45 protein-coding genes and 1 tRNA gene are annotated in these 57,282 nt (G+C 71.1%); 12 read left to right on the forward strand and 34 right to left on the reverse strand.

Annotated elements, in window-relative coordinates:
• The 3 genes from ACWC1K_RS38170 to ACWC1K_RS38180 form a co-directional block, all read right to left on the reverse strand.
• Positions 1-1,917: DEAD/DEAH box helicase (locus tag ACWC1K_RS38170; protein ID WP_450837507.1), on the reverse strand; the 1,917-nt coding region annotated here is incomplete at its 3' end.
• A gap of 217 nt (positions 1,918-2,134) precedes the next feature.
• Positions 2,135-2,653 (reverse strand): hypothetical protein, encoded by a 519-nt coding sequence (locus tag ACWC1K_RS38175; RefSeq protein ID WP_450837508.1) that lies wholly within the window; start codon positions 2,651-2,653, stop codon positions 2,135-2,137.
• Between the two features lie 76 nt (positions 2,654-2,729).
• Positions 2,730-3,080 (reverse strand): metallopeptidase family protein, encoded by a 351-nt coding sequence (locus tag ACWC1K_RS38180; protein ID WP_013002436.1) that lies wholly within the window; start codon positions 3,078-3,080, stop codon positions 2,730-2,732.
• Positions 3,081-3,165: 85 nt separating this feature from the next.
• On the opposite strand from ACWC1K_RS38180, the gene ACWC1K_RS38185 reads away from it, so the two are divergent.
• Complete coding sequence (locus tag ACWC1K_RS38185) at positions 3,166-4,728, forward strand: metallophosphoesterase family protein (protein WP_450837509.1); 1,563 nt, start codon at positions 3,166-3,168, stop codon at positions 4,726-4,728.
• 80 nt (positions 4,729-4,808) lie between these two features.
• Positions 4,809-4,881: transfer RNA gene (locus tag ACWC1K_RS38190), tRNA-Glu, on the forward strand.
• 71 nt (positions 4,882-4,952) lie between these two features.
• Here ACWC1K_RS38190 and ACWC1K_RS38195 read toward each other — a convergent pair.
• The 15 genes from ACWC1K_RS38195 to ACWC1K_RS38265 form a co-directional block, all read right to left on the reverse strand.
• Positions 4,953-6,752 (reverse strand): ABC transporter ATP-binding protein, encoded by a 1,800-nt coding sequence (locus ACWC1K_RS38195; RefSeq protein ID WP_450837568.1) that lies wholly within the window; start codon positions 6,750-6,752, stop codon positions 4,953-4,955.
• A 249-nt stretch (positions 6,753-7,001) separates the two neighbouring features.
• Positions 7,002-7,754, reverse strand: coding sequence for an aldo/keto reductase (locus tag ACWC1K_RS38200; RefSeq protein WP_450837511.1), 753 nt, complete (start codon positions 7,752-7,754; stop codon positions 7,002-7,004).
• 44 nt (positions 7,755-7,798) lie between these two features.
• Positions 7,799-8,488, reverse strand: a complete 690-nt coding sequence (locus ACWC1K_RS38205) for a hypothetical protein (RefSeq protein ID WP_450837512.1) — start codon at positions 8,486-8,488, stop codon at positions 7,799-7,801.
• Positions 8,485-9,858 (reverse strand): flavin-containing monooxygenase, encoded by a 1,374-nt coding sequence (locus ACWC1K_RS38210; protein WP_450837513.1) that lies wholly within the window; start codon positions 9,856-9,858, stop codon positions 8,485-8,487. Before ACWC1K_RS38210 ends, ACWC1K_RS38205 begins: the two co-directional genes overlap by 4 nt.
• The gene (locus ACWC1K_RS38215) at positions 9,855-10,580 is read right to left on the reverse strand and encodes a hypothetical protein (protein ID WP_450837514.1); all 726 of its coding nucleotides are present in this window, start codon (positions 10,578-10,580) and stop codon (positions 9,855-9,857) included. The genes ACWC1K_RS38210 and ACWC1K_RS38215 overlap by 4 nt, the downstream gene beginning before the upstream one ends.
• A gap of 58 nt (positions 10,581-10,638) precedes the next feature.
• On the reverse strand, positions 10,639-11,184 hold the full coding sequence (locus tag ACWC1K_RS38220; protein WP_450837516.1) for an NUDIX hydrolase: 546 nt from the start codon (positions 11,182-11,184) through the stop codon (positions 10,639-10,641).
• 2 nt (positions 11,185-11,186) lie between these two features.
• Positions 11,187-12,260, reverse strand: a complete 1,074-nt coding sequence (locus ACWC1K_RS38225) for a pyruvate kinase (protein WP_450837517.1) — start codon at positions 12,258-12,260, stop codon at positions 11,187-11,189.
• A gap of 13 nt (positions 12,261-12,273) precedes the next feature.
• Positions 12,274-13,332 (reverse strand): pyruvate kinase, encoded by a 1,059-nt coding sequence (locus ACWC1K_RS38230; RefSeq protein ID WP_450837518.1) that lies wholly within the window; start codon positions 13,330-13,332, stop codon positions 12,274-12,276.
• Positions 13,333-13,353: 21 nt separating this feature from the next.
• On the reverse strand, positions 13,354-14,997 hold the full coding sequence (locus ACWC1K_RS38235; protein ID WP_450837520.1) for a carbamoyltransferase N-terminal domain-containing protein: 1,644 nt from the start codon (positions 14,995-14,997) through the stop codon (positions 13,354-13,356).
• Positions 14,998-15,021: 24 nt separating this feature from the next.
• Complete coding sequence (locus ACWC1K_RS38240) at positions 15,022-15,300, reverse strand: hypothetical protein (protein WP_390695170.1); 279 nt, start codon at positions 15,298-15,300, stop codon at positions 15,022-15,024.
• 86 nt (positions 15,301-15,386) lie between these two features.
• Complete coding sequence (locus ACWC1K_RS38245; RefSeq protein WP_450837521.1) at positions 15,387-16,205, reverse strand: hypothetical protein; 819 nt, start codon at positions 16,203-16,205, stop codon at positions 15,387-15,389.
• Positions 16,192-17,238, reverse strand: a complete 1,047-nt coding sequence (locus ACWC1K_RS38250) for a phosphotransferase (protein ID WP_450837523.1) — start codon at positions 17,236-17,238, stop codon at positions 16,192-16,194. Before ACWC1K_RS38250 ends, ACWC1K_RS38245 begins: the two co-directional genes overlap by 14 nt.
• Before the next feature lie 41 nt (positions 17,239-17,279).
• On the reverse strand, positions 17,280-18,440 hold the full coding sequence (locus ACWC1K_RS38255; RefSeq protein WP_450837525.1) for an acyl-CoA dehydrogenase family protein: 1,161 nt from the start codon (positions 18,438-18,440) through the stop codon (positions 17,280-17,282).
• 77 nt (positions 18,441-18,517) lie between these two features.
• Complete coding sequence (locus ACWC1K_RS38260; protein WP_450837526.1) at positions 18,518-19,510, reverse strand: aspartate/ornithine carbamoyltransferase family protein; 993 nt, start codon at positions 19,508-19,510, stop codon at positions 18,518-18,520.
• The gene (locus ACWC1K_RS38265) at positions 19,494-20,882 is read right to left on the reverse strand and encodes an FAD-binding oxidoreductase (RefSeq protein WP_450837528.1); all 1,389 of its coding nucleotides are present in this window, start codon (positions 20,880-20,882) and stop codon (positions 19,494-19,496) included. Before ACWC1K_RS38265 ends, ACWC1K_RS38260 begins: the two co-directional genes overlap by 17 nt.
• A 436-nt stretch (positions 20,883-21,318) precedes the next feature.
• On the opposite strand from ACWC1K_RS38265, the gene ACWC1K_RS38270 reads away from it, so the two are divergent.
• Positions 21,319-23,085, forward strand: coding sequence for an FAD-dependent oxidoreductase (locus ACWC1K_RS38270; RefSeq protein WP_450837530.1), 1,767 nt, complete (start codon positions 21,319-21,321; stop codon positions 23,083-23,085).
• A gap of 48 nt (positions 23,086-23,133) precedes the next feature.
• Here ACWC1K_RS38270 and ACWC1K_RS38275 read toward each other — a convergent pair whose 3' ends face one another.
• The gene (locus ACWC1K_RS38275) at positions 23,134-23,766 is read right to left on the reverse strand and encodes an O-methyltransferase (RefSeq protein ID WP_450837532.1); all 633 of its coding nucleotides are present in this window, start codon (positions 23,764-23,766) and stop codon (positions 23,134-23,136) included.
• Between the two features lie 166 nt (positions 23,767-23,932).
• Here ACWC1K_RS38275 and ACWC1K_RS38280 point away from each other — a divergent pair, with 166 nt between their 5' ends.
• On the forward strand, positions 23,933-24,460 hold the full coding sequence (locus ACWC1K_RS38280) for a GNAT family N-acetyltransferase (protein ID WP_450837533.1): 528 nt from the start codon (positions 23,933-23,935) through the stop codon (positions 24,458-24,460).
• Here the strand turns inward: ACWC1K_RS38280 and ACWC1K_RS38285 are convergent.
• From ACWC1K_RS38285 to asnB, 3 genes are read right to left on the reverse strand one after another with little or no spacing between them, the layout of a single operon-like run.
• The gene (locus ACWC1K_RS38285) at positions 24,442-25,746 is read right to left on the reverse strand and encodes an MFS transporter (RefSeq protein WP_450837535.1); all 1,305 of its coding nucleotides are present in this window, start codon (positions 25,744-25,746) and stop codon (positions 24,442-24,444) included. The genes ACWC1K_RS38280 and ACWC1K_RS38285 overlap by 19 nt on opposite strands.
• Positions 25,743-26,843 carry a diiron oxygenase gene (locus ACWC1K_RS38290; protein ID WP_450837537.1) on the reverse strand — a complete coding sequence of 367 codons (1,101 nt, stop codon included), beginning with the start codon at positions 26,841-26,843 and terminating at the stop codon, positions 25,743-25,745. Before ACWC1K_RS38290 ends, ACWC1K_RS38285 begins: the two co-directional genes overlap by 4 nt.
• Positions 26,840-29,005, reverse strand: a complete 2,166-nt coding sequence (asnB, locus tag ACWC1K_RS38295) for an asparagine synthase (glutamine-hydrolyzing) (protein ID WP_450837539.1) — start codon at positions 29,003-29,005, stop codon at positions 26,840-26,842. The genes ACWC1K_RS38290 and asnB overlap by 4 nt, the downstream gene beginning before the upstream one ends.
• A gap of 299 nt (positions 29,006-29,304) precedes the next feature.
• On the opposite strand from asnB, the gene ACWC1K_RS38300 reads away from it, so the two are divergent.
• On the forward strand, positions 29,305-30,090 hold the full coding sequence (locus ACWC1K_RS38300) for a hypothetical protein (RefSeq protein ID WP_390695158.1): 786 nt from the start codon (positions 29,305-29,307) through the stop codon (positions 30,088-30,090).
• Positions 30,087-30,371, forward strand: coding sequence for a PqqD family protein (locus ACWC1K_RS38305; protein WP_450837540.1), 285 nt, complete (start codon positions 30,087-30,089; stop codon positions 30,369-30,371). Before ACWC1K_RS38300 ends, ACWC1K_RS38305 begins: the two co-directional genes overlap by 4 nt.
• A gap of 46 nt (positions 30,372-30,417) precedes the next feature.
• Here the strand turns inward: ACWC1K_RS38305 and ACWC1K_RS38310 are convergent, their stop codons facing one another.
• From ACWC1K_RS38310 to ACWC1K_RS38335, 6 genes are all read right to left on the reverse strand, one after another.
• Complete coding sequence (locus ACWC1K_RS38310; RefSeq protein ID WP_450837541.1) at positions 30,418-31,164, reverse strand: response regulator transcription factor; 747 nt, start codon at positions 31,162-31,164, stop codon at positions 30,418-30,420.
• Between the two features lie 6 nt (positions 31,165-31,170).
• On the reverse strand, positions 31,171-31,425 hold the full coding sequence (locus ACWC1K_RS38315) for an acyl carrier protein (protein WP_266957258.1): 255 nt from the start codon (positions 31,423-31,425) through the stop codon (positions 31,171-31,173).
• Positions 31,426-31,499: 74 nt separating this feature from the next.
• A complete protein-coding gene (locus ACWC1K_RS38320; protein ID WP_450837543.1) occupies positions 31,500-31,718 on the reverse strand; it encodes a hypothetical protein in 219 nt (72 codons plus the stop codon).
• 213 nt (positions 31,719-31,931) lie between these two features.
• The gene (locus ACWC1K_RS38325) at positions 31,932-33,257 is read right to left on the reverse strand and encodes a lysine N(6)-hydroxylase/L-ornithine N(5)-oxygenase family protein (RefSeq protein WP_450837545.1); all 1,326 of its coding nucleotides are present in this window, start codon (positions 33,255-33,257) and stop codon (positions 31,932-31,934) included.
• Positions 33,258-33,322: 65 nt separating this feature from the next.
• Complete coding sequence (ddaH, locus tag ACWC1K_RS38330; RefSeq protein ID WP_450837546.1) at positions 33,323-34,165, reverse strand: dimethylargininase; 843 nt, start codon at positions 34,163-34,165, stop codon at positions 33,323-33,325.
• 86 nt (positions 34,166-34,251) lie between these two features.
• Entirely contained in the window at positions 34,252-35,487 is a 1,236-nt protein-coding gene (locus tag ACWC1K_RS38335; RefSeq protein WP_450837548.1) for an arginine deiminase, read from the reverse strand.
• Positions 35,488-35,810: 323 nt separating this feature from the next.
• Between ACWC1K_RS38335 and ACWC1K_RS38340 the strand changes: the two genes are divergently transcribed.
• The 6 genes from ACWC1K_RS38340 (at position 35,811) to ACWC1K_RS38365 (ending at position 47,342) form a co-directional block, all read left to right on the forward strand.
• Positions 35,811-36,464, forward strand: a complete 654-nt coding sequence (locus tag ACWC1K_RS38340; protein ID WP_450837550.1) for an FMN-binding negative transcriptional regulator — start codon at positions 35,811-35,813, stop codon at positions 36,462-36,464.
• A gap of 185 nt (positions 36,465-36,649) precedes the next feature.
• Complete coding sequence (locus ACWC1K_RS38345) at positions 36,650-37,657, forward strand: ATP-binding cassette domain-containing protein (RefSeq protein ID WP_450837551.1); 1,008 nt, start codon at positions 36,650-36,652, stop codon at positions 37,655-37,657.
• Positions 37,654-38,445 carry an ABC transporter permease gene (locus ACWC1K_RS38350; RefSeq protein WP_450837552.1) on the forward strand — a complete coding sequence of 264 codons (792 nt, stop codon included), beginning with the start codon at positions 37,654-37,656 and terminating at the stop codon, positions 38,443-38,445. The genes ACWC1K_RS38345 and ACWC1K_RS38350 overlap by 4 nt, the downstream gene beginning before the upstream one ends.
• 205 nt (positions 38,446-38,650) lie before the next feature.
• Complete coding sequence (locus ACWC1K_RS38355; RefSeq protein WP_450837569.1) at positions 38,651-39,988, forward strand: serine hydroxymethyltransferase; 1,338 nt, start codon at positions 38,651-38,653, stop codon at positions 39,986-39,988.
• Positions 39,985-45,861 (forward strand): amino acid adenylation domain-containing protein, encoded by a 5,877-nt coding sequence (locus tag ACWC1K_RS38360; RefSeq protein WP_450837553.1) that lies wholly within the window; start codon positions 39,985-39,987, stop codon positions 45,859-45,861. Before ACWC1K_RS38355 ends, ACWC1K_RS38360 begins: the two co-directional genes overlap by 4 nt.
• Positions 45,862-46,001: 140 nt before the next feature.
• A complete protein-coding gene (locus tag ACWC1K_RS38365; RefSeq protein ID WP_450837555.1) occupies positions 46,002-47,342 on the forward strand; it encodes a serine hydrolase domain-containing protein in 1,341 nt (446 codons plus the stop codon).
• Positions 47,343-47,422: 80 nt separating this feature from the next.
• On the opposite strand, the gene ACWC1K_RS38370 is transcribed toward ACWC1K_RS38365, so the two are convergent.
• The 6 genes from ACWC1K_RS38370 to ACWC1K_RS38395 form a co-directional block, all read right to left on the reverse strand.
• A complete protein-coding gene (locus ACWC1K_RS38370; protein ID WP_450837556.1) occupies positions 47,423-48,622 on the reverse strand; it encodes a cytochrome P450 in 1,200 nt (399 codons plus the stop codon).
• Positions 48,623-48,884: 262 nt separating this feature from the next.
• Positions 48,885-49,763, reverse strand: coding sequence for a DUF4097 family beta strand repeat-containing protein (locus ACWC1K_RS38375; protein ID WP_450837557.1), 879 nt, complete (start codon positions 49,761-49,763; stop codon positions 48,885-48,887).
• A 108-nt stretch (positions 49,764-49,871) separates the two neighbouring features.
• The gene (locus tag ACWC1K_RS38380) at positions 49,872-51,395 is read right to left on the reverse strand and encodes an MFS transporter (protein ID WP_450837559.1); all 1,524 of its coding nucleotides are present in this window, start codon (positions 51,393-51,395) and stop codon (positions 49,872-49,874) included.
• 242 nt (positions 51,396-51,637) lie between these two features.
• Positions 51,638-52,828: a cytochrome P450 gene (locus tag ACWC1K_RS38385; RefSeq protein ID WP_450837561.1), complete on the reverse strand. Its 1,191-nt coding sequence runs from the start codon at positions 52,826-52,828 to the stop codon at positions 51,638-51,640.
• 37 nt (positions 52,829-52,865) lie between these two features.
• The gene (locus ACWC1K_RS38390) at positions 52,866-53,084 is read right to left on the reverse strand and encodes an MbtH family protein (protein WP_200701567.1); all 219 of its coding nucleotides are present in this window, start codon (positions 53,082-53,084) and stop codon (positions 52,866-52,868) included.
• A partial coding sequence (locus ACWC1K_RS38395; protein ID WP_450837563.1) for an amino acid adenylation domain-containing protein occupies positions 53,081-57,282 on the reverse strand: 4,202 nt, incomplete at its 5' end. The genes ACWC1K_RS38395 and ACWC1K_RS38390, both read right to left, overlap by 4 nt.

The following is a 57,282-nucleotide window of genomic DNA, read 5'->3' on the forward strand; positions in this document are numbered from 1 at the left end:
GCGGCGGAACCCGCCACGGTCGTTGTCCCGACGCTCGAACCCACGCCCACCACGGTCGTCACGACGCTCGAAGGTACGGCCACCACGGTCGTCCCGGCGCTCGTCGCGGCGGAACCCGCCACGGTCGTTGTCCCGACGCTCGAACCCACGCCCACCACGGTCGTCACGACGCTCGAAGGTACGGCCACCACGGTCGTCCCGACGGTCGTCGCGGCGGAACCCGCCACGGTCGTTGTCCCGGCGCTCGAACCCACGGTCACGGTCGCGGTTGAACCCGCCCCGGTCGCCCCGGTCGTTGTCCCGGCGCTCGAAGGTACGGCCACCGCGGTCGTCCCGGCGGTCGTCCCGGCGGAAGCCGCCACGGTCGTTGTCCCGGCGCTCACGACGCTCGTACGACGACGGCGCCTGCGCCCGGTCCACGTCCTGCGCGGCGGGCTGCTCGGGCACCGACACCTCGGCCGCCTCGACGGCAGCCTCGGCCACCGCCGCCTGCGCCTCGGCCACCGCGGCCTCGGGGTCCTCGCCGCGCTCGCGGGCGACCCTCGCCACCAGGCGGTCGGCCTCCTCGCGCAGCTCGGTCGCGCGGCGCTGCGCCCGCTCCAGCTGCTTGGTGAGGTGCGCGACCTCACGCTCGGCCTGCTGGGCGGCGTTGCCCGCGGCCTCGGCCTGGACCTCGGTCATCGAGCGGGCGCCGGTGATCTCGGCGACCTCGGGCTCGAAGGCCGTACCGGAGTTGATGATGTGACGCCCGGCGTCGACGCCCGCGTCCTCCATCAGCCGGAAGATCTGGCGGCGCTGGTGCGGCAGCGACAGGGAGACGACCGTGCCGGTGCGGCCCGCGCGAGCGGTGCGGCCGGCGCGGTGCAGGTAGTCCTTGTGGTCACCGGCGGGGTCGACGTTCAGGACGAGGTCGATGCCGTCGACGTGGATGCCGCGGGCGGCGACGTCGGTGGCGACGAGCGCGTTGACGTAACCGTCCTTGAAGTCGGCCAGCGTGCGGGTGCGCGCGCCCTGGGTCATGCCGCCGTGCAGGGCGTCGGCCTTCACCCCGGCCTCGCGCAGCTGCTCGGCGATGCGGTCCGCGCCCAGCTGGGTGCGGACGAAGATGATGGTGCGGCCCTTGCGGGAGGCGATGGCCGCGGTGACCGGCGCCTTGTCCTTGGGCTTCACGATCAGGATGTGGTGCGACATGGTCGTGACGTTGCCCTGGGCGCTGTCGACCTCGTGCGTGACCGGCTCGCTCAGGTAGCGCTTGACCAGGGTGGAGATCTCGTTCTCCATCGTGGCCGAGAACAGCATCCGCTGGCCGCCGGCCGGGACCTGGTCGAGCAGCTCGGTGACCTCGGGCAGGAAGCCCAGGTCGGACATCTGGTCGGCCTCGTCGAGGACGGCGACCTCGACGTTCTCCAGGGAGCAGGCGCCGCGGTTGATGATGTCGCGCAGTCGGCCCGGGGTGGCGACGAGGATGTCGACGCCGCGCTCCAGGGCGTAGATCTGGTTGCCCATCGACGTACCGCCGCAGACGACCTTCATCTTGAGGCCGAGGACGTCGCCGTAGGGCTGGAGGGCGTCCGCGACCTGCATCGCGAGCTCACGGGTCGGGGTGAGGATGACGGCGCGCGGCTTGTGCTTCTCGGTGCGGCCGCCGGCGAGACGCGCCAGGGTCGGCAGACCGAAGGAGAGGGTCTTGCCGGAGCCGGTGCGGCCACGGCCGAGGATGTCCTTGCCGGCCAGGGCGTCCGGGATGGTCGCGGCCTGGATCGGGAAGGGGGTGGTCACGCCGTTCTGGGCGAGCTTGCGCACCACGCCCTCGGGGAGGCCGAGGTCCGCGAAGGTGACTTCGGCAGCGGCCTCGGTGACGTCCTCGGTGCCCTCGTTCTCGGGCACGACGACGTGATCAGTACTGGAAATGGACATGCGTAAGCGAAACCTTCCGGAGTCTCGTCGGCACGCGCCCGTCAACTCCGTGATTTCGCAATACGACCGCCTCTATGCGGTCAGCCACGGCAAGGGAGAGAACGCGCCACGCGGCGCTCTCTGCAATGGCGCCGGGCAATGGGATCAAACGATCTACCACCATACGCACCCTGCCCACCCCAAGGCAAACCGAGTCCCCGAGACGCTCGTCACGTCCCTAGGCGGGCGACCCCGCCGTCGGCGCCGGCTCCCGTTCCTCCAGCTGCGGCGAGGTCTCCTCGTGCGCCGACGAGGACGGCTCGGCGACCGTCGGCTCCGGTGAGGCGGGGGTCGGCTGCTCGGTCGGCGTCGGCTGCGGCTCGGCCGTGTGCGTCGGAGTCGGCGAGGCGACCGTCGGCGCGGGGACCCCGGGCTTCTCGCTCTTGCCGGGTTTGCCCGCCGGAGGCGCGGACCGGCCGTCCCCCGCGGACGGCGAGGCCGAGGGGGAGGCCGACTCCCCGTCCTTGCCCTTCTCCCGCTTGCCGCCCTTGTGCTTGCCGTCGGCGACGCCCGCACCGACGCCCCTGCCGGACAGGCCCGACCCGCCGTCGGGCGCCTCACCGCCCCGCTGCCCCGCGGAGTGCGACGGCTTCGCGCTGCCGCCTCCCCCGTCCTCGCCCACACTCATGCAGCCGGCGGCAGCGGCGACGGCCATGACCGTGGCGGCCAGACGGACGGGTACGTACAAGCGGCGCACGGGAAGCCACCTCCGAGGCGGGGAAAGGAGTCAACCTGCCCAACTCCCGCCGCCCACAAGAGGACACGCGCCCCGCTCACCCGTATCCCAGGGCGTGCAGCCGGGCGTCGTCGATCCCGAAGTGGTGCGCGATCTCGTGCACCACGGTCACCTCGGTCTCCGCGACGACGTCCTCCCGCGACGCGCACATCCTGAGCGTCGGCCCCCGGTAGATCGTGATGCGGTCCGGCAGCACCCCGGCGTACCACTCACCCCGGTCCGTCAGCGGAGTGCCCTCGTAGAGCCCGAGCAGCTCGGGATCGTCCGCCGGCGGCTCGTCCTCCACGAACACCGCGACGTTGTCCATCAGCCGCGTCAGCTCCGGCGGGATCCGGTCGAGCGCCTCGGCGACCAGTTCCTCGAACTCCTCGCGCGTCATCTCCAGCACAGGCCCATTGTCGGCCACGGCCCGTCCGTACGAGAGTCATGAACCCACCCGCATATCCATGCCCGCACTTGGGCATACGGGACCAATGGCCCGCGTCCCCGCCATCGCCGCCACCGTCCTGAACCGGGTGCGCAAGTCCCCGCGCACCCTCGCCCGCCACTACCGCGCCCGCCGTCCCCAGCCGACGCTCGAGCTGGTCCGGCAGCCGCACCCCTGGCCCCGCGCCCTGGGCCTGGCAGCCGTGGTCCTGCTCGGCGCCTGGCTGGGGCTGCTGATCGTCGGAAACGTACGGGTCCCGGTCGGCCCCATGGACACGACGATGACCCTGCGCCCCTCCCTCAGCGGCGGCACGAAGATCAATGTCTCGCCGCTCGGCGCCCTGCACCTGAACAGCCACCACGCGCCGCTCCGCCTGGACGTGAACGTCGACCAGCTCGACCCGGTCCGCGCCCAGGCCCTGGTGGACCACCCCGAACGCCTCACCGGCCTCCAGGACGAGGTCGCCCACGACGTCGAGCACGGCACCCTCGACGTGGCCCTGCGCTCCTGCGTCGCCGTCGTCTCGGGAGCCACGGCCCTGGGCCTCGCGGTCTACCGCCGCCCCCGCCGCGCCCTCGCCGCCGGCGGCACGGCCCTGGCCCTCCTCATGGCCTGCGGAGCCTCGGTGTACGCGACCTGGAACCCCGAGTCCGTCCTCGAACCGAAGTACTCGGGACTCCTCTCCTCCGCACCCTCGCTGGTCGGAAACGCCCGCAACATCGTCACCGAATTCGACGTCTACCAGAAGGAGCTGGCCCGCCTGGTGACCAATGTGACGAAGCTCTACGACGTCACGTCCACGCTCCCCGCCTACCAGCCGGACCCGACCACCGTCCGTGTCCTGCACGTCTCGGACATCCACCTCAACCCCGCGAGCTGGAAGATCATCGCGTCGCTGGTGGACCAGTACAAGGTCAACGTGATCGTCGACACGGGCGACACGATGGACCACGGCTCGGCGGCGGAGAACGGGTTCCTCGACCCGATCGCCGACCTGGGAGCGCCGTACGTCTGGGTCCGCGGCAACCACGACTCGGGCATCACGCAGCGCTATCTGCAGCGCATGAAGAACGTCCACGTACTGGACGGCGGACGGGCTCAGACGGTCGGGGGCCTGCGTTTCGCGGGCATGGGCGATCCGCAGTTCACCCCCGACCGCTCGAAGGTCCTCGGAGCCGCCCCGTCGGAGGAACTGGCCGGCGACCGTCTGGCGACCGCCCTGAGCGACCAGAGGAGCGCGGGGACCCCCGTCGACGTGGCCATGGTCCACGAGCCGTCGGCGGCCCGCGAGGTCGACGGCGAGGTGCCGCTGGTCCTGTGCGGCCACCTCCACCACGAGGGCGACGAGATCCTCCCGCGCGGCACCCGGCTGCGCATGGAGGGCTCGACGGGCGGCAGCGGCCTGCGCGCCCTGGAACACAAGTACCCGGCCCCGATCGAGGCCTCGATCCTCTACTTCGACCGCGACACCCGCCGCCTCCAGGCCTGGGACGCCATCAAACTGGGCGGTCTGGGCGAGACGACGGCGGAGGTCACCCGCCACCTGTCCCAGGAGAACAAGCCGGGAGCCGGCCCGACCTCACCGACCCCTGCCACCTCGGCCCCGTAAACCGTTTTGGCGATACCTCCCGCCATCCCATATGCTTCTCACGTCCCCGACGCGCCGCGAGGCGCCCAGGCGGGCCGATAGCCCTCATCGTCTAGCGGCCTAGGACGCCGCCCTTTCAAGGCGGTAGCACGGGTTCGAATCCCGTTGGGGGCACCGATTTTTCTGCGTGGTAGCAGGTCAGGGCGGATTTTCATCCGCCCTTTTCCTTTTTCCCGCTGCTGTCCCTAGCGCAGTGCCGACGACGTCTCGGCGGGTGCCGTGGCCAGGAACTGGGTCGCGGCCAGTTCCGCGTACAGCGGGTCGTCGGAGACGAGTTCCGCGTGGGTGCCCACCGCTCGGACCCGGCCCGCGTCCATCACCACGATGCGGTCGGCCATGGTCACCGTGGACAGGCGGTGCGCCACCACCAGGACCGTCACGTCCCGGGACACCTCGGCGACCACGTCACGCAGCGCCAGTTCGTTGACCGCGTCCAGCTGCGAGGTCGCCTCGTCGAGCAGCAGCAGCCGGGGCCTGCGCAGCAGCGCCCGGGCGATCGCCACCCGCTGCCGCTCCCCGCCGGACAGCTTCGAGCCGCGGTGGCCGACGAGGGTTTCCAGTCCCTCGGGCAGCCCCGCCACGAGAGGTTCGAGCCGTGCGCGGACGACGACCTCACGGAGCTCCTCCTCGGTTGCGTCCGGCGCCGCGAAGAGGAGGTTCTCGCGCAGGGTGCCCGACAGCACGGGTGCGTCCTGCTCCACATATCCGATGGCGGCGCGCAGTTCGGCGAGCGGCCACTCGCGCACGTCCCGGCCGTCCACGAGGACACGGCCACCGCTGACCTCGTAGAACCGCTCGATCAGGCCGAACACCGTGGTCTTGCCCGCCCCCGAGGGCCCCACGAAGGCCGTCATGCCGGGTCCGGGCACCTCGAAGGTCACGCCGTGGTGGACGTGGGGCAGATCGTCGCCGTAGCGGAAGGCCACGTCCTCGAAGGCCACCGTCGCGGGGGTCGTGCCCGGGCGGCCGGCCGGCTCCCGCTCGCCGTCGGCGCCCTCGGTGTTCTCGGTGTTCTCGGTGTTCTCGGTGTTCTCGGTGTTCTCGGTGTTCTCGGTGTCCTCGGTCTCCAGCAGCTCGGCCCGGGTGATGCGGGCGATCGCCGCGGCGCCGACCTGGTACTGCTGGACCGCCTCGACGAGCCTGCCGATCGGGTCGAACAGGTAGAAGAGGAACAGCAGAAAGGCCACCAGCGTGGAGACCGGGATCGCGCCCGAGGCGACCCGCGCCCCGCCGATGCCGAGCACCGCCAGGAACGAGACCTGCACCGAGAGACCGATCGAACTCCACGTCAGCGCCTGCCACTTGGCCGACTTCACGCCGTTGCGCCAGGCCTCACGGGCCGCCTCGTCGAGCACAGCCGTCTCGCGCGCCTCCGCGCCCGAGGCCTTGACGGTGCGATAGGCGCCGAAGGCCCGCTCCAGCGCGGTGGACATGACGCCGACCGCCTCCTGCGAGCGTTCCGTGGCCTGTGAGATCTTCGGCATGACCAGGGCCATGGCGATACCGACGAGCACGATGACGCCGAGCGTGACGCCGAGCAGTACCGGATCCATCACGCCCATCAGCACGATGGTCGCGAGGAAGGTCAGACCGCCGGTGAACGCGGAGACCACCGCCTGGGTCGTCACCGCCTTCAGCAGGGTGGTGTCCGAGGTGATCCGGGACATCAGGTCACCCGGCTGGGTGCGCTCCACCTCCGACAGGCGCAGCCGCAGCAGCCGCCCGACCAGGGTGCGCCGGGCCGCGAGCACGACGGACTCGGCGGTGCGCTCCAGCACGTAGGCGCCCATGGACTGCATCGCGGAGCCGAGCAGCACCAGTGCGGTGAGCAGGATCAGCATCCCGGCGATGGAGTCGTCGCCGCCGAGCCGGTCCACTAGCGCCTTGGCCGCCAGTGGCTGGAGGAGGCCGGACACCGAGCCCAGCAGCGTGAGAAGGCCGGCCAGGGCGATGGCGCCGCGGTGCGGCCGGAAGTACCGGTACAGCGCTCGCCGGGTCTCCCCCGCGGGAAGCCGCTCGGCCTTCGCCGCCTGCGCCGCCCGCCTCGCCTCTTCGTACTTCGCGTACTTGGCGTTCTTGGCGTCCTCGGCGTCGCCGCGCGCCGTGTTCTTCTCCGGTTTCGCTGTGGTCGTCACGACATCGAATGAAGCACTGAAAACAGCGGGGAGGGGGCTGATGAACAGATAACCGACAGATCCCTTTCCGCTTCGGGGAGTTGGGGACCCGGCCGGCCGTCAGGCGTGGTGACCGGCCACCTGTACGGCCTCCACCAGCTGCCGGAGGTGGTCGACACGGGTCGTGCCGGGGATGACGGCGACATGGGGGCCGAGGTTCAGCAGCCGGCCGAGGACGGGGCCCGGTCCCCCGCCGACGAGCCGGCCCTTGCCCAGCGGGCGGTAGGCGACGTAGGGGATGCCCAGGCTGCGACAGTGGTCCAGGGCCGGATCGTGGCTCTGCGCGGTGTTCATCGGGTTCTGGACCGCGGCGATCGGGGTGAGAGCGCGTGCCCCGTCGATCTCGTCGACCGTGACGCGGGACAGACCGATGCCGGCGATCTTCCCCTCGTCCCGCAGGTCGGCGAGGGTGCCCAGCTGGTCGGGGAGGGGCACTGCTGCGTCCAGCCGGTGCAGGTAGCACAGGGACAGGCGCTCGCACCCCAGTCGGCGCAGTGACGCCTCGACGGCATGGCGCAGGTATGCCGGACGGCCCAGTGGCTCGTACACGCCGGGGCCGGGACGGACCAGTCCGACCTTCGTGGCCACGATCAGTTCGTCCCCGTACGGGTGCAGGGCCCGGCGGATCAGCTCTTCGACGGTGTGGGGGCCGTACGCGTCGGCGGTGTCGATGTGCGTCACGCCGTGCTCGCCGACGGCCGTGCGCAGGAGCCGGACGGCCGCGGCGGGGTTCGGGGGCCCTCCCCAGTTGCCCGGACCGGTCAGCCCCATCGTGCCCAGGCCGAGGCGGGAGACGGTCCTGCCGGCCAGCACGAGCGATCCACCGGGCGGGCCGTGTCGTGGCGCGTCCTGGGAGATCATCCGGCCGTGTCGTCCCGTGCGTGGAAGAGGCCGAGGAGCAGTGCGGCGATCTCGTCCTGGGAGAGCTCGTCGGTGGTCAGAACGATCCAGGACGGGTCGTCGGCGATCCGCTCGATGCAGAACGCGTCGAGCGCCGCGAGGCCTTGCGGGTTGGCCCGCAGATAGGAGTTCAGCCCGTGGGCATCGCCCTTTCGCCGGCCGGCCCGGCGTTCCCGTTCGGCCGGGGAGCAGGTCAGGTACGCCTGGACGGTGAACCGCGGCGCGCAGGTGGCCACCCATGCGTCGCTGAGGTAGCCCTCGCCGGGGTTGAAGTACTGGTTGTTGCAGTACTGCGTGAACCAGTGCCGGTCCTGTACGAGGGCCGGGCCGGCCGCCCCCGCCGTGTAGACGGAGTCCGTGGCGAGTTCGCTGTCGATGACCATCTGGGCGGACTTCATGACGTTGAACGGGCGAAGCAGGTCCGGATCGGGAAAGGGGCGGCCGGCGCTCTTGCCGACGGACGACTTCGCCCGCGCCTGAAGGGTCTGCGTGCCGTCGGTGTCGCAGACGTAGCAGTGGCGCGAGTGGACCTCGGTGCCCCGGGCCCGCAGCAGTGTGGTGAGCCGGGCCGCCGTCGTCGTCTTGCCGGCGAAGTTGAGCCCTTCGAGGAGCACGCCCCTCAGCGTCGTCTGGCGCGAACTGTTCATCGTGCTCCTCGGACCTTCTCTCCTCGGGCTTTCCCGGCGGCTGCGACCAGGTCCCGGCGCAGCCGTCGCAGAACCCTGGCGTAACGGGCGTGTTCGACCCGCAGTGACGCGTGGGGGCCGGGCGTTCCCGGCGGTTGGTAGCCGCGGGCCGCGTGGCCGGCCACCAGGGCGCGGGCGCGCTCGGCGGCGGCCCCGCCCTCCTGCGTGGCACGGATGTAGGCGGCCACCGTGGCGGCCTGGTCGTCGAAGAGCCACCAGGCACCGCTGTCGGGCTGGATCATGCCGACGACGAAGAGGCCGTCGTGAACGGGGTGGAAGAGGTGCAGGGCCAGGTTCGGATACCGGCCGGAGCCCTTCAGGGGCAGGTCGTCGGGCGACAGGAAGGGCAGGGAGGCGTTGAAGCCCGTGGCGTGGACGATGACGTCGACCTTCTCCTCGGAGCCGTCCGTGAAGCGGACCCGGTCACCGCGGAGTTCCGCCACGTCGGGCTTGGACACGACGGACCCGTGGGCGACGTGGTGCACCAGTTCCGAGTTGAGGATGAGCCGACCGTCCATGATGCGCGCGGACGGCCGCGGCAGCCCGAATCTGGAGGGGTTGCCGAAGACGCACCAGATCGCGATCCGCCGGATCCACCGGTGGACGAAGCGCGGGGCCCGGGCGCGTACGAACCACTCCATGACCTCGTCCATCGGCCGCCCCAGGAAGTACTTGGGCAGGTAGTGGCAGCCCTGCCGGACCGAGTTCAGGGTGCGGGCGGCGACACGTGACGACTCCACCGCTATGTCGGTCCCGGAGTTTCCGGTTCCGACGATCAGCACGCGTTTGCCCTGGAGCACGGCGGGGGTCCGGTACTCGCTGGAGTGCAGGACCCGGCCGTCGAAGCGGCCGGGAAACCGGGCCGGCTTCGGGTCCCAGTGGTGTCCGGACGCGACGACGACACCCCGGTAGAGGCAGGTGCGGCCGTCCTCGAACGTCACCGACCAGGCCTCGCCCTCCCGCCTGACCCGGCTCACCGCGTGTCCGTGACGGATGTGCTCCGGCAGGCCGTTGGCGTGCGCGTAGTCGGTGAGATAGGCGAGCGCCTCACGGTGCCCCAGGAAGTCCTGCGCGGCCGCCGGCATCGGGAATCCACGGAAGGCGCTGAGCCGCTTGGAGGAGATCATGCAGGTGGACCGGTACACCACGCCGCCCGGTTCGCCGTAGCGCCAGATCCCGCCCAGGCCGGCCTGGCGCTCCACGATCTCGAAGGGCAGGCCCGCGTCGCGGAAGTTCTTCGCGGTGGCCAGGCCGGCGGGGCCGGCCCCGATGATGCACCAGCGGTCCGTGCGGTCGTCGTCGCCGCCCGGCCCGGTCAGCGGCGACCTCACCCCGTCGACCGCCGATCCGCCCCGGCCCCGGCCGCCACCGGCTCCGCGGGGCGGGCGCCCGGACGGGCGTCGAACCGCCGCACGACCGCGTCGGTCAGCTCCTGCGGCGAGAGCCGGTCGGACCGCAGCACCAGCCAGTGGGGACTGCCCTCGACGAGCCCGGCGGTGAACCGGTCGAGACCGGCGACTTCGTCGAGGTGCCGCCGCAGGAACGCGTTGAGCGGGTGCTTGGCACGGGCGCCGTCGCGTGTCGCGGCCCGACGGCGCCGGGTCTCGGCGTCGCAGGTCAGATAGACCTGCACGGTGAACCTCGGCACGCGGGAGGCGATCCATGCCTCGCTGAGATAGCCCTCGGCGGGCGTGAAGTACTGGTTGAAGGCGTACTGCGGAAGCCAGTAGCGGTCCTGTACGAGGATCTCGCCGGGGCCGGGTCCCAGCTCCCTGAACAGCTCGGTGTCCAGCACCAGTTGCGCCGAGCGCCGGCTGTTGAAACGGCGCCAGGTCCTCGGGTGGCGGAACTCGTGGTGCTCGGCGCCTTCGAAGACCGTCAGCGCCTCGTCCAGCAGCGACCGCACGAGCGGGTCCCCGGTCAGGGTTCCGTGCGAGGCGCGCACCGTCAGTCCGCGGCGCCGCAGGACGTCCGCGACGCCTCGTGCCAACGTGCTCTTGCCGCTGTACTCGTGACCCTCTATGAGAATGCCGGGCACGGGCGGTCTGTCCATGTCGTCTCGTCTTCTCCAGCGTGGATCTCGGATGGGTTCGTCCCGGACAGGGCCCCGCTCAGGCGCCCCGGGGGGACTCGCGCAGCTCACGGGCGAGGTCGCGGGCCGTTGCCGCCAGGACCTCGTGGTCGAGTGGGAACATCGGGCAGGGCGGCATGTCCGCGATGGCGAACCAGGCCGCGGGCTGTCCGACCTCCGGGGCCAGGGGTGCCGCGGGGTCGGCCACGAAGGCGTAGGCCAGCCCGTAGACCCGTTCGGGGCGCTCCCGGTTGCCGAGCACCGCCACCGGATCGGGCAGCAGCGGGCGCGGGTCGGTTCCGGTCTCCTCCGCCACCTCGCGGCGGGCGCCGTCCGGCGGTGACTCCCCCGCCTCCAGGCGTCCGCCCGGGCTCAGCCAGCCGAACCGGGGGTGGTCGACGAGAAGCGTCTGCCGGAAGTCGTGGGAGAAGACCCAGCCGGCGACGATCACGTCGCGGTCGGGTCCCGGACCGCCGCTCGCGGCACATGCCAGCAGGCCGCGGGCGCCGTACGGGTCACGCTGCGCGGACATGGCCGCGGCGGCCAGGTGCGGGACCACCTGGGGCAGTCGGATGTGGCGGCCCACGGTCACTCTCCTTGAGCGTGCGCGGCGGCCGCGCGGGCGGGGAAGAGCGGCGGGACGTCGCCGGCTCCGGTGTACCGCTCGCGCAGGTCGCGCAGCAGCTCGACGGTGCGCACCGGGGCCGTCCCGGCGGCCGTCTCGTCGGCGAGCATCAGTCCGGCCGTGCCCGACCTCAGCAGCTCGCTGACGTAGGCGAGTTCGGACCGGTGCGGCAGCCAGCCGGCGGACAGGCTGGTCAGCAGCTGGGTGCCGACGATGAGGGGACACCCCGCCTCGGCCGTGCCCGTACGTACGCTCTCGCAGAGGTCGAAGAACTCGAGCGGGCCGGAGTCGAGCAGCAGGTCCCCCCGGCCCAGCAGGACCGCGTCGGCGCACTCGGCGATCTCCCGCACGGCGGCCGCCCCGGCTCGCGTCTCCACCTTGGCGATCAACGGCGGGACGTCGTGGCCGGCGGCGGAGGCCGCCATGATGTCCCGGGCCTCGCGCACGTCGTCCGCCGACTCGACGAAGGAGATGATCACAGCGCTGAAGACCGATCCGGGGAGCGTCGCCAGCGCGGCCCGGTCCTTGTCGGTGAGCCCGGACGCCGGGACGCTCCCGCCCGGCAGGGCCACCCCCCGGCGTTTGCCGAGGAACCCGTCGGTCAGGGGGATGGTGACGCAGTGGTCCGCTTCGACCCGCTCCACCCGGAGGGCGTCCTCGCCGTCGCCGATGAGGATGACGTCCCCGGGGCCGACCCGCCCGGAGATGTCCGTTCCGGTGAGCCCGAGGACGGGCACCTCTCGGTGGACGTCGGAGGGCACGGGTGCGAAGTGCACCCGTACCCGCGAGATCCCCTTCAGGGAGAACTGGTCGTCGTTGGTGAAGCGGGTCTTGGCGCCCGGCAGGTCGAGCAGCAGGTCGGGGGCCCGGCCGAGGCCGGCGGCGACCGAGGACACGTCGGCCGCCAGCTCGGCCAGGGAGGCGACCGACGCCTTCGACGCCGGGAACCGGAAGGAGTCCGCCCCCGCTTTGACGACCTGTTCGAGGATCAGGCGGTCCTGGGTGGCGGGACCGAGGGTGACGACGATTCTGGACATGGGGCCTTCCTGCTCACTGGGGAATACGGCTCGGGAACAGCGGTGCCGGCGCGGCGCCCGACCCGTACCGCTCGATCAGGGCGGTGACGAGTTCGACGGTGCGCAGCGGCGCACTGCCCACCGTGGTCTCGGTCGCCAGCAGCAGACCGTCCACCTCCTTCTCGACCAGGTGCGAGAGGTAGGCCAGTTCGGACCGGTTGGGCAGCCAGCCGTCGGACAGGCTCGGGATGAGCTGGGTGCCGACGATGATCGGACGCCCGGCCTTCTGGGTCTCCTTCATGACCTTCTTGCCGAGGTCGTAGAAGTCCAGTTCGCCCGCGTCGAGCAGCAGGTCGCCGCGCCCCAGCAGCACACCGTCCGCCGCGCGCGCCACCTCGGCGGCCCGCTCGGCGCCGGCCCGGGTCTCGATCTTCGCGACGACCGCGGGGGCCGGACGGCCGTCGGCCGGTGCCTCTCCGACCAGGGAGCGCACCTCCTCCACCACGTCCGGGCCCTCGACGAAGGAGACGATGACCCCGGAGAAGACGCTGTCGGTGAGGCCCTTCAGCGCGGTGGTCTCGGCCTCGCCCAGCGCCTGGTACGCCTGGGGTTTGCCGTGCAGACTGATGCCCTTCTGCCGTCCCACGTCCCCTTCGGTGAGCGGGCGGGTCAGGCAGCCGTCGGCGGTGCAGGACTCGACGCGCAGCGCGTTCTCCCCGTCGCCCAGCACCAGGACGTCACCGGGCTCGATGTAGGGCGCGATCGCCATGCCGGTCGTGCCGATCTCCGGGACGGGCAGGTCCCGTCGGGCCGGTGCGGGACCGAACAGGACGCGCAGGCGTTCCACGCCGGCCAGCGGGAACCAGTCCTCGTTGGTCAGCCGGGTCTTGGCGCCCGGAAGGTCGAGGAGCAGGTCGAGGGGCCGGCCGAGGGCGGCCCCGGTCTCGGCCGCCCGCCTCGCCTGTGCGGCCAGTTCGTCCGCCGAGAACTTCGACGCCGAGAAACGCAGGGCCGACACTCCCCGGGCGACCGCGTCGTACAGGGTCTGCGGGGCGAGAAGGGCAGGGCCCATGGTGGCGATCAGACTCGTCATGTGTTCGTCCTTGCCGGGCCGTCAGTCGGCACGCGTGAAGAGTCGTCCCTCGGACCAGATGAGGCGGACACGGCCCCATTCCATGGCCGAACGGACGTCAGGGAAGAATCCGCAGCCCTTGAGGTTCGCGCTGGTGTTGCACAGCAGCGGGATTCCGCTCAGCTCGCGGTAGTGCGTGAGGAGCTCGTGGACGGCCTCGTTCTGGGAGCGGCTCACGGTCTGCAGGCGGGCGGTGCCGTCGAGGTGGCGCACCGCCGGGACGCGGTCCTTCCAGGAGTCGCGCACCGCGTGGTCGAACAGCATGTACGGGTCCGGGGTTCCCGGGGAGAAGATCTCAGGGGCGAACTCCTCCAGGCAGATCGGGGCGACGGGCCGGTAGAACTCGCGGTCCTTGACCTCGTTCAGCAGGTCCTTCATCTTCTCCGAGCCGGCGGGGGCGAGGATGCTGCGGTTGCCCAGCGCCCTCGGACCGATCTCGGCCCGTCCGTTGAGGAAGACCACCGGTTCGTCGTTCTCGTGCATCAGCCGGGCGAGGTCACGCAGGTCGCAGGTCTCCTCGCGCCAGCCGGGCAGCGGGGTGGAGTCCTTCAGGGCCGGACCCGAGTACACGTCCCAGTCGAGCGCGATCCGTTCGGTCCGGGTGAGCATGGCGGCGCAGGCGGTTCCGATGGCGCTGCCGGAGTCGTTGGGGAAGGGCGGCACCCACACGGTGTCGAAGACTCCGCTGTCCCGCAGGGCGCTGTTCCACTTGATGTTGAGTCCGCAGCCGCCGACGACGACGAGGTTGCGGTCGGGGAGGTCCGCCGCGGCGACCTTCTCCCGGACACCGTCGACCAGCCTCCGGCTCAGGGTGTGGTGGAGGGAGGCGAGCATGTCCGCCGGTTCCACTCCGGGCAGGGCCACGTTCTTCTTGATCCTCTTCAGGATCTCCACGCCGTTGCCCACCTGGTAGAACCGGTCGTCGTCCGGCCGGTCGCCCAGCACCTCGTGGAAGGCCGCGTCGATGGTCCGGTCGATGTGCTCGACGGCTTCCGGCCTGACCTCCCCCAGGGCGATGTAGGCCATGATCTTGCCCGCGAGACCGAGGATGTGCGGGTACTCGATCGGTTCGTCGAACGGCGGGAAGAGCTGTCCCAGTTGCAGGTAGGAGTCGCCGATCACCGGCATGAGCGGGCCGCAGCCGGTCACCCTCCGGCTCTGTCCGTCCACGTGGTAGAGGAAGGGGAACATCCAGCCGTCCCAGGCGAGGACGTAGGAACCCTGTCCCGCGCGGGCGAACGGACTGGCGCAGTAGCCGGACGCGACATGGCCGGCGTAGTGGGTGAAGCTCAGGTACGGCAGGTCCTGGACGGAGTTCGGGTAGGCGCGCAGCAGATCGTCGTCGAGCAGGCCGCGCCGGTAGGGGGCGAGGACCGCCTCGAACTCCTGGCCGTGCCATGACTGGATCTTGTGGGTCTTGTACCAGCCGTCCAGGACGAAGTGGTCGATGTCCTCGGGCCGGTAGCCGTGTTCTGCCAGCAGTTCGAAGACCGTGGAGAAGTCCTTGATCTTCGCGTAGCGCTGGTTGTTGCCGAGCTTCTCCATCTCCGTGGAGAAGACGAGGCGGCCGTCCTCCACGAGGGCGACGCCACCGTCGTGCGTCGTCTTGACGCCGCAGATCAGCATCGGTCGTCTCCTTCCGTTTCCTGGTCAGTCCTGCACACGGCGGGCTCGGAAGTCGATGACGAAACTCTCGACGTCCTCGTGGTCGCGGAGGATGTCCCGGGTGATCTCGATGCGTTCGGGAAACCGCGAGCGCACCCGCACCAGCGGCTGTTCGATGCGGTTGAGGCCGATGACCTTGTTGTCCGGTTCGATCTGGAAGATGAAGTCGTCGGCCCAGTCCAGGTGGGCGAAGAGCGGAATGTAACGCTCCATCCGTTCGACGGCCTCCTCGCGGCTGTAGCCGATGAACTCGATGGCGGGCATGGCGTCTCCTTGAGGGCGGTGCACAGGGCACACGACGGGGGGGAAGGGCAGGGGCGGCGCCCCGGCCCGGTTGCGGAATCCGGGATTCAGGCCACGGTGGCGGAGCGGGCGGACGGGTCCGAGAGCGACGGGCAGCGACGCAGGACTCCGGCGTGGATCCGGTCCGCCTCCCGCAGGGCGGCCCGGATCGTGTCGGCGCCGCCCGCCGCGCACGGGCCCAGCCTCAGCAGGCGCAGGACGCGTGCCGTGTCGTCCGCGCCGATGGTCTCCTGGTGCAGGCGGAGCAGCCGTGGATGCCAGTGGCGCCTCGGGTTGGTCTCACCGGCCGTGGCGAGCAGGGCGGCGAGGAGTTCGACCCCGCATTCGCTCAGCATCCACCCGGCGTCCTCGACGTCCTCGTTCTCGAGCAGGCTCTCGGCCTGACGGCGCCGGGCGGCGAAGCGCCGCAGGTGGATCGCGGCGACGTACAGATGCAGCTGATCGAGCCCCAGCCGCTCCCGCCAGACGCGGGCCTCCGAGGCGCCGGCCAGGACGTCCCCGCGGCGCAGGTCGTGCAGCAGCTTGCGGGTCCCGAGGTCGAGGTGGGGGAAGTGCGCCCGTACGGCGGGCACCCGCAGGGCCAGGGCGAGGTGATCGACGGTCTCGGCGATCGCGGACAGCTCCTGGCTGGTCCAGAAACCCAGCCTGACCGGGTCGCCGCCGGCGACGCTGTAGGTGCCCCACCGCATGGCGCCGACCGTGGCGGTGACGCCCCCGGGCGGCTGCCCCGGGCCGATGAGCAGCAACTGGGGCGGCGCCCAGGGGTCACGCCCGTCGAAGGCGGGACCGACCGCGAGCAGGACGTCCGAAGGACGGACGAGGGGCACGATGTGCCGGGCCAGCAGTTTCGGGTCATCGCTGCGCATGGCCGCTCCCCACCCGTGCCGCCTCGCGCCGCGCCGTGACGTCCGTACCGATGCCGAGCGCCCGCAGGGCGCGGGTGGCCGGTTCCGCGCGGAGCCGGGCGAGCCCGGCCGTGGCGAAGCCCAGGCTGAGGCGGAAGACGGATCGTCCCAAGGGCTCGTGCGGGGACCGCTCGAAGACCCACGGCCTGCCGACGTCGTCGGGCGTCCACGAGGCGAGGTGGGGCACAAGACTCTCCGGGACGAGGGAGAGTCCGCTCAGGCCGTAGCGCAACAGGGCCAGGCAGCCCAGCAGTTCGAGCCGGGCCCTCTCGTCCTCGGTGGGAGGACGGCCGAAGTAGCGCACCAGGAAGGCGCCGGCCGCCCTCGGTGGGAGGCCGAGCGAGTCGAGGGCCGTGGCCACGTCGAAAAGGGGATCGCCGAGGCCGACGTGATCGAAGTCGATCAGCCAGCCGCGCCGGCCGTCGAAGAGCATGTTGCCCGGATTGAGGTCGTTGTGGCACAGGGTCTGCGGCACGGCGAGGCCGCGCAGACCGCTGCGGAGCGCGTCGAACGCGCGCAGTGCCTCACCGAAGAGCGCGAGCGTGGGAAACCGTTCCGTGAGCCGCAGCACGGTCTCGTTGGCGGCCCGGCGCTTGTCTGCGTACAGCCGGCTGGGGTCGTCCCACGCGAGGGAGTGCAGCCGCGCCAGCAGGTCCGCCACGGACAACGCCTGCCACCGGGCGGCCGGGCGCACCGGGTGGCCGTCCACCCGGTCCATCACCAGGACGCCCGTCTCGGCGTCGGCGTGCCGGACGGCCGGGCCGATGCCCTGCTCGCCGAGCAGCCGGGCGGCCCGGAACTCGGTGCGGACGGCCTCGCGTTCGCAGGCGCCGGCGTCGATGAGCCGTACCACGTACCGGTCCGGGAGGTCCGGCCAGCTCAGGGCATGGGCCTGTGCCCACGCCGTGGGAGTTTCGGGGAAGGGTTCGACGAGGGGTGGCACGCCTGGGTTCAGGACGTGCCCGATCGCTGCCAGTCTGCGGTCCTGGGACACGGGTTTCCTTCGTTCGTGAGGCGCGGGAGGTCGGCTGCGGTTCAGACGAACGCGGCTCCTGGTTCGTCACCGAGGAGGAGCTGGCCGCTCCATTCGAGGATGCGGTGCTGCCCCACGACGTGCTGGCACGCCGTGGTGCTGTCGCGGACCGCCCGGTCCAGGGGCGTCCTCGAACGATGGGTGGCGTCGCCGCCCACCAGGTCGTAGAGCGTGTGGGCGATGGTGCGGGCGCTGCGGAAGGCGTGATACCGGGCCAGGGCGGCGTCGGCGCGCTCCTTCTGCGTCGGCCGGCCGCCGGCGACGAGGCGCTCCCACACGGCTTCGACGGTCGCGTGGACGGCGGAGCGTGCCACGGTGAGCCGCATCTCGCACTCGGCCAGGACGGCCTGGACGTGGCGGGACGACCGCCACGGCACGCCGGGTCCCTCGAATCGCCCGTCCACGAGGCCGTGGACGTGCCCGATGGCGGCGCGGGCCAGACCGAGCGGGACACCCGGCATCTTCCTGACGACGGTGTCCGGGCGCCGGTACATCGGTTCGTCACGGCGGGGCTCGTCGAAGGAGAAGGTGTGCTCGGCGGGGACGAAGAGCTGCTCGGCCCGGTAGTCGCAACTGCCCGTACCCGCGAGGCCGGTGGTGTGCCAGGTGTCCTCGACGGCATAGCGGTCGGAAGGCGCCAGCACGATCCTGGTGACCGGATTCCCGGCCTCGTCCAGCAGCGGTTCGCCGTCGCGGTGGACGGTGCAGCCACCGGCGATGACGTCCGCGTGGGTGCAACCGCTGCCGAACCGCCAGTGCCCGTCCACGAGGTAGCCGCCGGCCGTCTCGTGCGCCACTCCGGCCGGGGCGATCCACCCCGCGGTGACGAGGTCGAGGCGGGGGTAGAGTTCCGCGGCCGCACCGGGAGTCAGATGCCCGGCGTAGATGCCCGAGTCCATTCCGATCATGACGCACCATCCGACGGCGGCGTCGGCGGCCGACACCTCCTCGATGAGCGCGATCTGCTCCATCGACGTCAGCTGGGGCCCGCCCCACGCGGCGGGCATCGTCGCCCGGAAGACGCCGCATCGGCGAAGGTCCTCCACCAGGTCGCGGGGCAGCCGGCGGGCGTTCTCGATCTCCTCGGAGCGCGCGGTGATGCGCGGCGCCAGAGCCCGCACCCGGCGCAGGATCTCGTCGAAGCCGATCGTCTCGGCGTCCACGGCTGCTTCTGGTTCTGCGACTGCGACTGCGACTGCTCGGGGCAACGCCGGTCCGGTCATGTCCGTCCTCGAAGTCCTCACCTGCGCATCACCAACTGTGTGAGTACGGCCATCCGCAGGTACATGGAGTCCTTGACCTGTTCGAAGTACAGGCCGCCCGGCGTTCCGTCCACGTCCGGGTGCAGTTCGTCCTTGCGCGGCCCCGGGTGCAGGACCAGCGCCCTGGATCCGACGGCGCGCATCTTGGCGGCGGTGATCCGGTAGGGCTCCGGGGTCACGTAGACGTGTGAACTCAGCGCGGACGGCTGGGTCTCCAGGGACGGGACGTCGATCGGCATCATCTCGACGACGTCCGCCTCGGCGAGCAGCTCGGTGACGTCGGAGCGGAACTCGTACGGCGTGCCGGACTCCTCCAGGACCGCCGCGAGGTCGGCCGGCAGCGTGGTGTGGGTGACCGCGTCGAGGCCCGCCATGATCAGGGGTGCCGCGGGCGGGACCAGGAACAGCAGCCGCTTCACCGGAAGGCGCGCGAGCAGGTGCACCAGTGAGCGCAGCACCCTGGTGCCGGGGTCGCCGACCAGGGCGACCACGGCTCCGTCCAGACCGCCCAGACGGCGCGTCATGGTCCAGATGTCGCTGAGTGCCTGCGTGGGATGCTCGTTGGAGCCGTCGCCACCGTTGACGACGGGGCAGACGGCGGCCTGCGCGGCCCTGCGGGCTGCTCCGGTGACGTAGTGCCGCAGCACCAGGGCGTCGCTGAGCTCGGAGACGACCCTGGCCGTGTCCTCCAGGCTCTCGCCGATGTAGTCGACGGAACGCGAAGTGCTGGGGTCGGCGAATCCCGTCACGCGCGCGCCCAGGCGGAGTGCGGCCGCCTCGAAACCGAGCCGGGTACGTGTGCTGGGCTGGAAGAACAGGGTGGCGACGATCGCGCCGTCGAGGAGGGTCTGCGCGTGCTTCGGGGGCGTCTCGCGCAGCCGTGCGGCCTCGGCGAGCAGTTGCCTCACATGGGCGGTGGACAGGTCGGCGGTGGCGACGAGGTGACGGGGAAAGTCATCGGTGAGCTGCATAGCGTCCCCCGGATATCAGGTGGTGGGGGTCGAGGAGGTCCTTGAGCCGGGCGAGCAGCTCCTCCAACTCCGGTTCGTCGCGCAGCTTGGCAGCCGCGTCCGCGTGGTCGATGTCGAGGCGGTACGGCAGGAAACCGGCCCCCGCGAAACGGTCGTGCAGTGCGTCGAGGAGCGCCTGGGCCCGCCGTGAGGTGGCGGTGTCCCGGGGGAAGCGGATGGACACGACCATGTCGACCCAGCCCCCGGGCATCAGGTTGAAGGTGTGGCCGACGACCATCCCGCTGCCCAGTTGCAGGGCCGCCGTGGCCAGCAGCTCGGCCGCCCTGCCCAGCGCCGCGCCGTTCAGCGGGAGCACAGGGGTGAAGAACAGCCAGCCCGCCGTCCCGCGGAGTTCGGTCTCCCGGACGGGAACCCGGAAGATGTCCTCGACCATGGCGTCGTTGGCGGTCGGATCACCGGCGTAGGCACGCAGGGTGGCGTGTTCGGCGATCGTCGTCCCGTGGTCGCCGGGCCCGTGGACGCGGGGCGGTGCGAACACCCCGGCCCGGGCCGCCCGTTCGGTGAGCACGTCGACCGCCGCGTCGACCATGCGCGCGGCACCGCCGATGTGCACGTAGGCGAAGTAGCCGGCGTCGGACGTCCCGCCGTAGGCGGCGGCCGCCTGTGAGCTGAAGACCTTGATCACTCCGGACGCCAGCCGGTCCGCCCGCACCCCGGCCAGGAACCGGGCCGCAGCCGGGAGGGCGGTGGCGGCGAAGGCCAGCCGCACCACGCGGAAGGTCTCGGGGCGGGGCATCAGACGTACGGCCGCCGCGGTGACCACTCCCATGCCCGACTGGACGAACAGTTCCGCGAGGCCGGGACCGACCCGGTGGGCGTAGGGGGCCGGCGCGACCCGGGGTCCCGGCCAGCGGCCGACGTGCACCACCCTGCCGTCGGCCAGGACCACTTCGAGCCCCAGGACGTCCTCGGTGCGCTGCCGGTGCAGGCCGACACCGCGGTCCAGCGCGTTGCCGACGACGCTGGTGTGGGAGGACGAGGCGGTGACGTTGAGCAGGTAGGGGCTGCCCTGGAGCCGCTCGGCCAGCATGCCCTGGGTGACGCCGGGTTCGACGACCGCGATGCCGTTGTCCAGGTCGAGTTCCCGGATGGCCGCGAGGCCCCGCAGTTCCATCAGGACGGCACCGTCGTCGGCCGGCTGGTCCGCGCCGAAGCCCCAGTTGAGACCTGTGCTGCAGGGCTGCACCCGGACGGCGTCCGGCCCGCGGTCGCCCGCGGCGAGGCTGCGCAGCAGCGAGCGGACCTCGTCGACGGAGGTGGGTGAGAGGACGGCATGGGCACCTCGGTCGCGGAATGCTCCACTACCCGCCATTTTGTCCTGTCGCCGCGGGGTGACCACGCGGCACCGGTCCGGCCCGGCTGCCGACAGGCATCTCGCCAGAACCTCTTCGTCCAATCCGCGCTGAATTAATGAGGAGTGGACGCGCATGATCTCAGCGTCCATTACGAGGTATGGAAAGTGGCATGGGAACGTCCTTCTGTATTTCTTCAGCGAGTTCCGACCGCTCTCGAACATAGCGGCTGACAGGTGAATGCGGAACTGAATGTCCTGTCGACGGGACACCGGTGCACCCCCGGTCGGGGCAGGTTGCCTGCTCCCGCCGCCCGCTGCCACGCTGGGCCCGCGCCGAGAGCGCGACTATTTCCGGGGTCGTTCGCGCGGAAAGGCATGTGCGCGGAATGACGCCGACGCTGTTTTCAGATGCGCAGCACATCAACACGTTTCGACGTTTCGACGGGAGTGGCGCATGCGAAGTGACGGGAATTTCGACACGGACGTCCTGGTCGTGGGCGGCGGTCCGGCCGGCGGCGCCGCCGCGCTGGCGCTGGCCACCTACGGCGTGGACACGGTGGTCATCGGCAAGCACGGCTGGGTCGCCGACAGCCCCCGCGCCCACATCACGAATCAGCGGACCATGGAGGTGCTGCGGGACCTCGGCGTCGAGGAGGAGGCCCTGTCGGTGGGCACCCCGCAACACCTGATGGGGGAGAGCGTCTTCTGCACCAGCCTCGCCGGTGAGGAGATAGCCCGCATTCGCACCTGGGGCACGGAGGACGAGCGGCTGACGGAGTACGCGGCCGCAAGTCCCTGCCCGATGCTCGATCTGCCGCAGCCGTACCTGGAGCCCGTGCTGATCGGCAACGCCGCCCGGCGTGGCGCGAAGGTCCGCTTCGACACCGAGTTCCTCGGCCTGGAGCAGGACGCGGACGGCGTCACCGCGCTGCTGCGCGACCGGCTGCGGGGGGACGAGTTCACTCTGCGCGCCCGCTACCTGATCGGCGCGGACGGTGGCCGCAGCCGGGTCGCACAGCAGATCGGCCTCCCCTTCGTCGGCGAGGAGGGCAAGGGGGGCAGCATGAACATCGTCTTCGAGGCCGACCTCACCCGCTACGTACAGCACCGGCCCGGCGTCCTGTACTGGGTGGTCCGCCCCGGCGAGGGAATCGGCGGCATCGGCATGGGCGCCCTGCGCATGGTCCGGCCCTGGAGCAGGTGGATGGCGGTGTGGGGATACGACATCAACGGCCCGGAGCCGGTCCTCGACCACGCGGAGGCCGAGCGGGTCGTGACCGGGCTTCTCGGCGACCCGGACATCGACGTCCGGATCGAGTCGACCTCGCTGTGGACCGTCAACGACATGTATGCGAAGGCCTATTCGGCCGGCCGGGTCTTCTGCGCCGGTGACGCGGTGCACCGGCACCCGCCGTCCAACGGCCTCGGTTCGAACACCTCGGTCCAGGACTCCTACAACCTGGCGTGGAAACTGGCACTCGTCCTGCGCGGCCAGGCCGGTCCGGGGCTCCTGGAGACCTACAGCGACGAACGGGCCCCGGTCGGCGAGCAGGTCGTCACCCGTGCCAATCGCAGCACGGGCGAGTTCGTCCCGCTCTTCGAGGCGCTGGGTCTGGGTGACGGCCTGGTGTCCGGCGACGCCGCGGCCGGTGTGCGCCGCGGCCGGCTGCCGACCGCCGAGGGCGCCCGGCGCAGACGGGAACTGGCCGAGGCCATGCAGCTCAAGCACTACGAGTTCAGCGCGCACGGCGTGGAGATGAACCAGCGTTACGTCTCATCGGCGGTGGTGCCCGACGCGGGCCCCGCCGAGGAGTGGCGCCGCGACCGCGACCTGTACGCGCAGCCGTCCATCCGGCCGGGGGCCAAACTGCCCCACGCGTGGCTCGTCGACACCGCGGGGCATCGTCTCTCCACCCTGGACCTGGTCGGAGGCGGGGGTTTCACCGTGGTGACGGGACTGGCGGGCGGGGCCTGGGCCGAGGCCGCGCGGGTGTGCGCGGCTGAGTTCGGCATCCCGTTGAAGGTGGTCCGGATCGACGAGGACGGCGCCCGTGACGTCTACGGCTCCTGGCAGCGGGTGACCGACGGCCTCGACGAGCGCGGCTGTCTGCTGGTCCGGCCCGACTGCGTCATCGCCTGGCGCTGTTCGACTCCCGTGGACGACCCCGCCGAGGCGATCGCCGGGCTTCGCGAGACGCTCCGGACGGTGCTGCACCGATGACGTCGCCCGCGGCCCCGCGGTGGGAGGGCGGGGCCGGGAGGCAGGGCGTCACGGCCTGCGGCGCGCGATGGTCATCCCGTCGGCGATCGGCAGCATGACGACATCGACGCGGTCGTCCTTGGCGAGCCTGTCGTTGAAATCGACGATGGCGTCGTCGACCTCACTGGACGGATTGAGCACCCGCCCCTTGCGGAAGACGTTGTCGAATACCAGGAGACCGCCGGGCCGGGTACGGACGACGAGTTCACTGAAGTAGTCCCAGTACCCGGTCTTCTCCGCGTCCACGAAAGAGAAATCCACCTGAGCGGTATTCGGCAGGGAACGCAGCGTCTCGATCGCCGGTGCTATGCGCAGGTCGATGCGGTCCTCGACGCCGGCGGCCTGCCACGCCTCCCGGGCGAGGGGGGTCCAGGTGTCGTCGACGTCGCAGCACAGCAACCTGCCGCCCGGCCGCAGGCCACGGGCTATCGCGAGCGCCGACATACCGGTGAACGTGCCGACCTCGACCGCGTTGTGCGCGCCCAGCGTCTGCACCAGCAGGGTCAGGAACGGGCTCTGCTCGGGAGCGGTCTGCCAGTGGGCGACGTCCGCGAACTCCTTGGTCCGCTCGGCGAGGCGCTCCTGGACGGCGTCGGGTCCGGTGCTGTGCGCCATCATGTACGCGTGAAGCTCTGCCGGCATCAGAAGAGTGCTTTGCCTCATGACTGTGGGCCTCTCTCGAAATGATGTGGGCGTCGATTTCGGGCGTCGCGACAACACTGTCATGTCATATTCCGCGGGACCAGATCAAGAGTTCGACGGAAAAGCGGCCTCCTTGCCGAATGAATTGAATGTTAATCTCCTCGGCATGCTCAGACTCATAGAGCCCACCACACGTTTGAGGACCTCCTGGACCGAGGCCCGGCAGGAGTGGGGCCCGGACGCTCATCAGGACGGCAGCGGACTGCGGCTGGCGGGGCCGGATCTCGACACCGCGGCGGGCTTCGGGGAGTGGGTGGAGCGCCTGCGGGCGCAGTCGGACCGGTCTCTGCCCATGCCGGAGGGCAGCGTGCACGCGACGCACCTGTGGATCGTCGAGGACTCCACCTATCTGGGGGCGATCGACGTACGGCACTATCTGAACGCCTTCCTGCTGGAGGGCGGAGGCAACATCGGCTACAGCGTCCGCCCCTCGGCCCGCCGGCGAGGACACGCCACCTGGGCCCTGGGCGCCGTCCTCCCCGAGGCGCGCCGACTGGGCCTGGACCGGGTCCTGTTGACCTGCGACGACGGCAACACTGCCTCCGCCCGCACGATAGAGGCGAACGGAGGCGTCCTGGAGGACGTCCGCACCACCCCGATCGGGGTGAAACGGCGTTACTGGATCACGCTTTGAGCCCGTGTCCGGGCCGCCTCCTGTGACAGGTCCCGTCGCTCGCGGATTGAGCTCGTCAGAAGGATGACGGGCCCCACGAAGGCGCACGCGCACACGAGCCAGAGCGCCGGACGCAGTCCCGCGGTCGCCGCCACCAGGCCGCTGAGGGCCGCGCCCACCGGAGACGCCCCCCACGAGACGAAGCGGACGGTCGCCATCACCCGCCCCAGCAGCTCCGGCGGTGACTCCGTCTGACGGTGCGTCCGGGTCACGATGCTGCCGATCACGACACCGCCGTTGAAGCCGGCGTTGCCGACCACGAAGAAGAGGGCGCTGCCGAACCCCACCGTCAGCGGCATGGCCAGGGCCAGTACGGCGCCGGTCAGTGAGGCCAGGACCAGGACGCGCGCGGTGCCGAACCGGGCGGCGAGCCGGGCGGCGGCGAAGGAGCCCACCAGAGCGCCGACCCCGTCGGCGGCGATCAGCAGCCCCACCATGAAGGGCGTCAGGTGCGCCTCGCGGACCAGATAGGTGGGCGTCAGCGCCACCAGGGCGCCGCACACGAAGTTCGTGGCGGTCGCCCACCACATGCACGGCCTCAGCACGGGGTGCCGGACGACGAACTCCCACCCCTCGCGGATCTGCCGGCGAAACCCCGCCCGGGCGGGCGAGGGAGACGTGGGGCGCGGCAGCTCGGGCAGGGTGCGCAGGGTCAGAGCCGAGACGAGATAGCTCACGGCGTCGACGCACAGGGCCCCCACCGGCCCGGACAACTGGACCAGCAGACCCCCGAGCGAGGGGCCGCCCGTCTGGGTCACGGCGAGGGTGCCCGACAGCAGACCGTTGCGTGCGGTCAGGTCCTTCTTGTCGACGACGGCCGGCAGGAAGGTGGCGTTGCCGACGTCGAAGACGACCGTCGCGAGTCCGACGGTCAGGGCCGCCACGACGAGGTGCGCGTAGGTCAGGTGTCCCAGCCACCACGCGAGGGGGATGGAGGCGAGCGCGACAAGCCGTATGAGGTCGGTGGCCACCTGGAGCCCGCGCAGCGGATACCGCTGGACGATGACGCCCGCGGGAAGCCCGAGGATCAGCCATCCGACCTGACCGGCGGCTGCCAGCAGACCGACCTGGGCCACCGACGCGCCGAGAACGGTCACGGCCACCAGCGGCAGAGCGACCAGGGTGACGGCCGAGCCGACCCCGCTCACGGTCGTCGCTGTCCAGAAACGCCAGAACGACGAGAACGACGAGGACGACGAGGACGACGAGGACGACCGCGTCGTCCTCCCGGTGAGCGCAGCGGTCATGACCGCGTCCCTTCCCGTGGGTCGGTGTCCGGTTCCGCCTCACCCGCGAGCAGCCCCGCTGCCGTGAAGGCGTACCGCGTGCGGCTGTCGTCGAGGGCCCCGACCTCCGTGAAGTACCGGACGGCGGGTGCCGCCGACTGCGCGATGGAGAGCGTCAGTTCGTGCTCCGGCCAGGATTCGGTGACGACCTGGACGATCTCGTCGTCCGAGAGTCCGACGGCCGCGAGCCGGGTCGCCACCTGCGTGTGGTCGGGGGTGAGGAACGCCTGGATGATCGCCGGCACATGGGGTCCGACGGCGCGTCGCTCGCGGAGGGTCAGCGCCGGCCACAGATGCCGGAGCACCGAGCGGAAGTAGACGTGGTGGCGTCCCTCGTCCTCGGCGTGGTCACGGACCAGTTCGCGCACGGGACGGGGCAGCCTCTCGTCCCGCGGGAGCTCCGACAGGATGCCGGAGATCAGCGTCTCGCTGACGATCGAGAAGACCAGCGCCTCCAGCCCCGCGACCTCCGGGGGCAGTTGGGCGGCGATCTCGTCCAACCGCCGTACGAACGCCGGGACTCCGCCCCCTCCCCCGGGCACCCCGGTGACGCGTTCGAGCTCCTGGGTGAAGTCGTAGGAGAACTGCGCGTGCCACGCCTCGTCGGTGACGATCTTGAAGGCGTCGGCCTGCATCTGCCGCGGCAGGATGAGGCCGGAGGCGCCGCGGGCGATCTTCGCCGCCACCGGGATGACCGCGAGGTTCTCCAGTTCGGTGGTGAAGTCGAGGTAGTCGTACAGCCGTTGCAGCAGCAGCATCCGCACGGTGGCCGGCCCCCGCGCGACCACGAGGGGATGGGACACCACGGGATACAGCTCGGGCGGGAAGTAGAGGTCGGCCGGATCCACCGGACGGCGCTGCGGCTTGCGGCGCACGCCGGCCAGGTCGTCCCATCGGCCGAAGCGGCTGGCGTAGGTGCTCAGCACCGGTCTGGCCGCCGCCGTGCCCGGCACCAGCTGTTCGCGCGCCAGTCGCTGGTAGGTGCCGCCCGGCGCGGCCGGCAGCCGGGACACGCTCGCGCCCTCCGCCGGCAGGGCCGCGCGGCTCGCCCCGCTCATGACGCCCAGCCGAGCAGTCGCTGGCCGAGGAGCTCGTCCAGCTCGGGGCGGACCTCGTCCAGATCCGCTCCGGCGGCCTCCAGGGCGCCGCCGAGCGACGCCGAGTCCTCCAGTCGGCGCAGGACCCGCAGGACCGGCGAGTCGTCCTCGAAGACGTACTCGATCTGCCCCTCCCGGAGCAGGAACCAGGCGCCCGCGTCGTCGGTGAGCAGGGTGGCGTCACCGGCGAGCCTGAGGACACCGTCCCCTTCGAAGCCACGGACCGGGGCGAACAGTTCGCCGGCGTCCGCCACCGGGCCGCCCAGCGAGGACAGGACCGTGCCCGCCGAAAGGTCGCCGAGCCGGGGCGGTTTCGCCGCCATTTCGGCCAGCAGCCCCGTGTTGACGACCCGCAGCAGGATCTCGACCTGCGGGTTGTCCGTGTCGCCGTCGCCCAGGGCGTCGAGCCTGCGCCGTACGGCGTCCGCGTCGAGGAAGACGTCCGCGCCCGGGGCCGAGAGCGCGCGTTCCACGAGATGGCAGTCGTCCGCGCGCAGCAGGCGGACGAGCATGCGATAGGCGTGCCGGGTACCCGTGCCGTAGAAGAACGGTCCCTTGGGGCGCTGGGCGATCCTTTCGGGCATGCGCGAGGTCATGGCGTCGCGCAGGATGCGCTTGTCCCACAGCAGACGCGGCCGCAGCCGGTCCGGAACGGTCGCGACGAGCTCGACCAGCCGGTGGTCGAGGAAGGGCACCCGGGCCTCGATGCCGCTCCCGGCGGCCGTCCGGTCCTCGTGCCACACGTTGTACTGCTGCACCTTGCGGTACTCGGACTCGACATACGCCCGGTACACGTCCTCGCCCCGGCGGTCGCTGCCCCCCTCCAGCGCGGACAGCGCGATCAGCGACTCGCCGCCGGTCCACCAGCGGGCCAGTGCGGGATCGCGCTCCAGCCGCGTCTCGCGGTCGAGGTAGGCCAGGCCGTCCAGGAAGGACTGCCAGTCGCCCTCGCCGAGGACGTCGCGCGAGTACCCGCCGTTGAACTCGTCGCTGGCCGCGCCCAGCAGCATCCCGCGCAGCTCCGGCCGCTCCTGGCGCGCGAACCGGTGCAGCTCGTGCTTGTAATAGGCCTCGGGGCCGCACAGCGGTGTCTCGGTGAGCCACAGCAGCCGCAGCCATTCCTCGGGCGACGGCGCGTGGTCGCGTGGGAACACCACCTGGTGGTTGGGCACCCCGAGCTCGCGCGCGATCCACTGAGCGTTCTCGGCGTCGCCGTTGTCGTGGGTACCGCCGGTCAGGGCGGTGAAGGTGTGCAGGGTGTCGAGGCGCTCGGCGGCGAGCGCCAGGACCGCGCCGGAGTCGATCCCGCCGGAGAGGAACAGACCGAGTTCCGTGTCGGCGGTGGCACATTCCGCCACCGACGCCTCGAGCAGTTCACCGTAGCGGCCGATCAGGGCCTCGGCGTCGGCGTCCTCGTCCGGTTCGGTCGGCAGCTCCCAGTAGCGGTGCTCGGTGGTCCGGCCGTCGCGCAGGTCGATGCGCAGGACCGTGGCGGCCGGGACGCTCTCGACGCCCTCGAACCACGTGCACATGTCGGGCTCCGCGAAACGCGGCGAAGCCGGCAGCATCGCCACCGACAGGGAGCGCGCCCAGTCGAAGCCCCGGGGAGTGGCCGGGTCGGCGAACAGGCCCTTGATCTCCGACGACAGCACGATGCGCCGGCCGTCGCGCTGGTAGTAGAGGGGTTTGACACCGAATCGGTCCCGGGCGAGGATCAGTTGACCGTTGGTCCGGTCCCACAGAATGACACCGAACATGCCGCGCACGTCACGCAGGAAGTCCATTCCGCGCTGCCGGTAGAGGTGGAGCAGCACCTCGCAGTCCGATCCCGTGCGGAGACGGGCACCGCCCGGCAGGCCGGCGGCCAGTTCCCTGTGGTTGTACACCTCGCCGTTGGCGATGAGCACCAGGGAGCCGTCGTCACTGACCAGCGGCTGGCCACCGCCCGCCGGGTCCACGAGGGAAAGCCGGGTGAAAGCCATGCCGACGGGCCCGTCACGCATCAGCTCCCGGTCGTCGGGACCTCGGTGGTCCAGGATTTCCGCCATCTCATGGAGCACGGAGTCCGTCTCCGGCCCCAGCTCCCGGCCGTCGAGCCGGGCTACGCACGCAATGCCGCACATCGAATCTCCTCAGCCTGTCGGCGTGTTCGAGGAACGCCGAAAAACAAATGTGGGTGGGCGATCCCTCGAAGGGATCGCCCACCCACAGGTAGAATCAGGTGTTGCTCTTCAGGACCGAGCTCTGCTTGACGCTCTTCGCAGACGGCTTGATGTACTTCTTCATGGGGAACTCCTCCGCTTGGTGGGCCTTCCGGTGAGCACCGGTTGTGTTGATAAAACTAGTCACCCGACTTTTCGATCCGTTATCGATCGGACTTCGCCGACTGCGCCCCTCATTTACGAATCGGGAGAGGCCGAAAATGCAGCAGATCAGCACCGAGGAATGGCTTGAGCCACTGCGCCGGAGAGAATTGATACCGGAGGACTGCCTGGCGGCGGTGGTCGTGGGATCAGCCGCTCGGGGGTGGAACAACGCGCGCAGCGACAACGACGTGTACGTCATCACCACACGTGCATGGGACACCCCCACCAGCAGGCCGATCCCGATGCCCCTGGATCCGCCCGGCGTGCAGAGCGAGACGTTCCACGAGGACGGCCGGCGCTGGGAGGTGACGTACTGGCTCGACAGCCAGATCGACCAACTGCTCGCCAAGGTCTCCTGGGAGGCGTACGAGCGCGATCTGGCCGGAGAGGCACTGACGCCCCGCGAGGAGGTCTCGCTGGGACGCATGGCCAACTGTCTGACGCTGCTGGGTCAGCACTGGGTGGAGGGGTGCCGGAGGCGTCTCGCGGACTCCGCCTTCAAGTCCTTCCTGGTCGTCCGGTCGCTGAACCTCGCGGACGACGCCGTCGAGGACGCTCTGGGCCAGCTGGAGGACGGAAATCCGGAGAGCGCGACCATCTCCGCACGGCGGGCCTTCGGCCACGCCGTGGACGCGCTGCTCGAAAGCCACGGCGAGTTCGGCAGTCACATGCCCAAGTGGCGGCCCACCCGGCTGCGTGTGGTGGCGCCCGAGTTCCTCAGCTTCGAGCGGTACTGGTCCCTGGAGACCATGCGGAGCTACGACGCCGCCGACCCGAAACCCTGGATCAGGGAAGTCCTCGGCCTGTGCCAGGACATCTCCCTGCGAGTGGAGACGCCGTGACCGACGACGCCCCGCCCATCGCCCCTCGTGACGTGCCCCGCCGCGTGCTCGGCATCCGTGTCCGCCGTTCGGGCGAGGACCTGCTGCTCGGTTTCGCCGACCAGGCCCTGCTGCTCGACGGTTCCGCGGCACTCGTCTACGCGAACGCCGACGGCACCCGCAGCGTCGGTGACGTCGCGCGGGTGCTGGTGGATCAGTACGGCATCGACGAGGAGGAGGCCCTCGCCGACGTGACCGCGTTCCTGGCCGACCTGACCGCCCGGAACATCATCGAGTGGTAGCCGGACGGCACGGGCCGCCCGGCTGCCACGGCGCGGGTACGGGGTCTCAGGCCACGCTCGTCAGATGGCGGTGCCTGGGGTCCGGTTGGCCGACGGCGGGGACGGGCACGGGCGCCTGCCGGTCCGAGAGGTAGCGCAGCACGGCGAGCACCCGGCGGTTGTCGCTCGGGCTGCCGGGAATGTCGAGCTTGTCGAAGACCGACGCGACCCGTTTCTCTACGGTGCCCTGGGAGACGACGAGTTGCTCGGCTATGGCGCTGTTGGTGCGGCCCTGCGCCATCAGCGCCAGGACCTCGGACTCCCGCTCGCTGAGCACGTCGAGCCCTCCCCCGCGCCTGGCACGCCGCTCCTCGCGGCTCGTGCGGGTCGTACCCACCGCGAGCGCCCTGACCATACGGGGGTCGACGACCGTGCCGCCCTCCGCGATCCGGGTGAGCGTGTCCACCAACTCGTCGGAGTCCGTCATACGGTCCTGGAGCAGATACGCGAGACCCGCACCGTCACCCGCGAACAGCCGGGCGACGTGCTCGGGTTCGGGGGCCGCCGAGAAGAGCAGGACGCCGCATCCCGGCTGCCGGCGCCGCATGTCCAGGGCGGCGTCCACGCCCTCGTCGCTCCAGGTCGGCGCGAGGCGGACGTTGGTGATCAGCACGTCGGGGCGGTGCATGGCGACCAGCGCGGGCAGCACCCGGACGTCGTGGACGGCCGCGGCGAGTTTGTGGCCCTGGGCGCCGAGCACGTGTGCCAGCCCGGCCCTGAGGATCGCGGAGCCCTCGGCGATGACAAGACGCATGGCGGATCACTTCCTCTGCCCGGCATCCGGGCCGCGCCGCTCGAGGAGGTCCGCCATCTGGGCCAGGGTGGGGGTGCGGGCGAACTCGGCGACGGACAGGCGGCGCTCCAGCGCCACCACCAGCCGGGCCGCGGCCCGTGAGGTCCCGCCGATCTCGAAGAAGTTGTCGCCGCGTCGGATCCGCTCGACCGGAACGCCGAGCGCCTCGGCCCACAGGGCCGCCAGCTTCCGCTCGTATCCGTACTCCACGCCACCGGTCATGTGCGTCGCCTCCACTGGGAATGTCCTGTGGGCACGACGCTAGGGAACGGCTTTATCGAAGGAGTATCGGTGCGTCAGTCCACGCCCTCCAGAAGCCGCTGCAGCGCCCCCACCCGGCGGCCCAGTTCGGCCACCTCGGAGTGCAGCTCCCGCTGCCGCTGCGCGGCGGCACGCTCGGCGGCGCCGCGTTCCCGTGTCCAGTTCGTCGAGACCCAGACGAGCCCCGTGGCGAGCAGCGCCGTCGCGCTCAGCATCACCGCGCCGGCAACCATCGCGTCTGCCGTGGATTCCATTGTGCCGCCCTCCCTCTGGGCCCCGACGGCCCCTTCGAAATGTGCAGGATGCCAATGAAGTTACGCGGCTTCGGGCGGGCGCACCATGGAGGAAAACCTCCGTGTTCGGCGCGCTGCTTTCCTCCTGCATTCGGCTTCGCATTTCTGTTTCGGGCACGCCCGTGGGCCCCGGGGACGAATCCCAGGGGCTCACGGGTCCGGGTGCGCCGGTGATTACGCCGCGGCCGTGGCGCTCGCCATTCCGCGTTCCGCGCGTTCCTTGATGATGGCGTCGACTATTTCGCCGCTGCGCACGGCGATGTTCGACAGGAGCGACGACGTCAGACCGTGCGTGTGCTCGGTGCCGCCCTGGAGGTAGATGCCGCAGGACAGTTCCGGCGTGGTGACCAGCCGGTAGTCGCGGGTCACCCGGTGCCGGCCCGACTCGTCGCGCAGGCAGTAGCGGTCCAGGTCACCGAGCAGCTCCGTCGGGTCCAACGGGTCGTAGCCGGTGGCGAAGACGACCATGTCGACGCCGAGTTCCCGCTGGGCACCGTCCAGCCGGCGCAGCTGCATGCGTGCGGTGTGCCCGTCCCTCGTCACGGACGTCACCTTCGTCAGGTTGTGGAAGTGCATCCGCCTGGCGCCGGACACCTCCTCGTCGTAGGCGATCTGGTAGAGCTCCCCGATGTCGCTGTTGTCCACCACCCCGTAGTTGGTGTTGCGGTGGTAGCGCCAGAACGCCTCGCGGGTGACCTCCTCGCCGAAGTAGTAGTCGTCGACCGCCTCGGCGTCGAAGATCTGGTTGGCGAAGGGCGTGTCGTCCGCGACGGAGTAGCCGTACGACGGGAAGACCGCGTGCACCTGGGCGTGCGGCAGCCGCGCGTGGAGGAACTTGGTGATCTCCACCGCGCTCTGGCCGGCGCCGACCACGGCCACACTCTTCAGCTGCGCGGGGTTCGCCAGGCCGTACCGGGTCAGGAACTCCGAGCTGTGCCAGACCCGTTCGTCGCGCACGACGCCGTCGGGCATGCGCGGTCGCAGACCCGTCGAGACGACGATGTTGCGGGCGTTCACCGTGCGGGTGGTGCCGCGCACGGTGTCGCCTATCTCGAGCTCCAGGTGGTCGATGGCACCGGGCGCGGTGCCCGGCGGCCGCCGCACGGCGAGCACGGCCGAGTTGTAGGTGACCTGGTTGGTCAGATGCGACTCCGCCCATTCCAGGTACTGGTGGAATTCCTGGCGGGTCGGGAAGAAGTTCTTGCGGTTGACGAACTGCGCGAGCCGGCCCTGCGCGTGCAGGAACGAGACGAAACTGAACCGCGATGCCGGATTCCGGAAGGTGACCAGATCCTTCAGGAAGGAGATCTGCATGGTCGCCGACGGCAGCAGCATGTTCCGGTGCCAGCCGAACTTCGGCTGGCGTTCGAAGAAGGCGGAGGTGACCGGGTCGGTCAGCACATTGGCGTGATGCTCCTCCAGGGAGATGGCGAGCGACAGATTGGACGGGCCGAATCCGACGCCCACCACATCGTAGGTGTGACTTTCGCGAGTACTCATGGATGGTCTCCCGCTGGTGTTCCTGTGATTTGGACGGGACTCGGCGCCCCCGTCGCCGGGTGGAATCAGGCCTGGACCTGGTGGCGGATCTCCAACGTGCAGCACTTCACGCTGCCGCCCGCCTTGAGCAGTTCGGACAGATCGACCCCGATCGGCTCGAACCCGCGACTGCGCAGCTGCGCGGCGAGTCCGGTCGCCGTGTCGGGCAGGAACACGTGCAGCCCGTCGGAGACCGCGTTGAGCCCGAACGCCTCCGCGTCGGCCTCCTCCGCGACGACCGCGTCGGGGTAGAGCTCGCGCAGCGTGGCGAGGCTGTCCGCGGAGAAGGCCCCGGGGTAGTACATGACCTCGGTGTCGGAGAGCACGGCGAGCGCCGTGTCCAGGTGGTAGAAGCGCGGGTCGGTCAGGGTGAGCGTGACCACCTCGCAGCCGAGGGCCTCCCGCAGCTCGGCGTGGGCCCGCGGGTCGGTGCGGAACCCCGTGCCGGCCAGGATGGTGCGGCCCACCACCATGTAGTCGCCCTCGGCCTCGTTGACGTAGGTGGCGGTGTGGAGGTCGCGGTAGCCGCGGGAGGCGAACCACTCCCGGTGGGCCGCCGCCTCGGCGGCCCGTTCGGCATGGCGGAACCTGGCCACCAGCACGCGGTCGTCGACGACGGTCGCGCCGTTGGCGGAGAAGACCATGTCGGGCAGGCCCTCGACGGGCTCGATGAGGTCGACGGCGTGGCCGTACTCGAGGTACAGCCTTCTCAGGCCGTCCCACTGCTCGATCGCCAGGTCGGTGTCGACGGGCTTGGCGGCGTTCATCCAGGGGTTGATCTCGTACGTGACGTCGAAGTGGGTGGGACGGCACATGAGGTAGTGCCGACGGGTGGCCTGGCGTACGGCCGGCAGCGCGGTGGTGAGCAACGGAGGATCCCTCTCTGTCTGTGAAGCAGGCGGTCGGTGGACCGATGGACGGATGGACCGGTGGACGGATGGACCGGTCGCCCGGGTCAGGCGGCGGCGCGCTCGATGGGGCAGCTCATGCAGCGCGGGCCGCCGCGGCCCCGGCCGAGCTGGTCGCCCCTGATGCGCAGCACTTCGATGCCGTTCTCCTCGAGCATCCGGTTGCTGTTCTCGTTGACCTCGTAGGCGATGACGGTGCCGGGTGCGACGGCCAGGAGGTTGCAGCCGTCGTTCCACTGCTCGCGCTCGGCCGCACTGGTGTCCTGTTCGGTCTGCAGGACCCGCACCGAGGGCAGGCCGAGCGCGGCGGCGATCTCGGCGAAGAAGTCGTCGTTCTCGGTGACGGCGAGCCCCTGACGGGCCGCGGGCAGAAGCGTCCAGGACCTGAGCGCGCGGCGGTCGAGGCCGGTGAAGAGAGTGAAGGCGTCCCTGTCCACCATGGTCATCACGGTGTCCAGGTGCATGAAGGCGCGGGCCTTGGGCAGCTGTACGGCGATCACCCGCCGGGCGGAACCCGCGTCGAAGAGCCGGCGGGCCAGGATCTCCACGGCGGCCGGGGTGGTGCGCTCGCCCAGGCCGACCAGAACGGTGCCGTTGCCGATGACCTCCACGTCGCCGCCCTCGATCGCGGCCGGCGCCATGGCCTCGCCGTCGATCCAGCGCTTCGCGCCCTGGTCCGCGAACATCGGATGGAACCGGTAGATCGCCTCGTAGTTGACCGTCTCGCGCATGCGGCCGGCCTTGCGCATCGGGTTGACCGAGACGCCGTCGTACACCCAGCAGCTCGTGTCGCGGGTGAACAAGGAGTTGGGCAGCGGCGCAAGGACGAAGTCGCCGTCGGCCAGCAGATCGAGTCCCAGGGACCGGCCGCCGGTGCGACCCTCCCCCAGCGCCTCGGTCAGCTCGCGCTTGGTCAGTCCGCCGAGCAGGTGAGTGGCCAGGTCCTCCGGCCCCATCGCGGCGAGCAGCCGGCGGGTCGTCCCGGCCAGCGTGGCACCCAGATGGGGCTGCCGTTCGTCCAGGACGCGGTCGAGTACGAAGGCCACGGCCTCCTCGTGCTTGACCGTCTCGGCGAGCAGGCCGTGCAGGAGATGGACCGTCACTCCCCGGTCGCGGAAGAGCTGCTGGAAGAGTCGGTGCTCCTCCTGCGCACGGGAGATCCAGACGACGTCGTCGAAGAGCAGCGCGTCCTTGTTGCTCGGCGTCAGCCGCTCCAGGTCCAGTCCGGGCTCGTGCAGGATGACCTGTTTCAGCTCACCGACCTCAGAATTCACATGGAACATGCTCTCTCCTGACCTCGATCCGGGGCAGTGACCACTCGGCGAACGACGTTATTCGCGCGGGTTTCCCTTTCGTTATCGAACCTTTTTCAGCCAAAGCTCCCGGCCGGTTCCCGGCGCATCACGTTGGGCACCGTCGAACATCGGCCAGGCGTATATCGCAAGGCCGGTTCCGAATGACCCGCACGTGGGACGCCTCGGACAGCCGTTTGCCGAAGCCCGATCGATAACGCATCGAAAGAACGCGTGGCTAGTTTTCTCGGCATACCGAACAGGACACCCACCGAGAAACACATCCACGCCGAAGTCGAGAGGGCGGTACCCCGATGTTCGTTCCTCCGCTGTACCGCGAACCAGACGCCTCCTGGATGCTCGAACTGATCCGCCGCAATCCGCTGGCGATGATGGTGAGCAACGGCACGGAGGCCGAGGGCCCGTTCGCCACGCACCTGCCGGTGATTCCGGATCCGCGCACGACCGGCGAGCCGGCCGCGGGCCTGGCGGGCACCACGCTGCTCGGGCACATGAACAGGGCCAACCCGCACTGGGCCGCGCTCAGGGCCGGCGCCACCGTGCTGCTGACCTTCACCGGGCCGCACTCCTATGTGTCGCCGACGCTCTACGAGGTCTCGCCGGCCGCTCCGACCTGGAACTTCACCGCGGTGCACGCACGCGGCACCATCGAGAAGCTCGACGAGGGCATGCCGGACGAGGACACGTTGCGCGTGGTGACCTCCACCGTGCGGGCCTTCGAGGACCGGTTCGGCACGGGCTGGGACATGTCCGAGTCCATCGGTTACTTCCGCGAGATCATGCCGGCCGTCGGAGCCTTCCGGTTCACCGTCTCCAGTGCCGACGCGATGTTCAAGCTCAGCCAGGAGAAGACGCCCGACATCCGGGACCGGGTTGAGCTGTCCTTCCGTGAGAGCCCATGCGGCCACCGCCGTGCGACCGCCGAACTGATGGAGCAGTTGCCATGATTCCCGTTCATCTGGACCTGGCGGTCCGTGAATTGTCCCGGGTCACCGCCACATACCTTTCCATAGCCCTGCGCAAGGCAGTACGACGCATGTCGCGAACAGGAACTCCGCCGCCCCGGCGGCCGGTCACGACTTCCCTTCGCAATACGGGCTGACACACGATCGCAATTTCCAGGAGGAAAGCCATGACGGCTGGCCGGGCCAGAGCGTCCCAGGGCCCCAGGACGGGCGCGGCCATCACGGCCAGGGGACTGCGCAAGACGTACGGGGAACACCACGTGCTCGACGGGGTGGACCTGTCCATCCCCGAGGGCTCGGTGTTCTCGCTGCTCGGTCCGAACGGGGCGGGCAAGACCACCACCGTGAAGATCCTCTCCACCTTGACCGAGCCGGACTCCGGAGAGGTGACGGTCCTCGGGCACGACCTGGCCGCGGATCCCGACGGGGTAAGGGCGAGCATCGGGGTGACCGGGCAGTTCTCGGCGGTCGACCCGTTCCTGAACGCGGCGGAGAACCTGGCGCTGATGGGCCGCCTGTGGCACCTGGACCGCAAGGTCGCACGGGAGCGGTGCGAGCGGCTGCTCGAGCAGTTCGACCTGACCGGGGCCGGCCGGAAGCCGGTGGTCACCTTCTCCGGCGGTATGAAGCGACGCCTGGACCTGGCGATGACCCTGGTCGGCGCCCCCCGCGTGATCTTCCTGGACGAGCCCACCACCGGCCTCGACCCCCGGGTGCGCCGCACCATGTGGGACCTGATCCGCGACCTGGTCGCCGACGGCGTCACCATCTTCCTGACCACCCAGTACCTGGAGGAGGCCGACCAGCTCGCCGACCGGATCGCCGTCCTCAACGGCGGCCGCCTGGTCGCCCAGGGCACCCCCGAGGAGCTCAAGCGACGTATCCCCGGCGGCAGCATCGACCTGCGGTTCACCACCGAGCACAGCCTGGCCACCGCCGAGCGCGCCCTGGCCGGCCTCCCGCTCACCCGTGACGACGACGCCCTCACCCTGCGCCTGCCCAGCGACGGCAGCGCCGCCTCCGTGCAGCTCGTCCTGGGCCGCCTGGACGTGGCCACCGTGGACGAACTGGCCCTGAGGACCCCCGATCTGGACGACGTCTTCCTCGCCCTCACCGGCCGCGGCACGGCCGACGCCGACCCCAGCCCCGCCGACCGGAAGAAGGTCCCGGCATGAGCACCGCCAGCCACGCGGTCGCCGACTCCGTCACCCTCCTGCGCCGCAACATCAGGAACCAGCTGCGGTACCCGACCACCACGCTCTCCGTCATCGGCATCCCGGTGCTGTTCCTGCTGCTGTTCGTCGAGGTGTTCGGCAACGTCCTGGGCAAGGGCGTTGCCGCCCTGCCGAGCGGCAACGACGACTACGTCAACTACGTGCTGCCCGGTCTGATCGTCATGACCGCCGCCACCGGCATGATCGGCACCGCCGTCTCCACCAGCATCGACATGACCGAGGGCATCATCGCCCGGTTCAAGACGATGGCCATCTTCCGTCCGGCCATCCTCATCGCCCGCGCCACCTCGAGCGTCGTCCAGACCCTGGCCTCCATGGCCGCCGTCCTCGCCGTCGGCTGCCTCATGGGCTTCCGTTCGAACGCCACCCCGCTCGAATGGCTCGCCGTCCTCGGGCTGCTCACCGCCCTGAGTTTCTCCCTGACCTGGCTCGGCGTCGGTGTCGGTCTGGCCGCCAAGACCCTCGACGCCGCCTCCAACGCGCCCTTCCCGCTGATCCTGCTCCCCTTCGTGGGCTCCGGCATCGTCCCCACCGACACCATGCCGGCCGGCCTGCGTCACTTCGCCGAGTACCAGCCCTTCACGCCCGTGATCGAGACCCTCCGCGGCCTGCTGTTCGGCACCGCGATCGGCAACAGCGGGTACGTCGCCGCCGCCTGGTGCGCCGGCGTCACCGTCCTCGGCTTCAGCTGGTCCCTCAAGCACTTCAACAAGGACCGCACCCACTGAAGCTCCCGCGAGGACACCCCCACCCCGGCATCCGGATCGCTACCGCCCCCCACAGACCCAAGCACCGTGCACTCCCATTCTTCGAGGCATGAGCACGAGATGAGGTAATGCGATGACACGGCAGTCAGTTGCTGCCCAGGCACCCACGACGCCGCGGGGCGGCCTGACCCGGACCGGCGAGCAGGCAGAGCTGCTCCGGGTCGGCATGGTCTCCCTGCATCACACAGATCCCGAGCTCGCCGGGCTCCTCGACGCCGAGGTCACCCAGCAGAACTCGACGCTCGCCATGATCGCGTCGGCGAGCATCGCGGATCCGTCCGTTCTCGCCGTCGGCGGATCCGCACTCTCCAACGTGACCGCCGAGGGCTATCCGGGCGCCCGGTACCATCCGGGGGCCCAGCAGTTCGACGCGGTCGAGAACCTGGCGGTGGAACGGGCCAAGCGGCTGTTCGGCGCACGGTACGCCAACGTGCAGCCGCACTCCTGCTCCTCGGCCAACCTGGCGGTCCTCGCGGCGCTGATGCGCCCGGGTGACACCCTGCTCGGCCTCGACCTGGACGCCGGCGGCCACCTCACCCACGGCTCTCCGGCCTCGGTGACCGGACGCCACTACCACTCGGTCTCCTACGGCCTGGACGAGAGCGGCCGCATCGACTACGCGCGGCTGACAGATCTGGTCCTGGAGCACCGGCCGCGGGTGCTGATCGCGGGAGCCAGCGCCTACCCCCGTCTGATCGACTTCGCCCGGTTCCGGGCCATCGCCGACATCGCCGGGGCGTATCTGCTCGCAGACATCTCGCACATCGCCGGCCTGGTGGCGGCGGGCCGGCACCCCAGCCCGGTGGACGTCGCGCACATCACCACCACCAGCACGTACAAGCAACTGGGCGGCCCCCGCGGCGGGTTGATCCTCAGCGGACGCGAGTACAAGACGCCAGGACCCGACGGCCGCACCCCGCTGCACCGGCTCATGCAGCGCGCGGTCTTCCCGCAGTCCCAGGGCACGCCCAGCCCGGCGTCCATCGCCGCCAAGGCCCGCGCCTTCGCCGCGGCCGCGGACCCCGCCTTCCAGGAGACGGCGCGGCTGATCGTGCACAACGCCCGTGCCCTGGCCCGGGAACTCTCCGTCCTCGGCCACCGGATCCTGACCGGCGGCACCGACAACCACATGGTCCTCATCGACGTCACGGACTTCGGCCTGAGCGGTGTGGTCGCCGAGCGCGCCCTCGAGGAGTGCGGCATCCTCGCCAACCGCAACCGCATCCCCGGCGACACCAAGCCGCCCCTGGTCACCAGCGGTCTGCGGCTGGGCACCAACATCCTGGCGCAGCGCGGGATGGACCCCGGCCAGATGCGCGTCTGCGCCCAGCTGCTGCACACCGTCCTCGCCGGAACCACCGCGCTGTCGGACACCGAGTACCGGATCGACCCGGCGCTGGTCGCCCAGGTCCGTGCGGAGGTCCAGTGGCTGTGCTCCCGTCATCCCCTGCCCATCGACACCGCCGGCCGTGCCCCGGTTTCCCTGATCGGAGTCGGAACATGACCGACCACCACCCTGCCTCCGAGGCCCGGCCCGCGCCGGGCACACCGCCCTGGCCCCCGGCGCTCGTGCCGACGGACCGGCCGCGCCGCCCCGGCACGGCTCCCCGGTGCTCGGCCGTGGAGAGCACCGACCTGGACTCCCGGTCTGTGCGCGAGCCCGTCCTGGCCGCCGCCTTCGCGGCGGTGCTCCACCGCTACACCGGCCAGGACCGGATCGCCCTCGCCACCACGAGCGGCGAGTTCCGCTTCCAGATCACCGGCGAGTCGACGCTGCGGGACCTGGCCGCGCACAGCACCGTCGCGGACGCGACCGGAGAGTGCCCCGCCGGCTTCACGGCCGGGGCGACCCGGGCCCCGGACGGCGACCGCTTCGAGCTCCACCTGGTCGTGCACGACCGGAAGGCGGAACTCCACTACGACCCCGAGCTGTTCGAGCGCTCCACCGCGCTGCGGCTGCTCGGCCACTACCGCACGCTGCTCGTGGACGGACTGCGCCACCCCGAGCACGTCGTGGGCCGGCTGCGACTGCTCACCGACGAGGAGCTGCACCTGACCCTCGTGGAGTGGAACCGCACCGAGACCGAGCTGCCGAGCCAGGGCTGCCTGCACGAGGCCTTCGAGTCCCGCGCGGACGCCGCACCCGACGCGGTCGCCGTCGTCGAGGGGGCCACGAAACTGACCTACAGTCAGGTGAATGAGGCGGCCAACCGCCTCGCCCACCACCTGCGTTCCCTGGGCGTGGGCCCGGACGCGCGGGTCGGACTGTGCCTGGACCGTTCGGCGCAGCTGCTGATCGCGGAGCTGGCCGTGCTCAAGGCGGGCGGCGCCTATGTGCCCCTGGACCCGGACTACCCGGCGCAGCGCATCGCGGCCATGGTGGCGGGCACCTCCTGCACCGTCATGATCAGCCGCACGGAGCTGGCCGCGAACCTGCCCACCAGCGGCGAACAGGGGCCGCCGCTGATCCTGCTCGACCGCGACGCCGACACCCTGGCCCTTGAGCCCGCGCACAACCCGGGCCGCGTCGCCTCGCCCGACCACCTGTGCTACATCATCCACACCTCGGGTTCGACGGGTGCGCCCAAGCCGATCGCGCTGCGCCACCGGGGCGTCCTGAACAACATCGCCGACCTCAACACCCGCTACGGCGTGGGCCCGGGGGACTCGGTGCTCGCACTGTCCTCGCCCAGCTTCGACATGTCGGTCTACGAGTTCCTGGGCCTGACCATCGCCGGCGGCACCGTGGTCGTGCCCGACGCCGCCCGCGCGAAGGACCCCGAGCACTGGGCCCGCCTCCTCGTCGCCGAGAACGTCACGGTGTGGAACTCGGCCCCGGCGCTGCTGAACCTGCTCGCCGACCACCTGGAGCAGACCGGCGCCGAGCCGCTGCCGCAGCTGCGCCTGGCGCTGCTCGGCGGCGACTGGGTCCCGGTCACGCTGCCCGACCGAATCCAGGCCCTCGCGCCCGGACTGCGGTTCGTCGTGATGGGCGGGGCCACCGAGTCCTCCATCCACTCGACTCTCTACGAGGTGGAGAAGACCGACCCGCAGTGGACGAGCATCCCGTACGGCCGCCCCATGGCGAACCAGCGCACGTACATCCTCGACGACAACCTGCAGCCGGTACCGCAGGGGGTGCCCGGGGAGCTGTACCTGGCGGGCACGGGTCTGGCCCGCGGCTATCTGGACCAGCCGCAGCGCACCGCCGAGCGGTTCCTCGACTGGTCGTACGGGGACGTGGTGGCGGACGAGCGCCTGTACCGCACCGGCGACCTCGCACGATTCGGCCCCGACGGCCTGATCGAGCTGATCGGCCGCAAGGACTTCCAGGTCAAGATCCACGGCCTGCGCGTCGAACTCGGCGAGATCGAGGCCGTGTTGCGCTCCCACCCGGACGTACGGCAGTGCGTGGTCGTCGCCCGCTCCGACCGCCTGATCGCCTATGTGGTGGCCGAGACCGCCGTCGGCACCGAGCCGCTGCTGGCCCTCGCGGCCGACCGGCTGCCCGCGTACATGGTGCCCGCCGCCGTCATGTTCCTCGACAGGCTGCCGCTCACCCCGAACGGCAAGCTGGACCGTCTGCACCTGCCCGAGCCGACCTTCGCCTCCGCCCCCTACCGGGCACCGTCCTCACCGTGGGAGGAGATCCTGGCCGGCGCCTTCGCCGAGGTGCTCGGCGTGCGGCGGACCGGCGTCGACGACGACTTCCTGCGCGAGGGCGGCGACAGCACCAAGGCGATCAAGGTCGCCACCCGGGCGCGCGCCCGGGGCCTGGAGGTCACCCCGCGGCAGATCCTGCAGTGCCGCACCGTGGCCGCGCTCGCCCGGGTCGCGACGCGCAGGGACCACAGCGCGGACACCGCGCCCTCCGCTCCGCTGACGGACGCCGGCTCCGCACGGTTCAGGGAGTTCCAGGAGCGCTACCCGACGCTCTCGGACGTGTGGCCGCTGACCTCCCTGCAGTCCGGGATCCTCTTCGAGTCGACACTGAGCGCCGAAGGCTACGACGCCTACCAGATGCAGACGGTGATCCGCCTGGCCGGCGAGGTCGACGCGGCCCGGATGCGCGCGGCCGGGCAGGCCCTGCTCGACCGTTACGCCAATCTGCGCGTGGCCTTCGTCGAGGACGCCGACGACAACCTGCTGCAGCTCGTCGTCGACGACGTCGAACTGCCCTGGCAGGAGATCGACTTGAGCACGCTCTCCGAAACCGGGCGCGACGAGGCGCGCCGGCGGTTCCTCGCCGAGGACTACGCCACGCACTTCGACCTCACCCGCCCGCCACTGCTGCGCCTGACCCTGCTGCGGTGCGGACAGGGCCACCACGAGCTGGTCCTGACCACCCATCACGTACTGGTCGACGGCTGGTCCGAACCGATCCTGCTGCAGGACCTGCTGCGCCTGTACGCCTCCGGGGGCGACGCCCGCGGACTGCCCCCGGTCCGCGACTTCCGCGACTTCCTGTCCTGGCTGTCACGGCAGGACCGCGACGGCGCGGCGAAGGCGTGGAAGGAGGAACTCGCCGGGGTCGAGGAGCCGACACTCCTCGCGGCGCGCGCACCACGCGGCGAGGTCTTGGGCGCCGCCGAGGAACGCGTCAGCCTGTCCGAGGACGAGACGCGCCGGCTGCTGCGGCGCGCCGCGGAGCTGGGCGTCACGGTGAACACGCTGGTGCAGGGCGCCTGGGCGGTGCTGCTCGGCGCGCTCACCGGACGCCCGGACGTGGTGTTCGGCGCGACCGTCTCCGGCCGTCCGGCGACCCTGCCCGGCGTGGAGTCGATGGTGGGGCTGTTCATCAACACCCTCCCGGTACGGGTCCGCCTCACGCCCGGCGACAGCCTCGCCGAGCTGCTGACCCGCCTGCAGGAACGGCAGTTCGAGCTGCTGGACCACCACCACTACGGGCTCGCCGAGATCCACCAGGACCTGGGTGTGGACGCCCTGTTCGACACGCTGGTGGCGTTCCAGTCGTACCCGGTGGACCGCGTCGGTCTCGCCGACGCCGGCACCGCGGCGGGCATCGAGGTCACCGGGATGCACGCCGAGGGCGCCGCCAACTACCCGCTGGCACTGATCGTCCACACCGACGGCGAGTTGTCCCTGACCCTCCAGTACCACCGCAACGTCCTCACCGCCGACGCCGTGCGGACCATCGCCGCCCGGCTGCAGGCGGTGCTGCGCCAGCTGACGGACGACCCCGCGCGGACCGTCGGCACGGTCGACGTGCTGATCGCCCCCGAGCGTGAGCGGACCGCCGTCCGCCGGACGGCCGCCGCCCTGTCCGTGCTGGTCGAACGGCAGGCCGCCGCGACACCGGACGCGGAGGCGGTGTGCGCGGACGGGGTGTCCCTGACCTACCGGGAGCTCAACACCTGGGCCAACCGTCTCGCGCACCGGCTCATCCGGCGGGGCGTCGGCCCCGAGACCGTGGTCGCCCTCGCCCTGCCGCGCTCGGTCCAGCTGGCGGTCGCACTGCTGGGGGCCCTGAAGTCCGGGGCCGCGTTCGTCCTGGCCGAGCCGGGCGGGGCCGTCCCCGCCGAGACGGCCGAGGTCGTCACACAGGCCGACGTCGACACGCTCGGCGCCCGGCCCGCCGCGCCGGCGGACGAGGCCGACCCGGCCGACGAGGACCGCGCCGAGCCGCTGGCCCCGCTCCACCTCGCCTGGCTGCGCCGTCCGGCGCGCGGCGACGGCCCGCTCGTGGCGGTCGGCCACCACGCGCTGGCCCACGCGGCGCTGCGGTTCGCGGCCGAGGCGGATCTGTCCGGCGGGACGCGGCTGCTCGCGGCGTCGCCGCACGACGACGCGATGGCCTTGGAGGTCCTCGGCGCGCTGTGCTCCGGCGCCTCGGTCAGGATCCCGACCGACCTCGGCTCCCTGGGACAGGACTGGGGCTGGACCGGTGACGTGATCAGCTCCGTCGCTCCGTTCTTCGCCCAGGTGCTGGACCGGTCCCCGGGCGTGATCTACGTCGGCAGGGTCGTCCTCACCGGGGACACGCTGCCCGGCTCGTTCGTACGACGGCTGCGCGAGGCGATACCGGGCGTGCAGGTGGTCGGCACCCACGGCCCGGCCGAGGCGGCGCACGCCATGGCGTTCACCGCACCGCGGGAGACGGACGCGACCTGTGTGCGCCGACCGCTCGGCTCCCCGCTCGGGGGTGTGCGGGTCCGCGTGCTGGACTCGGCGCTGCGGCCCGTACCGACCGGCGTCACGGGCGAGTTGTACGTCGCGGGCGAGGTGGCGCGCGGCTACCACGGCCGGGCCGGCCTGACGGCCGAGCGGTTCGTGGCCGACCCCTGCGGCCCGTTCGGCGGCCGGCTGTACCGCACCGGGGACCTGGTGCGCTGGTGCGCGGACGGAACGCTCGAGTACGTCGACCCGCAATCCCGTCTGCCGCGGGTGCGCGGGCGCCGGGTGGACCCCGGCGAGGTCGCGGCCGTGCTGGCGGCCCACCCGGGCGTCTCCCGGGCGACGGCGGTCGTGCGCGAGGTCGACGGCGAGGCCGCACTGACCGCCTACGTCGTGCCGGCGCGCGGCGGCGACGTACAGTCCGCGGAGCTGGCCGAGTTCACCGCGCAGCACCTGCCCGACCACCTGGTCCCGGCCGTGTTCGCCGCGCTCGACGAGCTGCCGCTCGCGGCGGACGGCACCGTCGACCGGGACGCGCTGCCCGAACCGGACGCCGGCCCGTCCCACGACGGCCGCCGCGGTGCGCGCACCGCACAGGAGCAGGCCGTCTGCGACCTGATCGCGGACGTACTCGGCGTCGACGAGGTCGGCATCGACGACAACCTCTTCGCCCTGGGCTGCAACTCGCTCAAGGCCACCCGCATCCTCGGCCGGATGCGCCGGACGCTGGGCCTGGAGACCACGATCCGCCGGCTGTTCCAGCACCCGACCGTCGCCGCACTGTCCGAGCACCTCACCCCCGTGGCCGCGGGCAAACGTCCCGCTCTCGGCCGTCAGATCCGCACCGAGTTGAAGGAGCAGGTACCCCTCATGCGCAAGCAGGCGAAAGAACAGGCCAAGGACATCAAGGCGCAGCTCAAGGAGGAGCTCACCACGGCGGCCCTGGAGCAGTGGACCGGCGAGGGCCTGGAGGCCGCGGTGCAGGCCGACATCGACGAGCGGATCCGCGCCTCCATGCGCCGGAGCACCGGCTACCTGGGCGGCGGGTCGAAGGGCAAGGACGCCAAGGAGACCCAGCGGCTCCTGAAGCGGATGCTGGAGCGCTTCGCCGAGCAGGTCCAGGACTCCGCCCGGGGCCGCTCCCTCACCGGGGAGCAGCTGGACCAGGTCCAGGAGATCCTCACGGCGTCCGCCGACTCCCTGCGCCCCCTCCTTCGGGAGGTCTCCGAGAAGGCCGGCTGATCCCCCGCAGCCCGGCCGACGGCCCCGGCCCCGCCGCCCCCCGCGGCAGGGCCGGGGCCCTGCCGTTGTGGCGGGATGCCCGTCCCTCAACTGGCCGTACCGATACGCTCGTTCGCTGTTGCGTGATGCCTGGAGGAAACATGACCGACACCCGGCTCTCTCAGTTCATCTCGGCCAAGGCGGCGGAATACGGAATTCCCGGTTCCGCTGTCGCCGTCTTCGCCGGGGGTGAGGAGAGCTACGCCTTCCACGGCCCGACCAGCGTGGCGGATGCCCGGCCGCTCGGCCCCGACACCCTCTTCCACTTCGGCTCCATCACCAAGACGTTCACCGCCACCGCGCTCATGCGCCTGGTCGCCGACGGCAGGGTCGAGCTCGACGCGCCGGTGCGGCGTTACCTCCCGGACTTCCGGCTCTCGGACGAGGACGCGACCGCCGCCCTCACGATCACGCATCTGCTCAACCACACCGGCGGATGGAGCGACTATCTGCCCGAGGGCGGGGACGACAGCCTCCAGCGGTTCGTCGCCGGCATGGCCGACCTGCCGGTGGAGTACCCGCCCGGCGTGCACGCCGCGTACAAGAACGCGGGCTTCGCCGTGATCGGCCTGATCCTGGAGAAGCTGACCGGAAAGCCGTACGCCGAGGCCATGCGGTCGCTGATCCTCGAACCGGTCGGGCTCACGACGGCGGCGTTCATGACGGAGGAACTGACCGGCCACGTGGCGATGGGGCACGCCGCGCAGGCCGACGGCACTCTCGACATCACCACCGAGTGGCTGCCGGAGCGCTACGCGGACCCGTCCGGCGGCCTCGTCTCCACCCTCGGCGACCAGCTCCGCTGGGCCCGCTTCCATCTCTCCGACGGCGAGGGCGTCCTGCCACACGAACTGCTCACGCTGATGCGGGAGTCGACCACCGACGTGGAGGGCGACTACTTCGGTGACGGCATCGGGCTGGGCTGGTTCCTGCGTACCGTCGACGGTGTCCCCACGGCCGGCCACGGCGGCTCCATGGTCGGCCAGTACTCCTGGCTGCTGCTCGTGCCCGAGAAGGACTTCGCCGTGGTCTCGGTCGGGACGGCGGGCCCGAACGGCATCCCCTACAACCAGGACGTGGTGCGCTGGGCGCTGGAGACCTACCTCGGGCTGGTCGAGCGCGACCCGGAGCCGCTCCCCTTCGACGAGGCACGGGCGAGCGAACTCGTCGGCGTCTACGAGACCGCCACGGGCCGCGCGGTGATCAGCGCACGGGACGAGCGACTGCTGCTCGGCTTCGAGGTCACCGAGCAGGCACGCGAAGTCATCGGCAAGGCCCCCGAGTTCGAGCCGTCCGAGTTCGGTCTGCTGCCCGACGCCGACGACCAGTACATCGTCCTCACCGGCCCGCTGGCGGGCATGCGCGGCGTCTTCTCACGAGACGCGGCAGGCGCCGTCGAGGCCGTCAACCTCGCCGGCCGGTCCTACCGGCGCCGCCCCTGACGGCCGGTTCCCGCCACGCACACAGCGAGAGGTGCTCCCCGCCGTCGGGGAGCACCTCTCGCTGTGCGGGGAGGCACGGATCAGTCGATGCGCACGTGCATGCCTCCCGAGCGCACGCCGGTGAAGTCGGGCGAGTTGAAGAAGAGCGGCGGGATGGCCGGGTCGACCCGCAGCTTCGGGAACCGGGTGAAGAGGACCTCGAACACGACGCGGGTCTCCACCCGAACCATCTGCCCGCCCATGCAGTAGTGGGCGCCACGGCCGAAGCCGAGGTGGGCGTTGGGGCTGCGGGTCACGTCGTAGGTGTCCGGATCGGTGAACTGGCGCGGGTCGCGGTTGGCCGCGCCGAGGTAGACGCGCAGCAGCGAGTCCTTGGGTATCTGCTTGCCGCCGAGCTCCACGTCCTGGAGGGTCGCGCGGTAGGAGGCGGCGCCCGGGGTGAGGAAGCGCATCGTCTCCTCGATCATGCCCGGGATCAGCGAGTGGTCCGACTTGACCAGCGCGTACTGCTCCGGGAACGACTCCAGGCACAGCATGGTGTTGCCCACCAGCAGCGGGGTGGCCAGATGGCCGGCGCCCAGGATGCCGATGATGAAGTTGATGATCTGGTCCCGCGTCATCAGACTGCCGTCGACCTTCGTGACCTGGCTCAGCAGGCTGATCAGGTCGTCCTTCGGGTCCTTCGTCTTCGCGTCGACATGCGTGCCGAGCATCTCGCGCAGCGGCTGCAGGGGCTTGGTCAGCTGCTCGAAGTAGCCGTCCTCGGTGCCCTCGCCGACCTGCGTCATCTGGGCTTCCTGGTCCATGTTCTGGTCGACCAGCTTGAACATGGTCCGGTCCTCGGCGGGAATGCCCAGAAGCTCACTGAAGACGATGCCGGCGACATGGTCGATGAAGTCGCTCAGCAGATTGAACTTGGCGAACTTCTCAAGTGTGTCGGCGTATTCGTTGGCCAGGTCACGGACCCGGGACTCAAGGCGCGCGATGAACTTCGGGTCGAATGCCTGGGCGGCCTGCTTGCGGACGTTCGCGTGCTCGACCCCGGTCATCTGGGCGAGGTCGCCGTCGAAGTACTTCGCCGTCTCCTCGTCGAAGTTGAACAGCTTGCCGGAGTCGGCGGAGTAGCCGTCGTTGTTGCTCAGCGCCTCGTTGACCTCGGGATAGCCGTACACCTCCCAGCGCTGGAGCTCCTCGCGCCACTCGACTGGCTGGTCGGGCCGCTCGCCGCGCAGCCAGAATTTGTCCGGTGCGAAACCCCAGCGGTCAGCGAATTCGGTCACGGTATTCCTCCGTTGATGGAAAGTACGGCAACTGGCCCATAAGTCCGGCCACCCCGTCATGACGGCCGCATTCACATTGTTGGAACGACTGCCGCAAGCGGTCAACAGACCCTGGATATCTTTCCGGCTCGACGCCATCGTAGGCCGCCGTATCCGCTCACCACCAGGGAATGAAGTTTTTCGGCAATACATCGCGGAATGCTCGGGAGTTCGTCGCCGTGCGCTGTCCTGTCGACGGGACGTTTTTTCTTTCGGCTCTCTGTCAGAAAGGCGGTTCCCCGTCGGCGTCGAGGACCGCCCGGCGGACCACGATGTCGCCGGTGCCGGTGCGGGCTCGCACCTCGACGTCCTTGTCGGCATCCGCGAGAAGTGCGGCGCCGCCGAGCAGGTCCAGGGACCGGTAGACGGTGCCGGAACGCGCGAGGAGGTCGAGGCGGACGCCGACGCCGTCGGGGATGCCGATCTCCATGGTCCCGGCCTCGGCCTCCAGCGCCAGTGGTCCCCGTACGGCCTCGTGGACGCCGATGTCGGCCTGCTCGGCCCGGATGTCGACCCCCGCGTGCGCCCGGCCGATGCGCACGTCCCCGCGGCGCACCGACACGTGCGCGTCGCCGACCACCTCACCGAGGTGCGTGGCGCCCTGTGTCCGGGTGAGCAGCGTCCTGCCCTCCACGGTGCCGATGCGCACGTCACCGCTCTCGGCGACGGCCTCGACGTCGCCTGACACCCGCGCCACGGTGACGTTGCCGAGCAGGGTGCCCAGGTGCAGCGATCCCGTCCGGTCGAGACGGATGTGGCCGCAGTCGACGGCGATCCGGCACTCCCCCAGCCGGCCGGTGCCGTGGAAGTCGGCGGCGAGGGCGTTGCCGTGCACGGCGGAGCCGGCCGGAACCTCGATGGCGACGGACACGGCCCCGCCGCCGCGGGGCAGGTCGCCCGCTGGCGGGACGGACACGCGCAGCTCCGCGCCGTCACAGGTGACGACGGCCTCGGCCGCGGTCACCAGACCGCGGAAGTCCCCACGGTCGGCGGGGAGAACGTCGACGGTGGTGTCGGTGCGGTCGCCCGCGGTGATCCGCACGTCTCCGACGTTGAGTTCGATGGTGACGAGGATCGGTTCCGGAGTGTCGAAGACCTGCATGACGATGCCCTCAGCTGGGTGTGAAGCGCAGCCCGTGGCCCACGGAGGGGGGTGGGCCACGGGCTGCGCGGGGATGAGCGGTCGGGATGGACTCGTAGCCGGTCCGGCTCAGGCCGCGACCGCCTCCTGTTCGGCCGCGTCGGCCTCCTCGGTACCGACCGGCTCCCCCGCCCCGCCCTGTCGAAGCAGCCAGGAGGCCACCAGACCGCCGAGCAGGACCGCGACGGCGCCGATCAGCTGGGCGGTGGTCAGGCTGTCCGCGAAGGCCTCGTGCACCTGGTGCGTGGCGTTCGGGCCGGCCGCCGCGACGGCGTCCGGCAGGGAACGCGCGGCACGGTCGGGCACGCCGGCCGGCAGGGCTCCGGCGAAGCCCACGGTCAGCACCGCGCCCAGGCAGGCGACGCCGAGCGAGTTGCCGACCTCGCTGATGGTGCCCATCAGACCCGAGCCGACGCCCGCCTTCTCCGGCGGGATCGAGGTCATCACCGCACCTGCCATCGCCGGCTTGGCGCAGCCGACGCCCGCGCCCATCAGCACCAGACCCAGCAGGATGCCCGGGTAGGAGCCGTCGCGGCCGAGCACCGCGATGGAGGCGAGACCCGCCGCCATCAGGGCGAGGCCCAGCCCGGTGGCGACCGGGGGCGCCAGCTTGGCGGTGACCCGCACACCCACGCCGGTGAGGTTGAGCGCGACGAGCGTCAGCGCCATCGGCATGAGGCGAAGGCCGGCCTCGAGCGGGTCGTAGTCGAGCACGAACTGCAGGTGCTGGGTGAGCAGGTACAGCGAACCGGACAGGCCGAACGCGACCAGCACACCGCCGGAGACGGCGCCGCGGAAGCGGGGGTTGGCGAAGAACGACATGTCCAGCAGCGGGTGCGGCGTGCGGCGCTCCCAGAGGATGAAGGCGGCCATGACGAACACTCCGCCGAAGCCGGTCAGCAGGGTGCGGCCGGAGGTCCAGCCGTACTCGGGACCCTGGATGACCGCGTAGACGATCGCCGTCATGCCGACGGTGGACAGCAGCGCGCCGAGCAGGTCGGGGTGGTCGCCGTGCGGGTCCTTGGACTCCGGGACCAGCTTGGCCACCGCCACCAGGCCGATGAAGCAGACCGGCACGTTGACCAGGAAGACCGAGCCCCACCAGAAGTGCGCGAGCAGGACGCCGCCGATGACGGGCCCCAGCGCCAGGCCGAGCGAGGCCACACCCATGATCACGGTGAGCGCCTTGGGCGTCTCCTCCGGGTCGAAGGTGCGGACGATGATCGCCATGTTGGTGGCGAGCAGCAGGGCGCCGCCGATGCCCATTCCCGCGCGGGCGGCGATGAGCTGGACGGGTTCCGTGGCGAACGCTCCGGCGAGCGATCCGGCCCCGAAGAAGGCGAGGCCCAGCATCTGGGTGAGCTTGCGCCCGTACCGGTCGGCGAATCCGCCGGCGGTGATCAGCAGGCCCGCCTGGACCAGCGAGTACGCGCCGATCACCCACTGGGTCTGGGAGGTGGTGGCGCCGAGTTCCTTGGTCAGGGAGGGGATGGCGACATTGAGGATGGTGTTGTCGAGGATGACGACGAGCTGCACCAGGCAGACGACGCCGAGGATCAACCATCGATCCCCTCGACGCTTCAGCTGGGTCACGGCTTTCTCCTTCTCATACGACGTGCACGGGGTTCGGCAAACGACGACGCGTATGCGCCTACGAGAAGTGACTCCCGTCGTCGTGGGGGGCTCCTTGCTCGTACGCCGACGACGTTACGAAGTGCCCTTATCGCTTCGTTATCGGTGCGCCCGGGCACCCGCGGCCGGGCATGCGGAAGCGCCCGGCCGGGACATCCCGACCGGGCGCTGAGCCGAACTCCTGGCCCGCGGCCAGTCGGTGACTACCTGTCGAGCAGCACCGGCATCGAGCGGACGCCGACCATGTCCGGGGAGGGGAAGAACTCCGTCGGACGGTCCGGGTCGGAGCGGAAGTCGGGGTAGCGGTCGAGCAGGGCGTTGACCGCGATCCTGCCCTCGAGCCGGGCGAGCCGGGTGCCCAGGCAGTAGTGGACGCCGTGACCGAACACGACGTGGTCGTTGGGGCTGCGGTCCGGGAGGAACTCGTCGGGCCGCTCGAACTGGAGCGGGTCGCGGTTGGCCGCGGCCACCCACGGCAGGATCATCTGGCCCTTGGGGATGGTGACGCCGCCGATCTCCACGTCCCTGAGGGTGCCCCGGGACAGCACCGCGGCCGGGGGCAGCAGCCGCAAGGCCTCCTCGACCGCGCCCGGCACCAGGGAGCGGTCCTCGCGCACCCGCGCCAGCTTGTCGGGCTCCGCGTCCAGGCAGGCCATGGTGTTGCCGAGCATCATCGTGCTGGTGATGTGGCCGGTGATCAGCAGCACGTTGGCGACGTTGACGATCTCGTTGTCGGTGAGCCGGTTGCCCTCCTCCTCGACCTGCGTGAGATAGGTCAGCAGGTCCTCGCGCGGGCTCCGGCGGCGCTCCAGGACCTGTTCGAGCATGTAGTCGAGCAGGGGCTGCAGACGCTGCTCGGCACTGTGGATCTGCTCCTCGGCGTTCTCTCCGCCGGCGACGAAGTCGATGCCCGCCATGTTCTCGACGATGTCGAACGCGGCACCCTTGAACAGGTCGAGGTCGTCGACGCCGAGGAGGTCGGCGATGATGCGGACCGGCAGCGGATAGGCGAGATCGGCGACCAGCTCGAAGCTGCCCTTCTCGTCGACCGCGTCCAGCAGTTCACCGGTGACCTTGTGGATCTGCGGTTCCAGGTTGGTGATGATCCGGGGGCTGAACGCCCGCCCGATCAGCTTGCGGTACATGGTCTGCTCCGGCGGATCCATCTGGGAGATGTCACCCGCCATGAACTTCTCGTCGACCTGCACCGCGGCGAGGTCGGCCGTCCTGGCCGAGAACGTCTCGTGGTCGGCCAGGATCTGCTGCACCTCCCGGTAGCCGTAGGCACACCAGGCGCCGAGCTCCTCGTTGAACTCGACGGGCTTCTCGGGCCGGACTCCGCGCATCCAGGTGCTGCCCGGGTGGACGTTCCACCGCTCGATGACTATCGACATGGGAAGGGGTTTCCTCTCTGGTTCCCGGGACCCTGGGCTACTTCTCGGCGGCCATCGCGGCCCGCAGACTCCTGGGCCGCAGATCTGTCCAGTGCTCCTCGACGTAGGCCAGGCACTCCGCCCGGCCCGCCGTGCCGAACACGGTCCGCCAGCCCGCCGGCACCTCGGCGAAGGCCGGCCACAGCGAGTGCTGGTCCTCGTCGTTCACCACTACGAGGAACTCGCCGTTCTCGTCGTCGAAGGGGTTGCTGCTCATGTGTCGCACTCCATTTCCGTTGACCGGCCGGTCCGTGCGGTGAATTCCCGGCCGAGAATCCGGCAGATGTCGGCGGCGGGCTCCGCGTTGATCATTTCGTGGTGGGTGGTCTCGATGTCGTACTGCTTGATGGACCCGGTGATGTACGGCTTCCACCGGTCGCCGTGCGTCCCGTCGGGGTTGGGCACGGCGTTGAAGAAGACCGCGTCCCCGTGGAAGACGGGTGAGCGGAAGTCGCCGGACAGGGACGTGTGGTTGACGATCACCCGTACCGCGTTGTCGAGGAAGGTCTCGTAGTCCTGCGAGCCGGCCATGCCGGTCAGGTGCTGGCGGAAGTACTCCCGCAGCGCGCTCGCGGTGGGTGCGGGCTGCGTCGCCAGGTAGTCGCCCGGCACGCAGTCGAGCATGGCCAGGAACGCCACCTCGTGGCCCCGGCCCTGCAGCCGCGCGGCGATCGCCTGGGCGAGCGTGCCGCCGATGGAGTACCCCGCCAGGTGGTACGGCCCCTGCGGCTGGATCGCCAGGATCTCCTCGACGTAGTCCAGGACCATCTCGTCGAGGGACGAGGGAAGCGGGCCCTCCCCGTCGAATCCCTTCGCCTGGATGCCGTGGATCGTCCCGAACTCCGGCAGCCGGCCGCCGAATCCGAGGTAGGGCCAGCAGATGCCGCCGCCCGGGTGGACGAGCCAGAGCGGTTCGGATCCGGCGTCCGGGCCGCCGCCGGTGTGCGCCTTGATGGTCAGGACCGGGGCGAACGGGCTGCCGGCCGGTCCGGCCTCGCCCTCCGACTCCAGGAAGGCGGCCAGTTCGGCCACGGTCGGGGCGTCGAACACCGTGCGCAGCGGCAGGTCGACACCGAGGACGACGCCGATACGGCTGATCAGCCGGGAGGCCAGCAGGGAGTGGCCGCCGCGGGCGAAGAACCCGTCGTCGATGGTGACGGAGTCGAGCCCGAGCACCTCGGCGTACAGACCGCACAGAATCTCCTCGCGGGCGGTACGCGGCGCCCGGCCGGCCGGCTCTCCCGCGTAGTCCGGCCTGGGCAGTGCCCGCCGGTCGACCTTTCCGCTCAGGGTCAGCGGCACCTCGTCGAGGACGACGAGGGCCGCGGGGACCATGTGCTGCGGCAGCCGCTCCCGGACCAGTTCGTGCACGTCGGTCACCAGGCGCTCCGCCGGCTGTGCCGATGCGCCGCCGGCGGGCACCACGTAACCGACCAGGCGCCGGTCGCCGGCGCTGTCGTCGACGACCACCACGGCCCGGTCGACCCCGGGGTGTGCCGTCAACGCGGCCTGGACCTCCCCGAGTTCGATGCGGAAACCGCGGATCTTGACCTGGTCGTCGGCGCGGCCGTGGAAGACCAGCGCACCCTCGGCGTTCCAGGCCACCACGTCGCCGGTGCGGTACATCCGCTCCCCCGGCTCCCCGAAGGGGCAGGCCACGAAGCGCGAGGCGGTCACGGCCTGCCTGCCGAGGTAACCGCGGGCCAGCCCCGGCCCGGCGATGTAGAGCTCGCCGGGCACTCCGAGCGGGACCGGTGACAGCGTCGCGTCCAGGACGTACAGGCGGGTGTTGTGGATGGGCGTGCCGATCGGGAACACCCGGTCGTCCGGGGCCATCGGCGCGCTCATGGTGGCGCACACGGTGGTCTCGGTCGGCCCGTAGACGTTCATCATCCGGCGGCCCGGCGCCCACTGGGCGACCAGCTCGGGCGGCGGCGTCTCACCGCCGACCAGCAGCGAGACCACGCCGGTCAGCGAGCCCGCCGGGAGCGCGGCGAGCAGGGAGGGCGGCAGCATCATGTGCGTGACCCCGTGCCGGTCCACGGTGCGGGCCAGCGGCAGCCCCGGTGCCAGGTCCTCCTTGTCGGCGAGGACGAGGACGGCGCCGGAGAGCAGCGCCGTGAACATCTCGCACAGGGAGACGTCGAAGCTCGGCGAGACCAGCTGCAGCATCCGGCTGTCGGGGGTGACCGCCATCCGCCGTACGTGTGCCGCGACCAGGCTCGCCACACCGCGGTGGGTGACCACCGTGCCCTTGGGCTGCCCGGTGGAGCCCGAGGTGTAGATGACGTAGGCGGCGCTGTCCGGCCGGGTGGCGCGCGGTACCGGCGTGCCGGGGCCGGTGTCGGGAAGCCGGTCCACCCGCAGGGTGTCGAGGTCGTGCCCGGCCAGCACCTCGGCCGCGGCGGCGTCCACCAGCGCGAGCCGGGCGCCGGAGTCGCCCAGCATGTAGGCGATCCGCTCGGCCGGGTAGGTGTGGTCCACCGGCAGGTAGATCCCCCCCGCCTTGGTCACGCCGAGCAGGGCGACGACCAGGTCCGGCGAGCGACGGGTGGCCACCGCCACGACGGTTTCCGGCCCGACCCCCTTCACGCGCAGCGCGTGCGCCAACCGCTCGGCGCGCTCGTCCAGTTCGCGGTAGGTCAGCCGCTCGTCCTCGTACAGCAGGGCCGTGGCGTCCGGGGTCGTGGCCGCCCAGTGCTCGAACTGGTCGGCCACCGTGCCCTCGGCGACGGGTTCGGCCGTGTCGTTGAGTCCGGCGAGCAGCCGCTCCCGCTCGGCCGCCGGGAGCATGTCGAGCGCGCCGACGGGCATGTCGGGGTCGGTCGCCACCTGGGTGAGGACCCGCGCGAAGCGTGCGGCGATGTCCTCGGCCGCGGCGGGCCCGACGTGATCCTCCAGGTATTCCATGACCACGTGCAGGCGGTCGTCGGCCGCCGCGGCGATGCCCAGCGGGTAGTGGGTGCCGTTGCCGGTGGACACTCCGGTGACGGCGATACCGCCGTGGGCATCGGTGTCACCGAGGCCCTCACGTTCCATCGGGAACGACTCGAAGACCACGACGGTGTCGAACAGTGTGCTCAGACCCGCGGCCCGGCAGATGTCGGTCAGGCCGATGTGGTGGTGGTCGAGCAGCGTGCCCTGCCGGTCCTGAAGCCCGGTCAGCACCTGCCGCAGGCTGTGCCACGGCGAGAGCTCCACCCGCACCGGCAGGGTGTTGATGAACAGGCCGACCATGGACTCCACGCCGGGCACCTCGGGCGGACGACCCGACACCGTCGTCCCGAACGTCACGTCCTGGCGTCCCGTCAGGCCCGCGAGGACGATCGCCCAGGCGCCCTGCACCAGGGTGTTGAGGGTGATGCCCAGGTCGGCGGCGGAGCGGACCAGGGCGCGGGCGGTGTCGGCCGGCAGCGGGATGTCCCGCTGCCCCACCCGTTGCGGGTCCGCCTCGACGGTGCGGTCGGGCACGAGCAGGGTGGGGTCCTCGACCCCGGCGAGCTCGGTCCGCCAGGCCTCCACGGAGGCCTCGGCGTCCTGCTCGGACGCCCACACCAGGAAGTCGCGGAAGGCACGCGCCCGCGGCAGGGCGGAGGCGTCGCCCCCGGAGCCGTACAGGGCGAGCAGCTCGCCCATCAGGATGCTCAGCGACCAGCCGTCGAGCAGCGCATGGTGCGAGGTCAGGACCAGCTCGGCGCTGTCCGGCCCGGTCAGCGCGAGGCTCATCCGCAGCAGCGGCGGGGTGGCCGGCGTGAAGCGGTCGGCCTGGTCCGCGGCGAGGAACCGCTCGAACTCCTCGGACCGCCGCGCCTCGTCGAGGCCGCGCAGATCCGTGAACCGCCAGGGCAGTTCGACCTCGTCGAGGACGAGCTGCACCAGATCGCCGGCCGTGTTGGAGACGAACGCCGTGCGCAGGTTGTCGTAGCGGTCGAGCAGTGCCTGGCCCGCGATCCGCATGCGCCGCGCGTCCACGGTGCCGGTGAGCCGGTAGACGACCTGCACGTGGTAGGCGTCGTGCGTGGTGTCGGCGAGCATCGACTCGAAGAGCAGGCCGGACTGGAGCGGGGTCGGCGGCCACACGTCACACAGCGACGGGTGGCGCTGCTCCCAGCGCTCCAGCTCGGCCTGGCCGACCGCGACGAGCGGTACGTCCGAGGGGGTCAGACCACCCGCGCCGGGCCGGGCCACATGACGGGCCAGACCCTCCAGGGCCGTTCCCCACAGGTCGGCCAGCTCCCGCACCTCTGCCTGCGACAGCACTCCCGCGGGGAAGCCGAAGCGGACGCCGAGCCGGGGCCCGTCCGGCGTGTCCGTGACGGCCGCGTTGATCTCCAGGGTGGACATCACCGGCATGTCCGCGTCGGGCGTGGCGATCAACTCACCCGCGCCCGACGCCTGGTGGAAGCCCAGACCCC

Source organism: Streptomyces sp. NPDC001492, from assembly GCF_053597275.1.

What these genes read in the sequence shown, in the direction of transcription:
- ACWC1K_RS38185 (WP_450837509.1), top strand. Translation starts at nt 3,166, where the DNA reads ATGGCCCGCGTCCCCGCCATCGCCGCCACCGTCCTGAACCGGGTGCGC.
- ACWC1K_RS38205 (WP_450837512.1), bottom strand. Translation starts at nt 8,488, where the DNA reads ATGAACAGTTCGCGCCAGACGACGCTGAGGGGCGTGCTCCTCGAAGGG.
- ACWC1K_RS38215 (WP_450837514.1), bottom strand. Translation starts at nt 10,580, where the DNA reads ATGGACAGACCGCCCGTGCCCGGCATTCTCATAGAGGGTCACGAGTAC.
- ACWC1K_RS38225 (WP_450837517.1), bottom strand. Translation starts at nt 12,260, where the DNA reads ATGTCCAGAATCGTCGTCACCCTCGGTCCCGCCACCCAGGACCGCCTG.
- ACWC1K_RS38230 (WP_450837518.1), bottom strand. Translation starts at nt 13,332, where the DNA reads ATGACGAGTCTGATCGCCACCATGGGCCCTGCCCTTCTCGCCCCGCAG.
- ACWC1K_RS38235 (WP_450837520.1), bottom strand. Translation starts at nt 14,997, where the DNA reads ATGCTGATCTGCGGCGTCAAGACGACGCACGACGGTGGCGTCGCCCTC.
- ACWC1K_RS38240 (WP_390695170.1), bottom strand. Translation starts at nt 15,300, where the DNA reads ATGCCCGCCATCGAGTTCATCGGCTACAGCCGCGAGGAGGCCGTCGAA.
- ACWC1K_RS38245 (WP_450837521.1), bottom strand. Translation starts at nt 16,205, where the DNA reads ATGCGCAGCGATGACCCGAAACTGCTGGCCCGGCACATCGTGCCCCTC.
- ACWC1K_RS38260 (WP_450837526.1), bottom strand. Translation starts at nt 19,510, where the DNA reads ATGCAGCTCACCGATGACTTTCCCCGTCACCTCGTCGCCACCGCCGAC.
- ACWC1K_RS38265 (WP_450837528.1), bottom strand. Translation starts at nt 20,882, where the DNA reads ATGGCGGGTAGTGGAGCATTCCGCGACCGAGGTGCCCATGCCGTCCTC.
- ACWC1K_RS38270 (WP_450837530.1), top strand. Translation starts at nt 21,319, where the DNA reads ATGCGAAGTGACGGGAATTTCGACACGGACGTCCTGGTCGTGGGCGGC.
- ACWC1K_RS38275 (WP_450837532.1), bottom strand. Translation starts at nt 23,766, where the DNA reads ATGCCGGCAGAGCTTCACGCGTACATGATGGCGCACAGCACCGGACCC.
- ACWC1K_RS38280 (WP_450837533.1), top strand. Translation starts at nt 23,933, where the DNA reads ATGCTCAGACTCATAGAGCCCACCACACGTTTGAGGACCTCCTGGACC.
- ACWC1K_RS38285 (WP_450837535.1), bottom strand. Translation starts at nt 25,746, where the DNA reads ATGACCGCTGCGCTCACCGGGAGGACGACGCGGTCGTCCTCGTCGTCC.
- ACWC1K_RS38290 (WP_450837537.1), bottom strand. Translation starts at nt 26,843, where the DNA reads ATGAGCGGGGCGAGCCGCGCGGCCCTGCCGGCGGAGGGCGCGAGCGTG.
- asnB (WP_450837539.1), bottom strand. Translation starts at nt 29,005, where the DNA reads ATGTGCGGCATTGCGTGCGTAGCCCGGCTCGACGGCCGGGAGCTGGGG.
- ACWC1K_RS38300 (WP_390695158.1), top strand. Translation starts at nt 29,305, where the DNA reads ATGCAGCAGATCAGCACCGAGGAATGGCTTGAGCCACTGCGCCGGAGA.
- ACWC1K_RS38310 (WP_450837541.1), bottom strand. Translation starts at nt 31,164, where the DNA reads ATGCGTCTTGTCATCGCCGAGGGCTCCGCGATCCTCAGGGCCGGGCTG.
- ACWC1K_RS38315 (WP_266957258.1), bottom strand. Translation starts at nt 31,425, where the DNA reads ATGACCGGTGGCGTGGAGTACGGATACGAGCGGAAGCTGGCGGCCCTG.
- ACWC1K_RS38320 (WP_450837543.1), bottom strand. Translation starts at nt 31,718, where the DNA reads ATGGAATCCACGGCAGACGCGATGGTTGCCGGCGCGGTGATGCTGAGC.
- ACWC1K_RS38325 (WP_450837545.1), bottom strand. Translation starts at nt 33,257, where the DNA reads ATGAGTACTCGCGAAAGTCACACCTACGATGTGGTGGGCGTCGGATTC.
- ACWC1K_RS38335 (WP_450837548.1), bottom strand. Translation starts at nt 35,487, where the DNA reads ATGTTCCATGTGAATTCTGAGGTCGGTGAGCTGAAACAGGTCATCCTG.
- ACWC1K_RS38340 (WP_450837550.1), top strand. Translation starts at nt 35,811, where the DNA reads ATGTTCGTTCCTCCGCTGTACCGCGAACCAGACGCCTCCTGGATGCTC.
- ACWC1K_RS38345 (WP_450837551.1), top strand. Translation starts at nt 36,650, where the DNA reads ATGACGGCTGGCCGGGCCAGAGCGTCCCAGGGCCCCAGGACGGGCGCG.
- ACWC1K_RS38350 (WP_450837552.1), top strand. Translation starts at nt 37,654, where the DNA reads ATGAGCACCGCCAGCCACGCGGTCGCCGACTCCGTCACCCTCCTGCGC.
- ACWC1K_RS38355 (WP_450837569.1), top strand. Translation starts at nt 38,651, where the DNA reads ATGGTCTCCCTGCATCACACAGATCCCGAGCTCGCCGGGCTCCTCGAC.
- ACWC1K_RS38360 (WP_450837553.1), top strand. Translation starts at nt 39,985, where the DNA reads ATGACCGACCACCACCCTGCCTCCGAGGCCCGGCCCGCGCCGGGCACA.
- ACWC1K_RS38365 (WP_450837555.1), top strand. Translation starts at nt 46,002, where the DNA reads ATGACCGACACCCGGCTCTCTCAGTTCATCTCGGCCAAGGCGGCGGAA.
- ACWC1K_RS38375 (WP_450837557.1), bottom strand. Translation starts at nt 49,763, where the DNA reads ATGCAGGTCTTCGACACTCCGGAACCGATCCTCGTCACCATCGAACTC.
- ACWC1K_RS38385 (WP_450837561.1), bottom strand. Translation starts at nt 52,828, where the DNA reads ATGTCGATAGTCATCGAGCGGTGGAACGTCCACCCGGGCAGCACCTGG.
- ACWC1K_RS38390 (WP_200701567.1), bottom strand. Translation starts at nt 53,084, where the DNA reads ATGAGCAGCAACCCCTTCGACGACGAGAACGGCGAGTTCCTCGTAGTG.